Here is a 57,671-nt window from a genome sequence, read left to right as displayed (position 1 = left end):
CGGCATTCAGGGATTCGCATTCGAGCACCCTTTCCACGCCGGCGAAGACGGGCTTCTCTATATATCGCGAATGCGTAATCAGTTGGATTACAGAGGCGTCCTCCAGCATGAAATGGATGCGGTCGTCCGGGGTCTGGATATCAATCGGCAGAACACATCCGCCCGCATTCAATACGGCCAGCACCGCAACCGCCGCCTCCATGCTACGCTCCAGATACAGCGCGATGACCTGTCCGGGCTTTGTTCCGCTCTTGACCAGAGCCTTGGCCCACCGATTGACCACTTCATTCAGTTCAAGGTAGCTCATGGTCTGCTCAGGGGTAATGACTGCGATTGCTTCCGGTGTGCGAAGGACCTGTTCCTCGAACAGCTCCATAATATTTGATACACCAGGAAGACTTGCACCGGAGGCATACTCGGTCAGCAGCCTGTGGCGTTCATCGACAGACAGCCAACCGCTCTCCTTCACTGGACAGTTGGGAAGAGCGGTCAGCTCGCCGAGCATGTAGATGTACTGTCTGGCGAAGCTTTCCACCGCCTGTCCGGAGAAGAATCGGCTTGATCCGGCAATGATGCCTTGAATAACACCCTTTTCACGGCTGAATTCAACGAACAGACCGCTGGTGTGTTCCTCCGGGTTCGACTCACCGTGAAGCTCCTTCATCGCAAAACGGAGGTGTTTCAAAAAAGAATAATCCCGGTCATGAATCACCTTCATATCCTGTACAACCTTCTCAATGGGATAATTCCCATTGCTGTATGCCGCTTCATAGGTGGCTTTGACCTCGTAGAGCCATTCCCGGAAAGACCGATCCCCCGGCGGCTGATCAATAAGAGGGATCCAGGAAGAACCGCTTGAAGCCAAAGCCTGTTGAGCTGGAAGCTTGCGCTGTGGACAGGCTACCGTAATCGATTCGCTGCCCGTATGCTTGTACACCATGCATTTAAATGCGGAGAGCATTATCAGATACAGCGCATCTGCCGACGCTCTGCTCATCTTCTGCAGACGCTCATCCAGATCCTCAGGTACTTCGAAAGCGGCCTGATAGACAACAGGGCCTTCAGCTGGATGTGCGGAAGAGAGCGTAAGCAGCGTTTCTTCTTCTTTCAACTCCAGCATTTTTTTGACCCAATGCTTCTTTTGTCTTCTCATCTCCTGAACGGAGGGACTGCCCTCCGGAATAACGTCGTCCGTCTTCATTCGTTCTTCTCCCCCTTGGCACATGGCTCAAAAATGAAATTCAATGGCGGTTCCGGTTTTTTTCATCCCATCGGTAGCTTCTTCAAGCGCAATCTCACTCAGCGGAATTTCGGGATTATCGGCGATCCGGCAAAGAACGGCGATAAAGCAGGCAAGCACATCCTCCAGTTCCAGTTCATCAAAAACCGTCCGGTTGTAGACAAAACGAATCAGAATCTCCTCCTGCGGTTCTACAATGACGTTAAAATCATAGTTGGTATGTTCAAACCATTCGTATCCCGCCATTTCCAGCCCCCGGGGAAGATCGAGTTGCAGCGGGTAATTCTCAAAGACAAGCACATGATCGAGACCGACGCCCCCTCCCGCATTCTGGATAGCCGACAGAGGAAGATACGAATTGGGCTCCCTGTCCAGCATATCTCTTTGAAGGCCCAGCGCCAGTTCGAGAAAGGTCTGAGCACCGGCCTTTACCCGTACGGGGACCGTGTTGATGAATAGCCCCATCATTTCGTCGATATCCTTCACTTCTGGACTTCTCCCGGATACAACCGCGCCGAACACCACGTCATCGGTATCGTTCAGCTTGTGCAGCACCGTTCCCCAGGCGGCCTGAATCAGAATATTCAGCGTAACACTCCGTTCCGCGGACAGCTTAATCAGCCTATCCCGAAGATCATCGGCCAGAGTACGGGTCAGCTCGCCATGATCATAGGAGCTTTCACCTTCATCAATATCCCTCGGCAGCAGAGGGGCTCCCCTATAGCCTGACAAATATGACCTCCAGTATCCCTCAGCGGCTGTCCGGTCTCTGCTCTCGACCCATCTTATATACTCGCCGTAAGCGGGTGCATGAATCATTCGCGGCTGATCTCCCGAGTCCAGAGCAGAGTACAGACTAAGCAGCTCCCGCATAATCATGCCGACGCTCCAGCCGTCGAGGAGAATATGATGGAAGCTCCAAACTATGCAGTATTCTTCCTCATCGGTCCGGATCAGTGAGACCCGCAGGGGTATATCGCCCAGCAGATCAAAGCGTTTGTCCCTGTCCTGCGTTAAGTAAAGGTTCAGTTCTCGCGTTCCGCCCCTCTCTCCGGCTACCGTCCAATCCTCGTAACGGAAAGGAACATCCCAGGATTCCGCCACCGTCTGCAATGGACGCTCCAGACGCCAAACCGCAAAGCTCGTGCGAAGGATGTCATGCCGGTCCGACACAGTCTGGAAGCAGCGCTTGAGCAATTCTGGGTTCATCGGTCCCCTGAAGCGGATGACGCACTGCTCAAAGTAAGCTTCCGAATCCGGGTAGCGCAGGTGATGAAACAGCATGCTCTCCTGCATCGGGGACAGCGGATACACCTTCTGAATATCGGCCCGGGAATCTGCCATTAAGGCAGTAAGCTCCCCGGGAGGCACGAGGTCGCAGTATTCCGGCGCAGGCCCCATAAGTCCGGTCTGCCCACAGTATGAGATGACCCTATCAATCCCGGAAAGAAAACCTTGCAGGAAACGCTGTATTGTCCCCTCACCATACTCGAATCTGTTATACTCCACCTCAACGGTCAACCGATTATCGGTGAGAAGCGCGTTGACTGCGATGGAGAATGGCCGTTCCGAATCCGGACTTTCCGTTCCATTCAAGGGAAGCTCGGCCAATCTGAACAGATCGCGGTAGGCTTCGTCATTCATCTCCCCGAGATAATTAAAGCTAATGGCGGGACGAATGCATAGTGCCTCCCTGCCTTCGCCGGGCTCTTCCTGCAGCAAATATTTGAGCACATTATAGCCCGCACCCCTGTGAGGAATCCCGCGCAGCGCATGGTTCAGGAGCACGGCATACTGATCAGGAGCTCCTGCGGCGGCGGTGTCAAGATACACGGGATAATGAGAGGTGAACCAGCCCACAGTCCGTGAATAATCGGGATGACCGCCGAACGGCTCTCTTCCGTGCCCTTCCATATTAATCCAGGCTCCGTCCATAATGCCCAGGTTGCCCAAGGTGTGGCCCAGTGCCGCTAGAAGCAGGACGGCCGTGTCAGAACGGTAGTGTCCCTTTGCCACATCAAGCAGTGCGGATGTGGCCGTTCCCGTTAAATTTAGGCTGCGGGCAACCGCATCCCGCACCGTACCATTACCGACATCCGTGTCTTTGGGAATGAGCGAAGCGGGCAGAAGGGATTGCTTCTCCCAGTACTGCAATTCACGGGTCTGCAACCCGCTTGAAGCATAATCAATCAGCGCTTTGGTATACAATTTGTAAGAGTCCGTTTTCACCGGCAGCTTCGGCTCGATTCCCTGCCGGAGCGCCGAGTAGATGTCGTGAAAGTCATCCAGTAGAATTCCCCACGAAACCGCGTCGATCACGAGGTGATGGATCACAAGGGTCACTTCATCTGCGTCTTTACTTCTGAATAGCCCGGCCTGAACTAGTGGCCCGTTCTCCAGATTAATGGACCGGTGCATATCCAGAATCATCCGGTCGCGTGCCGTGCCTGCTGCCTCCACACCCATATCGGTTCCATCCACGAACCGGTAGGCGAAGGCCTGCTGTTCCGCTCCATTGCAGTACTGCTTGATCCCGCCGCCGGAAGCTCTGACGTATGACATTCTCAGCGCGTCATGGTAATGCACCAGCAGGGCTAGCGTTTCCTTGACCTTGAGCCCGTCAAACCGTACGGTTCCAGCCAGCGTCAAGCTCTGGTTCCAGTGATTCATCTCCGCGAAATGCTGGTCGAAAAACCACTGTTGAATCGGGGCCAGGGGAACCTCACCCTCCAGTGAAAGCTGTTCCAGCGCCGCTGTCCTTTCGCTAAGACGGACAGCAAGCCGTGATATTCTCCGGACGGTCTGTCCGCGCAGAATATCGCCGACCTCCAGCCGAATGTCCCTTTTTTTCAATTGTGCTGAAATCTGTATGGCTTTGATCGAATCTCCGCCCAGCCTGATAAACTCCTCGTCGATATGGGCATCCGGGACTCTGAGAATGTCACGCCAGACTTCCATCAGCTCCGCTTCGAGGGAATGCTCTTGGAAGGCGGGTTCGTTTCCACCACCTGGCTTGCGCGCTGATTCTGGCAGCTTCCTATAGTCCACCTTGCCATTTGCAGACAGTGGAAGCCGGTCCATCCGGATGTATTCTGCAGGAAGCATGTACGAAGGAATCTTCGCGGAAAGGTAAGCATCCAGCCCTTCAGCCTCCAACTCATCTTCCGCTGTATAGTAGGCGCAAAGGCGTTTCTCACCGCTTGCTCTCGTTTTGGCAGCTACCGCTGCCTCACGGATGTGAGGATGACCCAGCAGAAGGTTCTGGATTTCACCGGTTTCGATGCGATAGCCCCTGATCTTGACCTGCTCATCCAATCTGCCCATATACGCCATGCCGCCCTCGGGCAGCCAGCGGACCAGATCGCCGGTTCTGTACACTCTCCGCGGCTCTCCAAACATTCCGGCGACAAATTTCTCATTCGTCAACTCAGGACGGTTCAAATACCCGCGGGCTACACCGGCTCCGGCGATGCATAGCTCACCCGGAAGATGCTTGGCCTGAAGTCTGCCCGAAGAGTCGGCTATATAGAGCCTTATATTGTCGATCGGCAAGCCGATCGGCACTTGATTTCGCACATCCCTTGGCTCATACCGTTTGATCATGCAGCCTACTACGGTTTCCGTAGGTCCGTATTCGTTGTACACTTCGGTGTCGGGGCCGAAGAGACGCACAATTTCCGCGGCAGCGGTCGTCTCCAATGCTTCTCCGCCGACAATAAAACGTCTCAGGCCAGAACGTTCCGTCTTGTATAAGTGGAGCAGCTTCAGATGGGAAGGCGTCAATTTGATGATCCCCGCCTCGCCATCCTCAATGATCCGCCCAAGCGCCGTCTCCACATTTTCCGGGTAGATCACTATCCGGTTGCCGGACAGCAGCGGTGTAAACATCGAGGTGACTGTCAGATCAAATGATATGGAGGAATACAGAGAAAAAGTGAGTTCTTCGCCTCGCACATACATCTGATCGGCCCACCAGATATAATGGGTCAGACCCCTATGCTCGACCATCACCCCTTTGGGCTTGCCTGTTGAACCGGAAGTATAAATGATATAGGCTAGATTGTCCGCACTGGCTGCGGGCTCCGGATTGTCGACCGGCCCACTGCTTTCGGAAATGCCATCCGTTGCCCTGATAATATCCCCTTTGTATCCGGTCAATTCTTCGTATTCTCCATCCGTGATCACCCATTGCGCTCCGCTGTCGGACAAAATATAGGCGATCCGCTCTTTCGGGTAGGAAGGATCGATCGGTACGTAGCAACCGCCGGCTTTCCAAATTCCGAGTATCGCCGCGATCAACTCCGGGGATCGGCGCATCACAAGTCCAACCGCGGCATCCGGTCCGACTTCCTTATTCTTCAAAAGGGACGCCAGACGGTTCGCGTCAGCGTTCAGCTGGGCGTAGGTGAGATGCTCTCCTTCACACGAGATCGCGATGGCCAGCGGCGTTCGCAGCGCCTGCTCCTCGAACAGCCTGAACACCGGCTTGTTCTCTGGATATTGGGCTGCTGTGTCATTGAATCCGTGCTGGAGTTGCTCCCTCTCCACCGGAGACAACAGTCCGATCTCGGACAACGGAATATATGGATTCGCGGCAACCGTACCAAGTATCGTGAGCAAATGACCGCCCATAGCTTCAATCGAGGCGGGATGGAACAATGCCGTGCAGTACTCCAAATGTAGGCTCATTCCGTCTGGCGTCTCCACCGCTTCCAGAGTCAGATCGAACTTGGCGGTGCGGCTTTTGCATTCCGCCGCTGTAAAGACGGCGCTGCCGCCCGCCATGGTCAGCGGTTCAAGCGCTTCATGCTGAAATACATACATCACATCAAACAGCGGATTCCGGCTCATATCCCGGTCATCGTTCAGTCGGGGAAGCAACCGCTCCAGCGGGAACTCCTGATGCTCGAACGCTTGAATCGAGCCGGCCTGCACCGCTTGAACCAGCTCGGCGAACACATTGTCCGGGGATACGCGATTCCGGAGAGGAATCGTATGGACGAACATGCCGGGAACGCGCTCAATATCGGGATGGACCCGCCCGGATACCGACGTTCCGACCATGATGTCCTCCTGATTGGCGTATTTGGACAGCAGCACGCAATAAGCGGCCAGCAAATAGTTGTACATGGTAATCCCGTTAGTCGAGGCGAATTCCCTGATGCTCTTCAGTGATTCATGGGCAAGACTGAAGGAATAGCGTTCTCCTTCAAAACTGCGGACAGCGGGCCGAGGGTAATCCGTCGTCCAATCAAGCCGGGGGATGTCGCCTTGAAGCTGACGGCTCCAGTATTTTTCCCCTTCCCGCATGTAACCGGCTCCGATTCTACCAAGCTGCCACTGGGTGTAATCCTTGAAATGAATCTTCATATCCGGCAGGCTTTCCCCTGAATACACCCGGATCAGTTCATCAAAGATCATATTGGCCGATATCCCGTCCGCAATCATATGATGCATGTCCAGAAGCAGATATTGCCTGCCGCCTGTCTCCTCTCGCCACGCTTCTATCCGCAATAAAGGCGCAGACTCCAGATCAAATGGCTTGACAGTGTCCAAAATCGACGCCACGTCCCCTGAACGAACCAGTGTATGGACGACAATGTCGATGGATAGTTCTGCATGAATCTGTTGTACAGGTTCATTGTTCTCTAGGTGAAAGGAAGTCCGCAGGCTTTCGTGCCTTTGGATCAATTCATTGGCGGCCTGCTTCAAGCGATTGAGGTCCAGCTCCCCTTCAACTGTAATCAGGCCGGTGACATTGTACGCCGTTCCGGCGCCGCCAAGCTGCTCAACTGCGAATATGGAACGCTGCGCCGCGGACTGCGGATAGTATGTTGCCATTTCCGCCTTTGGAATCTGCGCGGCTCCGGTTTTCGGTTTGTTGTCCAATACTTCGGCCAATTCCGCGATCGTCGTATGCTGGAACAGCAGGCTTAATGGAATCACACTGCCGAGCTCAGCCTGCAGCTTGGCGGCAATAATGGTGGCGGCAAGCGAATTGCCACCCAGTTCAAAAAAATGATCGGTTATACCGATATACCTGCGCTTTAAAACATCCTGCCACAATCGGTGCAGCAGCTTCTCCATGTCTGTAACGGGAACGGCGGGAGATTTGACCGGCTCGGCGTTTACAGTGGGCAACGATTCATAATCCACACCTCCGGATTTCTTGGGCAAAGGTCCTGAGACTTTTACCCAGCCGGACGGAATTAGTGAATCCGGCAACACCGAAGCCGCGTATTCTCGTATTTTTCGATCATCCGGTTCATTCCCGCTAACTGCTTCATAGTAAGCAACCAGCCGAACAGCGCCATGGACGTCAGACTCAAGCGCAACCGCAACGGCAGAAATCCACGGAAGCCGCTCCAGTTGAGCCTCCAACTGATCGAGATGTACGCGGAAGCCGCTTACACAGACAAGCCGCTCCATACGGCCAAGCAGGCGAATGTGTCCTTCTGCCCCGCGCACCGCCGCTATTTCTGTGGCATGTCCTTCACTGGTTTCTCCGTCTGCCCTCAAGTATAATCGGCCCGGAACCCCCGGCAGACAGGGAACGCCGGTTCCGTCCGCTACGAAGCCGGTTCCGTCCAAGTCGAACGTTTCGTCGAGCAACCCTGGCAGCGGAAGCTCCAGTATTCCGCATTCTGTTTCCGTAGAATCAGGCAATCCATACAGCCGGAGCTCCTTCCCGTCATCGGCAAAAATGTCTTCAAGCAGACGGCAGTAGGTAATCAGCCAGGCATCTGCGTCTTCATCGGCGCATACACCGTTCTCATAGTCCAATTCGAGAACTAGTTCCCGCTCCAGATCCAGAACATTCAGGCTTACAGGGTATTTGACTGCATTCGCCGGAGCAGACTCCAGCGTCACTTCCAGATCTCCGAACTGAAATACCGAAGGCTTGTCAAAGTTAAAAATCGTGCTGATGGACGGAAGAAACACCGCCGCCCCCTTTATGCCTAGTTCTTTGACGATATCTGCGTATGAGCACTGCTGATGATCCAACATTTCAAGCAGCTCTTTCTTCATCAGGGACAGGTATGAGGCAAAGCTTGCTGATTTCGGGAGCTTGCTTGAAAAAGGAAGCAGATTAACACACTGGCCGACCAAATGCGCGGCGCCCATCTGGAGCTGGCCGGATGTCGGAATGCCGATCGTGATATCCTGAAGACCCGAAATTCTGGATAACAAGACATTATAGGTTGCGAGCATGAGCATGTACAACGAAGTTCCGTTTTGTCTGCAATATGCTTTCAGATCTGCGGTCAACCGCGAATCGATAACCTTACGGATTCTTCTTCCCAGTCGCGCGGATGTATTGCCCAGACCGTTCGATGCGGGAAAGATCAAATCCGTAACGGGAGCTGACAGCTTGGCGGACCAGTACTCCCGGGCACGGAGTGATTCCTCTGAAGAAATCCGGCGCTGCCATTCCGCGAAAGCAGAGAACGGTACAGCTTCCGCTACCCGGTAGCGGTCCTGCTCCGTGTAGTGTCCGGAAATTTCCTCCAAAATCCGGATAAATGACCATCCGTCTGCCACGATATGATGCGCCTGAACAACAAACAGATGATCTTGCTTGCCGACATGAAGCAGTCCGAACCGGATTAATGGGTCCGTTGACAAATCGAAGGCTTCCGCCGTTTCTGGCAGCAAGGGGGTCGGAAGCTCACCGGACCTATCATCCACATCGGCTTCATAGAGCGCGTATCGCGAAAGAACGTCTCCAAAAGGCTCCGTATATTGAACGCCTCCGTCTTCGGCGAACCGCGTTCTCAGCATGCCGTGTCTTCGAATCACTTGATGTATAGCAGTCTGCAGCCGGCCCGCATTCACGTTTCCCCGCAGTCTCAGAATGGCCGTTTCCGTGTAGGCCGCCGATATCCCCGGCTTCATCCGCGAGACGAACCAAAGCTGCCGTTGTTCTTCCGTAAGCGGCAAGATCTGGGTCTCCATGGAGTCTTTGGACTCCTCCGGATGTTCCTGTCCGCTTCCAGGTGAAGGCGACGGCGGAAGAAAACCTGCATTCCGCAGCTCTTCTATGCTGGCTTTGACAGCACCGATAATCCTCTCAACGTCCCCCATCGTATGTGCGGTTGACAGAAAGCAGTTCCGGCCTTCCCAGATATAAACGCCCTTTTCAATCAACAAATAATAAAGCAGCTCCAAATCGGTCTTTTGGACAAACCGGAATAAAGAGCCGAAACGGGCAATGTGAAGCGGCAGCTGTTCTTTTTTAAAATAAACGTTAAGGGTATCGACCAGTACAGCCGTCTTCCGGTTCACTTCCTCCTGCAGGGCGGGACCATCCTCCTGCAGCCGCCGCAATACTGCTAATGCAGCATTCATGGTTAGAGGATGCTGGCAAAAGGTTCCTGCCACGAAGGTCCTCCGCTCTTCATGCGGGGGAAATGTATCGTTGCCGAAGGCCCACATGCCGCCGTCAATGCAGTCCAAATATTGAGGTTTGCCCGCGACAATGCCGATCGGCAGCCCTCCGCCAATAATTTTGCCGTACACCGCCATATCGGCTTCTACGCCGAACCAAGCCTGTGCCCCTCCCGGATGGATTCGAAAGCCGGTAATGACTTCATCGAAGATAAGGGCGATTCCGTGCCGGGCAGTCAAGGCGCGGAGTTGCTTCAGGAACTCGGCAGGCTGCACGTCCGGTTTTCGGCTCTGCACCGGTTCGACCAGAACCGCGGCCAGTTCTCCCGCCCGCTTCTCGATGATGCGCAGCGATTCGGGATGGTCATAGTTCAGCACGATAACGTCATCGATCATGCCGGCCGGTATGCCCGGAGCAATCGGTGTTCCGGCACCGTCCGTACCGGAGCTCATCGTCAGCACACCGTCAAAGGTGCCGTGATAGGAGCCCGAGAAAATGGCGATTTTGGACCTTCCCGTACCGGCACGAGCCAGACGCAGGGCAACCATAACCGCTTCTGTTCCTGAATTGAAGAAGGCGGCCCGGTCCATACCGGTTAAATCGCGCAAAGCGGATGCCACTTGACCCGCTGTGTCATTAATCGGTCCGATGCACATTCCCTTCTCCAGGGCTCTGTCCACTGCTTCATTGATAAAGGAGGAATTATGCCCAAATAAATTCACGCCAAAGCCCATCGTCAGGTCAATGTACTCATTACCGTCGATATCCCGGATGGACGAGCCTTCGGCACGATCCACTACAATCTGGTATACGATATCCTTCCAGTAAGGTCTAAACCCAGCTACGTTCCGGTTGTTGGCGACAACCTCGCGATATGCCTGCGTATGGAGCTGCGACTTCTTCGTCTTCTCCGTATATCTAACGATAAATTCATCGATAAACCGCTGCTGGGGCAAAGTAAAACCCGACTTTACCGACGTCTCAATCTTCTGGTATGGGACATATGAGCGGTCCTGGGAACGGGCGGACAACGGCATAGCCGGCTCCTGTTGTCTTTCCGTCTGGTGATTGATGAGGACTGCTTCGCTTCCAGCCTTCTTCGCGGCGATATGAAGCACCGGGGCCGGAACAGGACTCGGCTTAGTGGATGAACGGTTCTCCATCATGAGGAGCTGCCGGGCCATAAGGTCCAGCTGCTTATGGATGATTCCCTCCATTCCCGCCAGCATCCCGGCATCCTGTTCGACTGGATATTCCCTGCTCTCATTCTCATCTACCGCAAGCGCACTAGCCGTCTCCTGCACTGCCTTTTCATCCCGCAGCTCGGTTACCGGCATCGGAAGTTCCGGGGATAGTCCGGCTATATATCGTCCCACATCCGCTACCGTAGATAGTTCCTCGAAGAAAAGCCGTAACGGAATATCGATACCGAACCGCTCCTTTATGGCATGCCTTGCATTTACCAGCATGATGGAATCCAGACCCATTTCCATAAAGCTTACATCGCTTCTAATGTTTTCATGTCCGTATCCGGAAATGTCGGCGATAATTCCGCGTACCGCCTCTGTAACAGAATGGTTGTGATCCGTTTGACTGATGACCGTCATTCCCTGAACAACCTCCTTGTTCTCCGTCCTGCCTTCGACAGCGTTACCTGAAGTGTTCGCTTCAGAAAAGGCTGTCCAGTGCCTGAGTTTGTCAAATGCATAGGTCGGCGCCGACACGACTCTTCTGCTCCTTCCAGCATGCAGATTATTCCAATCGACCATGTCGCCGCTGGCATAGCGGTATGCTGCTTGCCGCCAGAAGTCGTCCTTGAGTTGTTCGAGGTCACATTCCTTCTTTTCACCTGGATCCGGTTTATTCTCCATTTCCGGCCCGCCGAACCAGATGCCTACCTCCAGTTCGCCGCACGTACAGGAGAAAGACTCATACCTTAGTCCGGCCAGTTTCTCTCTCAGCTCTTGCGGGTCCCGCGCCACAACGGCCAGCCTGTATTCATAATGCCCTCTCCCAATATTCGTGGTGTAGCAGATGTCCCTGAAAGAGTCCGGATCGGCCGTGATCAAGAAGAGACGGTATTTCTCAATCAATGAACGCAGTGATGTCACTGATTTGGCTGACAGGGTCAAGATCGCCGGCTGATCTTCATCAATCGGCAACAGACGGTGCCGCGTATTCTCCCGGGCTTCCTCCAGAATAACGTGACAGTTTGTTCCGCTCATTCCAAACGAACTGACGCCGCATCTTCGGACTTCTTCACTCCTCTTCCATTCGGCCAGGTCAGCATTGACATATACAGGTGATTGCTGAAAGTTGATTCGGGAGTTGGGTCTTTCAAAATGTATGGACGGCGGGATCTGCTCCCGGTGCAGAGCCAGCGCCGACTTGATCAGACTAACGATCCCCGCCGCATGATACAAATGCCCGATGTTGGGCTTCAGCGAACCGATGGCGCAGAATTGTCTCCTGTCCGTGTACGCTTGAAAAGCGTTCTGAATGGCATGGACCTCGATGGGATCACCAATAGGGGTCCCCGTACCATGGGTTTCAATATAAGATATTGATACTGGATCGATGCCGGCCTTTTCCCATGCGCTGATCAGCAGTCGCTCCTGAGCCGCCATATTCGGTGCTGTAATGCCTATGGACTTCCCATCCTGATTGGAGACGCTGCTTTTGATCACTGCATAGACAAGATCATTGTCGGCGATGGCTCTGGACAAAGGCTTAAGTAACACCGCTCCCATTCCCTCTCCCCTGACCGTGCCGTCCGCATCTTCATCAAATGCCTTCACAGTCGATGAAGACGATTCGATTCCGATCTTGGGCTGGTGTCCGGACAGATTGACCATTAATTGAATGCCTCCGGCAATGGCCATGTCGCATTCCCGCAGCGCCAAAGACTGGCAAGCGAGATGAACGGCCAGAAGGGATGAGGAACAAGCCGTGTCAACGACCAGACTAGGGCCTGTCAAATCCAGCAGGTAAGATATTCGGCTGGCAATGATAGGCGGCAGGTTGCCGGCCGCAGCCGCCGAGAGAAGAATAGGGTTCGTGGTGGCAATCATTTGTTTATACTCGTGTTCATGCCCGGAGCCGACATAAACTCCGGTTCGGCTGCCCTTCAGCCTGTCTCCTCCGTATCCCGCATCTTCAATAGCGCTCCATGCCGTTTCGAGAAACAGCCTTTGATACGGGTCCATTAAATCGGCTTCTTTAGGAGGAACACGGAAGAACAGCGAGTCAAAGGTATCCACTTCCGCCAAATATCCTCCCCGCGGTGGAGGATCTAGGGACAGGCGGAGACCTCCGGCCTCCAGCCTAGATGGCGGCGCTTCTCCGATCCATTCCTCGCCCCGGCAAAGATTGCTCCAAAACTGATCCAGCGTATCGGCTCCAGGCACCTTCACCGCCATTCCGATAATCGCTATATCCCGGCCCGACAGTTCCTCAATTGCAGGCGGCGCGCTTCTTTCTTTCCCCATCCGAGACAGCAAATTCTTCTTCATCGCTAGTCCTCTCCCTTCCGTATTATTGCGGTGCCGTTTCGGCGGCCATAATATCCAGGCTCAGCAGGGATTCCAATGCGTCAGCAAAAGACAGAAACAGCTCGCGCATCCGGGGTCCATTCATTCTTGCGGCGTTGTAGCCAAAGGTAAACACAGCTGTACCGGGAGCTTCTTCCCACTCGAGCATCATATCGAAATGGTCCGGCAGACCGCCTCGCTGTGGCCTCCATTCCTTTCTGCCCAGGTAGCATAGTGCCTGACCTTCCTTCGGACGGGCGACCTCTTTGCCAATATCACCGATATGGTACAGGAGGGCCTCCCCCGGATTTTTCTTCACGTTGGCTAAATCGAGTAGTTCCTCGATGGTATCAATGGCGGCAAAATCGACGCAAAAGGGAATGACCCATCCGGGTCCGTCCATCATGGTATGAACAACCACTTTCGATTCTGTGCAGATTTCATACAGCGTGTTAGCCAGCAAAGCCAGATATACCGCCTCTTCTGCGACCCGGCGATTCAGACATAATGACCGCAACCGATTTCGATCCGTTCCTGATAAGTTCATTCGGTACTGGTTCTCCGCCCCGTTCTCCGCTGCTTGGAAATATTGAGGAGAAAGGTGCACTGTCTCCATATGAAACCGGGTCTGCTTAGGCTCGTGTGAGCCCGATATCAGCCGGGACAGCAAGGTTACCGAGGGAGAACCAAAAATATCGGTCATCGTAATGACGCCTGGATAAAGCTCCTCGATCCGCTCGAACAATTGCACAACCAGCATGGACGTGCCTCCGAGTTCAAAGAAGCTGTCCTCAAGATCAAAGCGATCTCTTCCCAGAAGGTCGCTCCATACCCGGAACAACGCTTGCTCGATTTCGCCATCCGGTTTCCTTCTCGTTAAAGCGGCTGCGACCTCCTGATCCCGCTGCAAACGGGCCAGTTCAGATTCAATCTCACGATAGGTGCCTTCCTTGTATTTCGCAGCATATTTGTATCTTTGCAGCTTGCCGCTGGTTGTCTGGTATAACTTGTGAACCGGAAGGATAACAGAGATCTGTAGACCCAACACGCGGTTCAGATGTCTGCGTATCTGTTCGGAAACCGTCAGAAATTCTTCGGGCTTGTCCCTAAACTGTACGAATAATGCTGCTTCCTCGGTACCTGTCCTTTCATTGTAGATTCCACATGCGACCATTCTTTTGACTTTTAAATCCGCACACTCTTCCGCGATTCGCTCAATATCATGGGGGAAATAATTGGACCCGTTGATAAAAATGATATCTTTAGTTCTTCCGGTTACGGTCAGTCGGCCCTCTACCAGAAATCCCAAGTCTCCTGTTCGGGCCCAGCCGTCGGATGTGAACAGCTTCTCTGTGGCCTCCGCGTTGTTATAGTATCCCGATGTCACATTGTCTCCGGCGATCTGGATATGGCCTACAGTGCCTTCCGGCAGCGGGTGGTCCAGATCATCGCATATCCTTACACGGCAATCCTGTATGGGTGTTCCCGTTCCAGCCAGCGCCAAGGTGTCACCCTGACCATCACCGGGTAGAAAAACTGCTGAATCTCCAACCTGCAAAAAATCCCTTCGCACATAATAGGTTCTAAAAGACTCGTCCTGTTCCTGAATGCATACGCCGACACAGGCTTCGGCCATTCCGTAGCCCATTTTAATTGCCTTTCTTTCAAGGCCATACGGGCTCAGATCTTCGAGAAACTGTTCGCATACCCCGACATCGATCGGTTCGGCGCCGTTGACTATGGCATGGATGCGTGTCAGATCCCAAGTAAAATCTCGTTTCGATGCAGTTTTGTGGTAAGCGTTTAGGAAATATTTGAGCCCGAAATTTGGGGAAGCCAGAATCGTCGCTCCAACCTGGTCGGCTTTCTGCATCCAGAGAATCGGACGCCTGATGAACAGCCAGGTTGGCATGAGGTATTGGCTTGTCCCGCAGAATAATGGAAGGAGGTGGAACATGATCATCCCCAGATCGTGAGTCAGCGGCATCCAGCTGAGAAAGGCATCCTCATCGCCGGCTCCAATACGTTCTTTCAGGGCCCGGATATTTGCCAGGAGATTGCTGTGGGTCAGCACCACTCCCTTGGGGTCGCCTGTGGTACCGGAAGAAAACTGGATAAAAGCGATATCTCCGGGCAACACCGCTCCGTTCTCACCGGATATTTTTTCCTCTGGCTGCTTCATTAGGTCTCCGATGGACAGTTGACGATCGACTGCATTCTCGAACCGGGACGCCCAATCTCCGAGTTTCTCAAAATGCTGTGGGTCCGAGACAATAAAAGGATTGTTCAGTACAGCTGCGATCCGGACGACCTTGGCAAGGTGATCCTCATTATTACCTACCGATAACGGAACAGGAATGATACCGCCGAGAAGGCAAGCCCAGAAGACAATAAGAAATTCCCGGTTGTTGTCCAGCTGCAGGATAACTTCATCTCCGGCCCCTATCCCCTTCATTCTTAGGTGATGCAGAGTACTCATGGCGGACTCGTAGAGCTCGGGATAACTGCAAAATACACTCTCGAATTCACCTGAGATGAAGGTAATTCCCCGTTCCCCTCTGGCGGCTTCGCTTCTTAGCGCTTCATTAAGTGTATTGCACATTCTGCACGTTTCCCCCTTCTTCAGCCAAACGGTTTAAGATGTCCACTCGTCGGATGGCAGGAGTCATCTTGACATCCAGAATCTTATCCAGGGCACCAACAGCCAGGCTCTTCCATCTCTCCGATTCGGCTTCTCCCTTTCGTGCTCCAGAGGCCATGCTTTCCAGTTCCCGAAACGGTTCTGCAATCTTGTGCATATAGTCAGAGGCGGTATCTATAACGTTATAATTTTTTGCACACAATGCGGCTTTAAGATAAGCATCGTAATCCGTTCTCCGGGCCACACGGCTTCCGGCGCTGAGAAGATTCCTCCAGTCATCTTCCTGATCGGTCGACTGAATGATGCAAGAAATCGGCTTCTCTCTTCTCAGCATATTGCCCAGCACATTTCCGGGCCCAACTTCGATCATGCGCTCCGTTTCCCGCTTGAGAAGAAAGCGTATACAAGAATACCAATTCACAACAGAGACCATCTGTTCGGCCAATAATGCCGGAATGAAATTCTCATCAGGATAAGGATGAGCCGTCACATTCGACAATACCCAATGGCGCAAAGGCTGAAAGTGAATACAGGACAATTCAGCCGCAAACTTTGCAGCGCCATCTTTCATTAGGGGGCTGTGAAAAGCGGCGCTCACGTTCAGTGGGACAACGCTTCCTCCGAGCAATGCAAGTTTGTCACTTATGCGGTTCAGGGAACATTGAAGTCCCGAGATAACGGTCTGTCCGCCACCATTCAGGTTGGATACCGCAACAGTTCCACGAACGTCCGGCCGACCGCATTCCGCTTCAATGACGGAACTGGCCAGTCTGTGAACCGCCAGCATTCCGCCTTCTCCCTCTTGTTGCGACTCCTGCATCAACCTTCCCCTAAGGCGAACCAGGCGCAACGCATCAGTAAAAGCAAGAGCCCCGGATGCAGTCAGCGCGGATATTTCGCCAAGACTGTGGCCGGCGCAATAATACGGCTCAATGTCCAGATTCTCCAAGAGAACCCGATAAGCCGCGATGCTCACAGTAAGAATGCAGGGCTGTGCATTCTCGGTCCGCGTCAATTCTTCGAGGCTTCCGTCAAAGCAAAGACGGGATACATTGTAGCCCAGCGCATCAGAGGCTTCTTCAAATGTCCTTCGGGCCGTTTCAAACCGGACAAACAAAAATTTCCCCATCCCTACATACTGCGAACCTTGTCCTGGAAACAGTAGTGCCGTTTTCATAATCACATTCCCTTCAGATAAACTATTAATAGCGGATGTAATCGTAGATGTAATCATGGATGTAATCATGGATGTAATCATAGATGTGAGTAAGACGGGGAAATCGGAAAAGCTGAAAACTAGCAGCAAGGGGAATATACTGGCGAATCAAATGGTATTTTAATACATTATATCAATATAATCAAAAACATATCAATCATTATTATATTTAGATTATTACGTAATTTCTCGTTGCAAAATGAACCACATGTCATTAATATAATAAATGACACGCGGTTCATTTTGCGAAAACGGAAAGGAAGCAACGGAATGTCGCCTAAATTATCGAGCAGCCGAAAAGAATGGAGAAGCCTGCAAATTCTCGATGCGGCTAAGCGGGTTTTTACCGAGAAGGGCTACGGTGCAGTCACACTAAAGGATATTATTGATGAAATCGGTATGAGTCGGGGCTGGATTTACTTGTACTATCAGACCAAGGATGAGATCTTCGAAGCTCTGTTGGACCATCAGGATATGGAGCATGATCGGTACTTAGAGCTGCTTCTGGAATCTTCGCCGTCCATTTGGGATGTAATTACTACGCTGTACTCGCAGCAGCTGCAAGACCTTCAGCAATCACCCAATGGCGGATTAATGCCGGCCTTCTATGAATATTTCCTGATCGGATGGCGCGATGAGACACGCCGTGGACTGCTCCTCAACCGTTATGAACGGGGAATCGCCCAATTTGCAGAACTGCTTCAGACCGGAATTGACCGCGGTGAGTTTTTCCCTGTCATGGACGTTACGGACATCTCCAGACTAGCCGCTTCCTATCAGGAAGGCATTATGACCCATACCATCACTGTGGGTCTGGAGAAGGCGAACACCCGTATGCAGCTTGAGTCGCTCGTCCACTACTTGCAAGTTCTGCTCAAACCTGTGCTTATCAGAGAGCACCATAGGGAGGAAATTGAATGAGGACGCTCTTTCGCAATCCAATGTTCAACAAGTTGTTCATTGCCGCTTTTGCCTCGCAGCTGGGTACCGTGGTGGGGAACATGGCATTCGCCTACTATCTGATCGACAGGTACAGCGAGCGGCCGGCTTTGGCCACTACAGCAGAGCTGATGTATTCTCTGCCCACCCTGGCGGTCTTCTGGATCGTCGGCGTCATCGCGGACCGGTTCGACCGCAAGAATATTGCCGCCTATAGCGACTGGATACGGGCGGGACTAACCTTGCTGCTGCTGCTGTTTGTTCATTTCAACGTGCTTTTCGCCTGTTTTTTGGTGCTATTTCTACGTAGCTCGATATCCAAATTCTTCGGTCCTGCGGAAATGGGACTTCTGCAGGGCAGTATCGACCAGGACCAATATGTCCAGGCTTCGGGGCTGAATCAAATGGTGATGGGGCTGTTTATGCTCTTCGGCATGAGCCTGGGGGCTACGGCCTATCATTTTATTGGAATTGAAGGCGCCATCATCGTCGACGGACTCAGCTTTTTATTGTCCGGCCTGCTGCTTGCCTGGGGGGATTTCCCAGAACATGCCCGTACCCCCAACGGAAAAAACCGTATTCGTGAGCTCCGGTTCTCACTGCTGCTGAAGGATTTTTGGCAGGGCCTCCGCTATATAACAGGAAATCGACTGCTTATGGTTCTGATCAGCGGTTTTCTGTTCTTTGGCATTGTGAACGGCGTATTCGCCGTGCTTCCCATCTTCGCCATGAAATACAAGCTCAGTCCCGATAATTATGTTGTCTACTCTTCGCTGATTACCGTCTTTCTGGGCGTCGGCTTTCTGCTCGGCAGCGTCCTCGGCCCCCGGCTGATTCGCCGTTTCACAAGAGCGCCGATCCTGATTGCGGGTCTGTTCATCTCCAGCCTGCTCATTACGGGACTTGGGTTAACCGAAAGGATTGAAGTCTATTTTTTCCTTGTAATGCTGGCTGGAATCGCCATCGCGCCTATCAATATCGTGCTCGGCAGCTGGTTGCCAGAGCTTGTTCCTCCGCAGAATATGGGCCGTGTTAACGCCTTGATTGAGCCGGTAATGATGCTGGGCCATTCACTGGCTTTGGGGGGCATCGCGCTAGCCTTTCCGGCCTTGATCTCCGTCACCTGGCTTCACTACATACTTGGCTTTTGCACCATAGTGGTCAGTTTATTTTATCTGGCTGCACTACCACCGCTGGTCCGCAAGCGCATGATGAAGGAGACGTCGGAAGGGACAATCGCGGAAGGGGAGCACGCATAATTATATTTTTCGTTCTACCAGACTGTACCCAGTATTGACCCTTAATTTCTATCAAACAATCTTGCCTCAAGTTTAATATGTCAATTAATAAAAGAATAATTGTTGCATACTGCTCATCAAGACTGTTAAGGTTTCTCAAAATCTGTTCCCAAACATAGTCAGAATACCTTAACGTGTAGCAGGCAAAAAAAATCGTACATAAGGGCATGCACCTTATGTACGAAAGGACAGTAATCCCGTACCGCTTCCAACGGATAGCTCACCTTACGCAATACTGCTCGGACAGGATAAGTCCGTTCTCCATCGCTTCAATCTTCCCCTGTATGCCAAAGTATTGCAGCTTCAGCATACCGAATACACTTGATCGATAAGCTGCCCGGAGGTGCCGGTAAATGCAGCGTAATCGTCACTGGAACGTCCGACGGATCAACGAATTGGATACTGCCACTAGCTTGACCAGAGCTACGGACCTGTCCGTCCGATGTCGTCAGCTGTATCGTAGTGCAGTTTGAGACTTTCCACGTCAAATAGTATCGGTAATTATCCGCGGAACGGCCGGTTCGTTAATAAGTGAACTGTTCCACATCTAGAAAGTCCGTCACTATAATCGTCAGACTCCGCTGGATCAGCACCTCCGCTCCCAAGCCGCTCAGAGTATACACGGTTGAAGCTCTCATAGGCAGTACGGAGATCGTATTTCCGGATAGCCGCTCGATGCCTTGATTGAGATATAGATTGCAGCCGATTTTTGATTCATATGATAGCGTTACTATCTGCACGTACTTTGTCTTGTTGTCTGGGCAATCCGAAGCAAATCGGGTAATCACGGGAGATTCCACATACACCGTGGCGGTGCGGGTAACCTGCCGATTGTTGCCAAATCGATTGTTGCCAAATGCATACAAACGGAATGCGGTATCTTCGAAAACCTCGATTTTTGGGTTGCCTACACTGTTAACGACGAGATCTCCAGGCGTCAGCACGCACTTCTCAACATCGCCGGCCACGGCCCATCAGACCGTTATCGTATCGCCTACCGCTACCTGGGTTCGGTCGCATTCAAGGCTTAAAATATGCAGCGGCGATCTTTTTTTGAAATAAGCCAAGAATTCGGTGCCGCCCGCCGTGGTTGTCTCTCTCCGCTTTCCCGTTAGACGTGGCATCTACAGCGTTCATCTCAACAGCGGAAACCGTACGGCTGTGTACACCATTTTCTCCAATTCACCAAATGAAATCAGATTGCCTACACTCAAATAAAACTTGTCTCTTGGATCTAGCTCGTAGTTGTACTTCGGATATCGATACTGGACTTGTACGTATAGATGAAAAGCTGACGGATCTGTACCTGGACCGCTTCGATGCTTTTCAGTCCCATCGATTCCAGTATTTGCTTCATGTCATCTGCAGTGACAGGCTTCCCGCCGCCAAACGATTTGATAATGTTGTTGATCTCTACAATCAGCTCCAACAGTGTCATGCCCTGCGGATCTGTATCTGTTGGCATCACGAGAATATGCGTTCGTGTCTCCGGAATCGTACCTGCGATAACTTGATATGGATACACTCCCTTAAGCCTGCAGTTCAACAAGGTCAGATCGAATTGGTATCGTATGGAATGACTGATATGGAAGCGACGATGCTGAATCGGCATAAAATGGATATTTATTGATCTTATAGAAAAAAAGTTCCAATTTACAAGAGGAAAAATGAGTATATGCTATACGGAAATGAGAATATAGGCCCTGCTTCATTTATGTATTTTCAAAATTAAAAGATTACGGGTTTTGGGTAGAAGTACTCTTTGTTTTTCACCTGAGAATCTCTTCAACCGTTGAACAAAATTAATAATAAAAAACGGCTGCCTCTAAAGGCAACCGCATCGTTGAATTATTTACGAACGGAGACAATGAACTTCTCCAGCGAACTAGTATCGGTGATACTCTGATTACATGCATGGCCGTCCATACATACGTATTGGCCAATGGAAGAATATTGATCGGGCAAAGCACCCGCAGGCTTCGTCTTGACTGTTATGAACGCAAGCTCCTGATGCCGGTTGCAGAACATGCAATACCCTTTTTTGTGTGTTGGCGTGATTCTTCCCTCGATACCGATGAACTGTCCTTCGAATGGATAGACCATGAATAATTTGTTCGTGGCGATGTCTACCCAGCTCAGATACGTGATATATCTAAAGTCGATGGATTGCAGATCAGGTACCTTCAACTTCTTATTCTTAGGGAAAAGCTTCTGAATCTGCTTCAGTGTAATCGGTAGAAATGGCTCCAGATAGGGTTCCATTGCAATAAGATAACTCTGGAATTCATGTGCTGTCTCCAAGCTCGATACTTGCTCCAGCAGGTGTTCCCGCTCTGTTGTCAGATTAGAAAATGATTCTATAATATTCACAGCTGTACGATATCTTACTGTTTTCAAGACACTCTGATCCGCGACAGATCGCAGTGTTTTCTGAAGAAATTCGGCTTGTTTCTTAATGACATTATATTGATGGTTTCTAATAAATGGTGTATTCATAGCTCTTCAGCCCCTTATTTTTGTTGAAAAAACATAAGGTGCAAAGCCGTTATTAGAAACGATAAAGTCAAGTATGGGCGATCAGATCGTTCTCTTCTCTCGCCCTCACGCAAAGTATCGCCCCTGAATTAGGCTTTGCATGAGGTCTTCCTAGCTAATGAGCAATTCGGTTTTGCCATCAGTACAACCCCCTGTCAGATGAACACTTTACTGTAAGAAAGACAAAGAACATTTACAGCGTGAAGCTAATAACTTCTTATCTTTCGAAAAAAGTATAGCAGGGAATTCAGAAAGTCGCAATTCATCAGCCTTCATCTACTGCATTCCGGATATCATAATCACTTACGTCTATTTCCATTTCCCTTTCAAGAGCCATCCTCGCCAATTGCCTTCCCAAATAAGGGCCCATGGTTAACCCTGAAGCTCCGAGGCCATTTGCTGTAAGCAAACCTTCCCAGCCGGGTATACTCCCGATAACAGGAAGAAAACCGGGCGTATAGGGGCGAAAACCGACTCTCGTCTCCAGAAATGTGCTGTTTGCTAAACCAGGTGCAAGGTCTATCCCTTTATTCAGAATTTCCTGGATTCCGCCAGCAGTTATCCTGCTATCGTACCCTTCTATATCATTTTCGTGTGTCGATCCTATAACAATCCTACGTGTTCCCATTGAGAGCAAATACTGATCATTTGGCGGAATAACCACTGGCCAGGCATCTGTGTCTTGACGGTCCGGAACCTCTAAGTGAACGATTTGAGCTTTTTGAAAATGGACTTTAAAATCAATGCCTAAAGGCTGCAGCAATAGATTGGCCCATGCACCCGCACATACAAGGATGTGATCAGCCGAAAAGTGTTGATCTCCTACATTTACTCCGGTTACACGGTTTGCAAGATGTTCAAGCCTGGCCTCCCCGCTGACTAAGACAGCCCCATTGTGCTGTGCCGACCGGATGAGAGCATCGCGAAGTGCACGACCATCTACCCGGGCGGCACCGCTGATATGAATGGAGGAATAATCTTCTGCCAGCAATGGAAAAAGCTCACGGGTCTGTGTTGTGTTAAGCCGTGTAATATCTCCTATCTCCGGTGCATCCGTCTTTCGTAGTTTTGCCCGTTCCTCCATCTGTCCCAGTTTCATCATGTCATGATGTATACTAAGAGCTCCTACCTGAGCATAGCCGGTATCAGTCTCTCCTTCGTTCCGAAGCTGTGCAATTAACTCCGGGTAATAACGGGCTCCTGCTTTGGCGAGACGATACCAAGCCTGATTACGCCGCTGGGACAGCCATGGACAGATGATGCCGGCAGCAGCATCTGTGGCTTGCCCTTTATCTTTGCGGTCAATGATTAGGACATCTGCCCCCATTTTGGCTAAGTGATAGGCTGTAGATGCCCCAAGAATTCCTGAACCGATTACGATGACTTTCTTCATAAGTCCCTTTTCTTCCCTTCCTTAAGCAAGCTCAGAGCTCTATGATCTTCGTAGCGACATTGCCGCAGAACTCCCGGTCATGCTCCACAAAAATGATGGTCGGAGTGTATTCCAACAGCAGCTCTTCAATTTGCATGCGTGAAATAACGTCAACAAAGTTCAGCGGCTCATCCCAAATATGCAGGTGAACGTGCTCACTTAGACTTTTGGCGATCAGCACCTTCTTCTTCTGGCCGCCGCTGAAAGTGGAAATATCCTTCTCAAATTGCACTCTGGAGAAATCAAGTTTTCTCAGGATGGATTTGAACAGGCTCTCGTCTATTCCATTGTCGCGGGCGAATTCTGTAAGATTGCCTTGTAAATGCGAGGTGTCCTGGGACACGTAGGAGATTTTGAGCTGATTGTCCTTATTGAGGCTGCCTGTGTACTGTATGTCCTCGCCGCAAATCAGTTTCAGGATACTGGATTTGCCGGAGCCATTCTTACCCGAAAGTGCAATGCGGTCCCCTTGCTCAATTGTAAAATTCACATCTGAACAGACTAGTTTCTCACCATAATAAATGGAAATTTGTTCAAGCTCTGCAAAGGTACTTTTATGATAAGGAAGCTGTGTAATCTCCAGGGTTTCCGAGCTTTCAATGTTTTTCAGCAGCTTGGACTTCTGGTCAATTGCCGATTGCTGCCTTTGCTCGATAGATTTAGAACGTTTCATCATTTTGGCAGCCTTATGGCCAATGTACCCCTTATCTACCTTGGAGCCGGAGTTTCGCGTCCCATTTTTAGTCTTTTCCACTTCGTGTGACCAGTTCCCTGTTCTTTTGGATGAATCCGCAAGCCGGTTAATATCTCTTCTCAGCTTCTCATTTTGTGCCAGCTCAAAGTTATCCAATCGCCTTTTATTCTCCCACCAGCTCGAAAAATTCCCTTTCTGAATTTCAATGTTGGTTTTGTTGATAGACAGGATATGATCTACACAGTTATCCAGAAAGGCTCTGTCGTGAGATACCAGAATATAGCCGCTTTTGGTATTGAGATAATTACTGACTAATGTTCTTGCTTGCATGTCCAGATGATTAGTAGGTTCATCAATGAGCAGAAAGCTGTTTTCCTTAATAAACAATGCAGCCAGCAGCACCTTCGTCTGCTCTCCGTTCGACAGTGAAGCAAAGGGCCGATAGAGAACGTCATCATCTACCTTCAGCAAAGAAAGCTCACGCATCAACTGCCAGTGAATATAATCCGGAAAGATTTCGCTGATGACATCCAGGGTCATATTTTCCTTGTTCGGCACAGGATATGGAAAGTACTCAAATGTAACATGAGCAGAAATGGCTCCACTGTATTCATGTTTTCCGAGCAGCAGCTGAAGAAAGGTGGTCTTCCCTCTTCCGTTCCTTCCCGTAAATCCCAGCTTCCAGTCGGTGTCGATCTGAAAATTCACGTTCTCGAATATATTATCGTAGCTGCCCTCATAGGCAAACGTCAGGTTGGTAACATTTATTAATGACATCTAGTGATCCTCCTGTATAAAAAAATAAAAGCCGCAAGAAAGTTAATTTCTTGCAGCTCAAATAGATACAGAAAATCAAGCCCCCGAGGGGCTGATTAAGGATCTACCGTTTGAGTGAAAGGAAATGTAACTTTCTTGCTTAATAAGAAATAAAACATGCGATATTGATCGCATTCCAATAGCTGAACATTAAGTCCAGTCTTATAGTGGTTTTATTCTCCTATCGATCAGCAAGAAAATCCTACATTATCCTCTTCAACTCCATTCTTAAATTTACAGGCATTTTATCATAATCATATCTGATTTACAACTCACCAATAACGGGTATGAATAGACAGATGAGCGGGAAATGCATGTATAATAGGAGGCTGCGATATGTTGAAACTATTCGAGTATAACTGGCAGGTTCGTAAAGATTGGTTGGACTGGTGCGATACGGTGAACAAGGAAGAATTAATGAAAAAACGCACGGGCGGCTTAGGCTACATCCTTCCTACGCTTTATCACATTGTGGCTGTCGAATATGGCTGGATATGCGGTGGAATACAAGAAAGAGCGATGGAGATCCCTCCGTTCGAGGAGGTGGCCAGCTTACAGCAAATAAAGGATTTTTCCGCCCGTTGCCATGTGGAAATCGCTCCATTTGTCTATGAGTGGAATGATGGTCTGGAAGAACGCATTATGATTGATATCACGGATGAAGGTGAACGGGAAGCCCATAAATACGGCGAAGTGATGCGGCACGTGATAGCCCATGAGATTCACCATATCGGCCAATTGTCTATATGGTCACGAGAAATCGGAAAGATTCCGGTTAACGCTAACTTGATTGGCAGAGGATTATTCGATATTTAAAATTCCATCAACATAGAAAAAGAACAGCAAAAAGACCCGCTCCAGGCGGGCCTTCAGATAAAGCGGTAAGTGGAATGCTCTTGAACAAAGCATACTGCTCATTAAGGGTTACAATCCTTGATTAAGCTCAATTAAGGTGCCGGCAGGATCACGAAGGTAGGCAACGCGGTGGCCCCATTCCGGCGTGTCGTGAGGTTCTTTTACAAATTCAACATGTTTGCTGCGCAATTGATCGTATACGGAATCAACATTTTCCACCTTGAAAATAAGAGCTGCCCGGTCATGTATGCTGAAATCCTTGTGTTCCCGCAAGACCTGGTGTGGTTCATTGCCCATCAGGGGCTCCAGAGCCAGATTGATATCTCCTGTGTGAAATTCCGCATAAGGAGTCTCCTCACTACCGTGGAGGACTTTCAGACCGATTATGTCCCGGTAAAAGATAAAACATTCACGCACATCCGGTACCAGCAGACGAAAATGTGAAAGGTTCAAGCGAATCCCTCCTGTCTAAGATTTGGATTTGTATGCGTCTTATCGTAACATGCAGCTCATTACATGATTTCTTCTGAATTGCGGTTGTTCTTTTACTTTACCGCTTCTGCCGCCTCCGGGTCAAAGTCCGCCACAATCAGCATATCCATATGCCTTGCATGCCGGAGCAAATAATGGACGAAGCTTTCCTTGAATAAGCTGCGCCACAGCGGCCTGCGTGAGTGTCCGATAATCAGCTGAGTGGTATGTACTTCATTCATTCTGTTGAGCAGCTGCTGATGTACGACAGCACTGCTGCCTGCCAGCGCCACCTCCATCTTCCCGCCCAGCCTTTCCGTCAAATGCCGCAGGGACTCCAGCCGCTTTTGCTCTTCGGGGGTATGGTTCCCTCCGCAGTGAACATAGTGCACATACCATTCTGCCTTGAGCCGGTGGGCAATACGGAAGCCGCGGCGGATTAGGCGCTCTGCACGCGGGCCGAGATCGACACAGACAAAGATGACCTCACGGCGGCTCCATGGGCCCCGTAGAGATGGCTCACGGTCCCACGCCTCCAGCCGTTCATCGACATCGTCCGCAATTTCACGAAGAGCCAGTTCGCGCAGAGCAATCAGATTCCCAATCTTAAAAAAAGACTCCAGGGCCTGGTTCACTTTCTCCGTTGCATAAATTTTCCCTTCCCGCATCCGCTCCTGCAGCATTTGTGGCGTAACGTCAATGAGCTCAACCTCACCGGCCATTTTCAAAACCGCATCAGGGACCGTTTCCCGGACACGAACGCCCGTCAGCTGTGCCACTGCGTCATTCAGGCTCTCCAGATGCTGAACATTCACGGTTGTGATTACGGAAATGCCGTTATCGAGCAGCCGCATGACATCCTCATAGCGCTTTTTGGTCACGCTTCCGGGGACATTGGTATGTGCCAATTCATCCACCAGCACAACCTCCGGGTGACGGGCAATAATGCTGTCTGTGTCCATCTCCTCCAGCTGTGAGGACTGATACTGAATGCGGGCCCGTGGAATCAGGGTCAATCCCCCGATTTGCCGTTGGGTCTCCTTCCTTCCGTGTGTCTCCAGCAGACCTATGACCACATCAATACCTTTGGTCAGCAGCAGATTCCCCTCTTGCAGCATTTTATAGGTTTTCCCAACACCGGGTGCCGCACCAATATAGACCTTGAACGTTCCACGGTGAATCCGTTCAATCTTTTGTTCCATCTCCTGACTGGTTAACCTGTGAAAAGGTTCCTCCTTCCCTTTGGAGCCGGGCTTGATCGGCAATATCCGTTCCCCTTCCTGCTCTGCCCGGTCAGCCATCAGGAATACATCGATGTTCCGCGACTTCCGGAGGACCCGGTTGGCGATGGAGCCCTGCCACTTTTCCTGCCAGCGGCTTTTTTTGGAATGCCCCATGACGATCCGGGTGACGTTATTCCGGATAGCATAACGTACCAATATTGCTGGGAGCAGACGCAGACTTGGAAGAGACAGCTCTTCGAAGCGGGCATCGACCCGCTGGGCCAGCTTGGTGATCGCGCGTTTGAAGCTCTGCTGATCCTTCGTTAGCTGACGTTTTGTGAGCACAAAGGTTACCACTATAAGCTCACCGTTCAGCCGCTTGGCGATTTGCTGTCCTCTTCTGACATACAGGGAACCGTTCCAATGATATTGCGTGGATACGAGAATACGCTCAGTGGCGCCGGAAGGGCCGATCAGCCCTTGCTCCTCCCGGTGTCTTTCCAGCGAATCATTGACCCCCTCGGCGACCAGACGGAGTGAGAGCTCGCGGAGGACGCCGAGATTGCCGCGCCGGGTTAGCGCCGGAGGCGTCTCGCCGCCAAGAACCCCTTCTTCAATACGTTTTAATATGGTTTCGGGGGACACATCGATCAGGCGGACCTCATCCGCCAGCTCCAGCGTGTTGAGCGGAACCGTTTCCTCCGCACAGATGCCCGTTTTCTGCTGAATAATTTCGGCCATCCCAGCCAGCTCATACACGTTAATGGTAGTAATTACACTTATGCCATGATCCATTAAATAACGGATATCTTCGAGCCGTGTCTCGAAACGGGCTCCTTCCCGGTTACGGTGGGCCAAGCTGTCCACCAGAAGTACCTCAGGATTGCGCTGAAGCAGAACATCGACAGGAAGATCTTTCTGTTCTTTACCATCCTTGATCCAGTGGAGGCTGGGTACGCGCTCCAAATTCACCAGCTGCTGAACAGTCTCCGCCCGTTGCATCGTCGAGACAGCACTGATCACCACATCGATCCCTTGCTGCTGCAAAAGCTTGCCTTCCTCCAGCATGTGATAGGTCTTGCCTGAACCACTGACAGAACCGATGATGATCTTGAGACGGCCCCGGCGCAGGCGGTAAATGGAATACAGAATTTCTTCCGGAGTTTTACGTTTGTACGGGGACATCCGGTGGCCTCCTTATAGGAATATAAATTACCCTGTCCGTGTAGAACGCGAACAGGGTAACCGCCTGATTACTGAGCAGACAATTCAGATAAAGCCATATTCAGCTTCAGCACATTCACACGTTCTTCGCCGAACAATCCAAGATCGCGGCCCTCCGTATGCGCTTGGATTAATTGTTCAAGCTTATCCGAAGAAATACCGGTCAACCTGCTGATTCTGGGAACCTGCACGATAGCCGAGGCGGGGGAAATATCCGGGTCCAGGCCTGAGCCGGAGTTCGTAACCAGATCGATAGGCAGTTGATTCACCGGAACCTGCGGATTGTCCAGCTTCCACTGGGCGATAAAGTCACTGGTGCGCTTCAGCATATCCGTATTGGATGGGCCGTAATTATTCGAGCCCGAAGCCTCCGCTTTGTAATCAATGCTGGACACACGCCCGTGGAACAGCGCAGGATTGGTGAAGCTCTGACCAATCAGCTCGGAGCCGATAACCTGGCCTGCACTGTTCTTCAGCAGGCTGCCGTTCGCCTGTGATGGCATCAGCACCTGGGCTATAGCTGTGGAAGCCAGCGGATACACAACTCCGCAAAGAATAATAAATATAGCGCTGAGTCTTACTATGCTTAGTATATAAGAACTGGCGTTCTTCATTCATGATCCATCCTCTCTATCTAATCAACTCTATTATGCTTATATCCAAATACTAACGAGCATATCAATGAGCTTAATGCCCAGAAAAGGAACCAGTACGCCCCCGAACCCATAGATGAAGATATTGCGGCGCAGCAGCTTGACAGAACTCATTGGCTTATAGGATACCCCTCTCATGGCAAGGGGGATCAGGAGCGGAATAATAATCGCATTAAAGATCAGTGCCGAGATAATAGCGGAGCTTGGCGATCCCAGCCCCATTACGTTCAGCACCTCCATTTCCGGAATCGCGAGCGTGAACATAGCAGGAATAATTGCAAAATATTTGGCGATGTCATTCGCAATACTGAAGGTAGTGAGGGCACCGCGGGTCATCAGCAGCTGCTTGCCGATGGCAACGACCTCTATAATCTTGGACGGGTCTGAGTCCAGATCGACCATATTCGCCGCTTCCTTGGCGGCAGAGGTTCCACTGTTCATGGCAAGCCCCACATCCGCCTGGGCCAGAGCAGGAGCATCGTTCGTTCCATCACCTGTCATGGCGACCAGTTTGCCTTCCTGCTGTTCTCGGCGAATGACTTCAATCTTATTCTCCGGCGTGCTTTCGGCGATAAAACCGTCTACTCCGGCTTCAGCAGCAATTGTTGCAGCGGTTAGAGGATTGTCGCCGGTACACATAATCGTTTTGATGCCCATTTTGCGCAGCTCATCAAATCGCTCCTTCATTCCGGGCTTCACGGTGTCTTTCAGATAAATAAGTCCGAATATCCGGTCGTCAACGGCTACCGCAAGCGGAGTTCCGCCTTTACCAGCTATATCATTCGATCTTTTGTCCAGATTATCGGGAATCTGCCCGCCTTGGGAAGAGACCCAGCGCTTCATGGAATCAACAGCCCCTTTACGGACCTTGCGTCCATCCTTCAGATCCAGTCCGCTCATTCGCGTTTCGGCACGGAACTCAATGATTTCTGCCTCTTCTGCCAATCCGGCCTGATAAGGATGACCCTGTATTTTGATCAATTCAATCACGGAACGGCCTTCCGGCGTCTCGTCCTTCAGTGAACTGACTGCTGCCCACCCCGCCAGTTCGGCTTCATTCTCATTCCCTACGGGGACAAATTCACTCGCCATACGGTTCCCGAAGGTGATGGTGCCTGTTTTATCTAGAATCATCGTATTGATGTCTCCGGCGGCCTCAACCGCTTTACCTGACATCGCCAGCACGTTGAACTGGGTAACCCGGTCCATGCCTGCGATTCCGATTGCAGACAGTAGACCACCGATGGTAGTAGGGATCAGACAGACCAGCAGCGCGATCAGGACAGGGATCTCCAAATCGACATTCAGATAAGCAGCAATCGGACGCAATGTGACTACGACGATCAGAAAGATAATGGTTAAGCTGATTAAAAGGGTATTAAGTGCAATTTCATTGGGTGTTTTCTGGCGTTTGGCCCCTTCGACAAGTGAGATCATACGGTCCAGAAACGATTCACCGGGATCACTGGTAATACGAACCTTGATCTGATCACTTACTACTCTTGTGCCGCCTGTGACAGAGTTGAAGTCTCCTCCAGCCTCCTTGATGACTGGAGCGGATTCCCCGGTAATCGCAGATTCGTCCACAGAAGCAAGGCCTTCAATGACTTCGCCGTCACCGGGAATGAGTTCTCCTTGGCTGATGACCACGATATCTCCTTTGCGCAGATCCGAAGAAGAGACGATCTTGACAGCTCCGCCCACCAGCTTGTTTGCGGAAATATCCTGTTTCGTTTTCTTCAAGGTATCTGCCTGTGCCTTGCCTCGGCCTTCAGCCAGGGCTTCTGCAAAATTAGCGAACAATACTGTAACCAGCAGAATCAAAAACACTGTAATATTGAAGCCTATGGAGTCTTCGGTATGGAAATAACCGGGGGCCAACACCATCATCAGTACGATAATAGTGCCGATTTCTACAACGAACATCACCGGATTCTTCATCAAAGTCACCGGATTCAGCTTCATGAAGCTGTCCTTGACCGCACTTTGCAGGATAGGGCCGGTCAGCAGTTTCTTTTTAGGTATGGTACTCATCTTGTTCTCCCTCTCTTAACGTAAGGTCAAATATTCTGCAACCGGACCGAGAACCACAACCGGCAGAAAGGTCAGTGCACCGATAATCAGCACCGTACCGATCAGAATTCCTGTAAATAGGCCATTGTCGGTGCGGAACGTGCCAATCGTCTCCGGAACGGGCTTCTTACGGATCATGGAGCCGGCCACCGCCAGCATGGCGATAATAGATACGTATCTTCCCAGCAGCATGACTATCCCTGTAAGTACATTCCAGAAGGTAGTATTATCGGCCAGCCCTTCGAAACCCGAACCGTTGTTGGCCGCAGAAGAGGTGAACTCATAGAGCACCTGCGTCATTCCATGGAAGCCCGGATTCGAGATGCTCCCCTTACCCAGTTCGGTCAAGAAGGCAGCAGCGGTAGGTGCCAGAATAATCAACGGATGAATGAGTATTGCGATGGCGATCAGCTTCATTTCCCTCGCTTCTATTTTCCTTCCAAGGAACTCCGGCGTCCGCCCTACCATCAGACCGCAGAGGAACACTCCCAGGATCGCATACATCAGCATGTTGACTAGACCTACACCTTTGCCCCCGAACACATTATTCAGCATCATCAGGGATAGCGGAGTTATGCTGCCAAGCGGGGTGAGGGTGTCATGCATATTATTAACGCTACCAGTAGTTGCCGCTGTTGTTACAGCAGTGAACAAAGAAGACTGTGCGATACCCAATCGGACCTCCTTGCCCTCCATACTGCCCTGGGAGGCGTCGATACCCATGGCATTGATTGCCGGATTCCCTGCCGTTTCTGCGTAATAGTTGAGACCCAGCAGCAATACGAACAAGGTCATCATCGCGCTGAAGATCATCCAGCCCTGACGTTTGTTTTTGGCAAATAATCCGTACATATAAGGCAGGGATGCGGGCAGCGTCCACATCGAGAGGATTTCAATGACATTCGTCAAAGGTGAAGGGTTCTCAAACGGATGGGCCGAGTTGGCTCCAAAGAATCCGCCGCCGTTCGTACCCAGGTGCTTGATCGATTCAAGTGAGGCAACCGGACCGATGGCGATCTGCTGCGAACCACCCTCCATCGTTGTTACATGAAGAGATGGCTGTAATGTCTGCGGAACCTGCAGGGCCACCAATACCAATGTCACCAGCAGAGCCAGCGGGAGAAAGATACGGATGATGGCTTTCACGAAATCTTCGAAGAAATTCCCCACAGTGTCTCTTCCTGTAATGCCTCTCACAAAAGCGACTGCCACGGAGAATCCGCTCGCCGCTGAAGTAAACATCATCATTGTAATCACAGCCATTTGAGAGAAATAGGATAGACCCGTTTCTCCGCTGTAATGCTGCAGATTGGTATTCGTCATGAAACTGATGACTGTATTGAACGTTAGTGACTGTTCCATGCCCCCGGTTCCATTGGGATTCATCGGCAGTGCGCCTTGCAGACGAAGGAACAAGTAACTGAAGGCTACCAGTACAACGTTTGTCCCCAGGAAGCTGATGGCATATCCCTTCCAAGTCATTCCCTCACGGTTCTTCAGTCCGCTCAGTTTGAATATTCCACGTTCGAAGCCGCCAAATATGCGGTCCGTTCGGTTCGGTTCATTTGAAAATACATGATATAAATAAGTTCCTACTGGCTTAACCAGCAGCAGCAGTATGACAATGACTGCGGCAATTTGCACAATACCCACGAAGGCCCCTCCTTAAGTTGACACTCTCTCTTTTAGCATCATTCAATGAATCTTTAGAATTTCTCTGGATGAATCAGGGCATATACCAAATACAGAAACAGAAGCAAGGTTGCAGCAATAACCACCGTCATTGTTCCGTCCCCCCTGTATCATCAGTCATATGTCCGCACCACTGTGCAAAGGCGTAAAGGAGTACGAAAAGCACCGCCAGAGCTGCCACCATATACACATCCATCATGTTCTTTGCCACTCCTCTCACTATCATCTTTTGATCTCTTTCTCTTTTTCTTAAATTCAGCGTAACATTTCTGCCATTAGTTAAGGATTAGAGATTCCGGCAGCGAATTAAGATTGCATTAAGATTGGGGCTGCTCCTCATCCTCCTCATTCTCTTCACTAAGCAGGCTTTGCCAATAGTAATGGTCATAGAATTTTTTCACAACAAATAGAATTCCGGCTATGATGGAGATAAGACCAGCATTTTTTAAGAACTCATTCATACATAACTCCTTCTCTCTTCGGCTGTTCACTACCCTTCCAGCGTAACACTGCAGCCATTTATTCAGGATTAGGATTTGCCGGAGCAGATAAAGATCACGTTAAGGTTAGGAGAAGAATGAGGCTCATTTTCTATACAAAAAAAAGCGGAAGGACAAGGCTTATACTTACAGCCTTATCCTTCCGCTTTTTACACATGCTCGTTCAAATGGCTTTGTTGTCATCGCCAACCTGCAGCATCCGGTATCCGACGCCAATATGCGTTTGAATGAATTTGGGCTGCGAGGGAGTTCTCTCGATCTTTTTCCTTAAGGTAGCCATAAAAACACGCAGGGCGGGAATATCATACGTGTGGCTGCCCCAAATTTCATGAAGAATGTAATTATGAGTCAGCACTTTGCCCACATTTTTGGCGAGCAGGCCCAGCAGCTTGTATTCTATAGGGGTCAGATGAATTTCTTCTTCATCCAGCCATACACAGCCTGCCGCATAGTCGATTTTGAGGCCCTCATTCGTAAAAACAGAGGCATCCTTCAACAGCTTCTCGCTGTCATACCGGATGCGCCGCAGACTCACCCTAAGCCGGGCCAGCAGTTCCTCCACACTGAACGGTTTGGTCAAATAATCATCTGCTCCTGCGTCCAGTGCATCAATCTTGTCCCGGTCCTCGCTGCGGGCACTGACCACAATAATGGGAAGATTGGACCAGGAACGTACTTTACGGATAATATCCACACCATCCATGTCCGGTAATCCTAAATCCAGAATCATAAGATCGGGCTGCCCCGATACCGCTTCAAGGATAGAGGCTTCTCCGGTTTCAGCCGTGTGGTATTTGTACCCTTGTGTCTCCAGTGTGGTGGTTATAAGCTTGCGGATCGGTTTGTCGTCTTCAACAACGAGAATCAAAGGTTTATTCATGAACGTTTACCTCCTCTGCTTGCAGGGTAAAGCGGAATAGGGTCCCTTGCGGGAAGTTGTCATGCACGGCAAATGTGCCGCCATGGGCATTAATAATAGATTTGCACAAAGACAGCCCGAGGCCCAGTCCCCGGCGTCCATCCCCGCGGATATTATCCGCCGTATAGAACATATCGAATATCCTGGTCTTGGCTTCATCAGAGATACCAGGACCGTCATCAGCGACCTCAACCACTACCATTTGTTTATCCCTTTTGGCCGAAAGGGTAATATGAGAGCCGGTTCCTGTATACTTTATCGCGTTGTCTAGCAGGTTGATCAGCACTTGGATAATCAATCTGGAATCCATTCTGGCCATGATCAGCTCGTCACTCAGCACAGTACTTATGATATGTTCAGTGCTTTTTCGATTCAGGTGCAGCAGCGCTTCAGCAATGACTTCCTCGATAAGCTCTGCCTGAACATTCAAATTCAAGCTTCCATTTTCGATCCGGCTAATCGATAACAGGTTCTCTACCAGATTGATCAGCCATATGGAATCGTCATAAATATCTGTATACAGCCCTGTCTTCTGTTCCTCGCTCAGTACACCAGAATTCCCTATAAGAATACCGGCATTTCCGGAAATGCTGGTGAGCGGTGTACGTAAGTCATGAGAAATGGCCCGAAGCAGGTTCGCCCGGAGTTGCTCCTGCTGAATCTGGATGGAGATTTCCTTTTGTTTTTCATTCAATTGCTCTTTCTCCAGCGCCAGCGCACACTCTCCCAGCATGGCAATCACCAGACTCTTGTCAAATACCTCCAGCGGGTCTTCGTTCTCCATCACGATAGCGGCTACGGCAAAAACACTGTCTCCTCCGCGAACCGCATGATACAGACAGCCAGCAGCAGAAAAAGTATCTGTAGTGGCTCCGGCACGCTTATTGTTTTTGTAGACCCAGTCGGCTACTGAACGCTCACTGCTGCTTGTATAGATCTGCATGTCGGCAGCCGAATCTTCTTTGGGAAATATAAGTGGTTCCGACAAGGAACCGGGCAATACAGAATAAAAAATAACTGTCCTGTCCAAGAGCTTAACCATTTGCTGCGCCGTTTCATTGATGATGGCAGCCGGATCTTTGGCTTGCTGCAGCTTGCGGCTAGTCTCCAGCAGCACCTCGGTACGAAAGGCCTTTTTCGCAGATTGTCTTGCCTGTTCCTTAACCCGCATTGTCAGCGTACTGGTTATGAAAGAAGCTGCCAGCATCACCAGGAAGGTGACCGGATATCCGGAATCATACGCCCGCAGGGAAAAGTAAGGTGCGGTAAAAAAATAATTGAATACCAGCACACTGAAAATAGAGGTTGCAGCACTATAAAGTCTTCCTTCGGTAATCATCGCACTTAGCAGAACGCCCAATATATATACAGTGATGATATTTGCTTCCCTGAAACCCAGGGCACTAAACCACAAGCCGATGACAGTACAGACAAGGAGTATTCCAAAAGTTTTGATGGTGCTGGTCAGTGAGAGCCGCGGCGAAACCCGATATTGCGGAAATCTGTTGTAAAGGGCAGGCTGAGTGTCCGGTATGATATAAATATCCATATTCGGAGAGGCCGCAGCCAATTTGTCCATGATATTAGTGGTACCGAACCAACTCCTTTTTGAGTGTGAACGGCCCAGAATAATTTTGGAGACCCGGCTTGTTTTGGCATACTCTGCGATCTGTCCTGAAATATCTTCCCCGTAAGTTGTCGCAATCTGAGCACCAAGCTGTTCCGCCAGCCGCAGGTTCGCTCTCAGCTCGGTTTTATTCTTCTGGGTAAGCCCCTTCGTTTCCGGTGTTTCAACGAACAGCGCTGTGAAATCCCCATGGAATGCCTCAGCCATTCTCGCCGCAGTACGGATTACCTTCTTGTTAGATGCTGCCGATGACAGACACACGAGAATATGCTCATTGGAGTAATGCTCTTGATTAGCTTCCTGGCTACTAATTTGAAGCGCAATCCGGTTCAGCTGGCTCGCCGTGTAGCGCAGGGCAATCTCGCGGAGCGCGATCAGCTTTTCCGGGCTAAATCCGCCCGTATTTTGGCTTTGAGGTTGTTCGTGGTAGATTTTCCCTCTATTCAGACGGTCGATCAGATCATCAGGTTCAATATCGATCAGTTCCACTTGATCGGCACTGTCTAATACATGATCCGGAATGCGTTCGTGTACGGAAAGACCTGTGATGGATACCACCAGATCCTGCAGGCTTTCTATATGCTGGACATTGACGGTGGTATAGACATCAATTCCTGCACGCAGCAGTTCCTCCATATCCTGATATCTTTTTTTGTGCCGGCTTCCCGCAGGATTGGTATGTGCAAGCTCGTCCAGCAGGATCAGCTCCGGATGTCTCCGGATCGCCCGGTCCAAATCAAATTCATACATGGCCGTTCCTTCCCGGGATATTTTCTGGGGAGGAATCTGTTCCATGCCAACCAGCAGTGCCTCCGTTTCAGGCCTGTCCCGGTTCTCAATGATCCCGGCCACTACATCCATTCCGTCTTTTTGTTCTTCCCGGGCAGCACTCAGCATGGCACAGGTTTTGCCGGCTCCTGCCGCATAGCTGAAATATATTTTTAGCTTTCCCCGTACTGCCATTCCATGCCTTCTTTCTGTCTATCCGCAGCTAATGCAGCTGTAATCGTTTTACCGTAAGTATAGCATGAGGCAAATCAGCATAGTATTACGGTTTTGGATCAAGCATTAAGATTGTATTAAGATTCTCCTGTGAATATATGAATTCAATTCTCTCTGGATAAACCTGTAAAAATTACACATACTATACGTTATCTAAATAAAGGAGGCATCAGCATGAAGATGACGGGCGACCGGCTGTGGATTGCAGCTCTGGGTGGTGTATATGAAATTGGCAAAAACATGTATCTTCTGCAATACGCCGAAGACATTATTGTCATTGATTGCGGGTCGAAATTCCCGGATGAGACGTTTCTTGGTATTGATCTAATTATTCCCGATATTGCCTATTTACTTAGTAATATAGATAAAGTCAGGGCTTTGGTGGTTACCCATGGGCATGAAGATCATATCGGCGGTATCCCATATTTCCTCAAACAACTGAATATTCCAGTGTATGCTTCCCGCCTGACACTCGGCTTAATCGAGATCAAACTTAGGGAGCATGGGCTTCTGCGCCAGACTGAGCTGCATTGTATTGATACGGAGTCCACATTGAACTTCGGTTCCATCACCACTACCTTTTACCGAACCAACCACAGTATTCCGGATTGCCTTGGCATTGTCTTCGATACACCCGAAGGAACAGTGGTTCATACTGGTGATTTCAAGTTCGATATGACTCCTGTCAACAAGCAGTATCCAGATATACATAAAATGGCGGCAATCGGAGAAAAGGGGGTTAAATTTCTTTTATCGGAGAGTACAAATGCGGAACGGCCTGGCTTTACCCCTTCGGAAAGGCTGGTAGGCGCTCATTTGGAGGAAGCCTTTCAACAAGCGGAGAATCGGATCTTTATCTCTACCTTTGCTTCGAACGTGCACCGTCTGCAGCAGATTGTTGACGCAGCTGAGCATACCGGACGCAAGATCGCCCTGCTGGGCAGAAGCATGGTTAATGTCGTTGGAGTAGCCCAAGAACTGGGGTATTTACATATCCCCGAGGGCATGCTTGTAGAGACAGCTGAAGCCGGCAAAGTGGAACGGGATAAGATCGCTATATTATGCACAGGAAGCCAGGGGGAGCCTATGGCAGCATTATCCCGTCTCGCGAATTCCAGCCACAGACAGCTTGAGATCAGCCGGGGAGATACCGTACTCCTCGCGGCGAATCCGATTCCAGGCAATGAACGCAACGTTTCCAGGATCGTTGATAATCTGTATATGCTGGGTGCACGAGTAATATACGGAGCCCGCAGTGAGCTTCATGTCTCGGGGCATGGCAGCCAGGAGGAATTGAAGCTGATGCTTACCTTGATGAAACCAGAATATTTTATCCCGATTCACGGGGAGTACCGGATGCTTCACCACCATAGTTTGCTGGCTGAGGCCGTAGGGGTGAAGAGTGAGAATATCTTTATTTTGAAAAATGGGGAAATTGTTGAGTCAAACGGCGGAGATGTCCGCCAAACCGGACGGGTCACAGCTGGACAAATTTTCGTGGATGGTCTGGGAATCGGGGATATTGGCAGTGTTGTACTGCGCGACCGCAGGCAGCTGTCTGCGGATGGGATTCTGATTACAGTCATTACATTAAGCCAAAGTGACGGGCGGATTCTGAACGAGCCGGATACGATCTCCAGAGGTTTTGTGTACGTGCGCAACTCGGATACGCTGATGGAAGAGATCAACCAGCTGATTACAGCTACTCTTCAGAAGATGAGCCCGGCAGACCTCGGACAATGGAATATTATCAAAGAAACCATAAAAGGAACATTAAGTAAATTCCTGTATGAACGCACGAAACGCAGACCTATGATTCTGCCCATTATCATTGAGGTCTAGAAATGGGAAAAATCCGCAGATTATGGACTTTAAGCCCTGTCTGCGGATTTTTTTACGGGATTTGTACGGGATTTGATTGATGTTACTGAATCATAGAATTAATGAATTTTGCCATTTCGACGCTGGTCTGGTTCAGCCGTTCAATAACATCACTGAACTCGATGACCCTTTCGGCCTGCTCTGAAGATGAAGCGGCAATGGCTTCGATTTCCGTTTCCATTTGACGGATTGAGCGTTGAACCGTATTTAGTGAATCCTCTATCGATTTGGTTGCATCCCTCGTATGCACGGACAATTTGCGCACTTCTGTGGCGACGACACCGAAGCCAGCCCCCTCCTGCCCAACACGCGCGGCTTCGATGGCAGCATTCAACCCCAGAAGATTGGTCTGTTCGGAAATTTCACGGATAAAGCCCGCTACCTTGCTGACCTGATTAGACTCTTCTACCGTCTTTCGTGAATTCTCAAGAATCTGTGCTGTGGTAGCCGATAACTCTTCGGACTGGGCGGCAACATTTTGAACCATATCGACCAGTTGACCGCTGATTTGGTTAATGCTGCCAGTCAGTTCTTCCATTTTATCCTCGTTCTCCAAGGTATAAGCGATCGCAAAGGCACCAATAATCTCCCCTTCACCATCATAAATCGGGACAGCTGAAGAAATCACAGTAGCCCCATACAGCTCGGGCGACAGCCGGTTGGTTGTGGCTCGACCTGCGAGCGCATTTCCGAGGGAAGGGTCATCCGGAGGAATCGGGCTTCCTTTGGTCAGACCGAAATCCAGCACTTTGCTGGGAGCATAATAATGGAATATTTCCTTGTCGGTGATCCCGACCATAATATCCTGGGAATGAATCTGTTTGAAGAATGGTGCAGCTAAAACTAAGGCATTTAAGTTGTCCATGACGTCTCTCTCCTAATTCAAGCATTTTTCCATTATTATCGTCACATTCCAGCCATAAATTAAGAGGGGAATTGTATGAAAGTTATAGTGATGTCGCTGTTTCTACATATTTGCAGCTTGGCTCTAACGAATACGTTTACATTTCGATCGTATGCTATACAGTCTGACCTCATTGAAAAGATAAAGAGGAGGAAAATGAATGACGTTTGGGTTCAGGAAATTTGGTTTACTGTTCGTTGCATTGGTATTGCTGGCAGGTGCCTATGCGTATCCGGGCCAAAAGGTAAAGGCTCAAGGTGCAGAGGGCTATTATCACACTTCAGGCAGCCGGATCGTGGATTCATCAGGCAACACCGCAGTATTCAACGGACTCAATTGGTTTGGCTTCGAAACCGCAAATTATTCTCCGCACGGCTTGTGGTCACGTTCCATGGATGATGTACTCGACCAAATTAAGGCAGAAGGCTATAACTTGATCCGCCTGCCCTACTGCAACCAGATGTTGGATGCAGGTTCTGCCGCCAACAGTATCGATTATGCCAAAAATCCAGACCTCGTGGGTCTAAAGCCGATTCAGATCATGGATAAACTGGTTGAAAAAGCCGGGAAACGCGGTATTCGGATCTTTCTGGACCGTCATCGTCCAGATTCGGGAGGGCAATCGACACTCTGGTACACTACGGCCTATCCCGAAACCCGTTGGATCAGTGATTGGGTGATGCTGGCTGAACGCTACGCGAATAACCCCACGGTCATTGGGGCAGATCTGCATAATGAGCCGCACGGCACGGCAAGCTGGGGCACCGGGAATCTTGCCACAGACTGGCAGCTCGCCAGTGAGCGTGCGGGAAATGCGATTCTTGCCGCGAATCCGAACTGGCTAATCATCGTGGAAGGCGTCGAAACCAACGTACAGGGTAACTCCACCGGCTACTGGTGGGGCGGCAACCTGACTGGTGTGCGGAATCATCCGGTTGTGCTAACCCAGCCGAACCGTGTAGTCTATTCTCCACATGATTACGGGCCCGGTGTAGCGTCACAGCCTTGGTTCAGTGCTGCCAACTTTCCGAACAACCTGCCCAAACTATGGGATGATACCTGGGGGTATATCAGCAAAGAACAAATCGCCCCAATCCTTGCAGGTGAATTCGGCGGCCGCAGTGTAGATACCCTCACCGTAGAAGGGAAATGGCAAAATGCACTTGTCAGCTACATTGGCCAGAATAATCTCTACTGGACCTACTGGAGTCTTAATCCTAACAGTGGAGATACCGGGGGGCTATTACTGGATGACTGGGTTTCGTGGAATGAGCCTAAGCAAGCGATGCTTGACCCTATCATGAAGCCGGTTACGTTTCCTTCTGATCCGGGGGAAGGCCCGGGTGACGTGCAAGCCGTGTCTCTTTATCGGGCAGGTGAAACGGGGACTGCTGTTAACTCAATCAGGGCGAGCCTGCAGCTCAAGAACGAATCAGGTACCTCTATTCCTTTAAATGAACTCACGATCCGCTATTGGTACACAAGTGATGGAAACACCGCACAGACTTTGGAATTTGATTATGCTGCCTTTGGAAAAGAAAAGCTGCTGCCAACGATTGTTCCCATGGCGCAGCCATTGAGCGGTGCCGACACCTATGCGGAGATCGGTTTTACGGCAAGCGCAGGCTCTCTTGCAGCTAATGGCACAACCGGTGACATCCAGTTCCGCATTCATAAAAATAATTGGACGAATTACAATCAAGCGGATGATTACTCCTTCAAACCAGCCATTACCACCTATGCAGCGAATAATCATATCACAATCTATCATAAAGGGAAGCTGATCTATGGGATTGAGCCTTAACCTGATGTGAGGTATGCATTAAAAATAAATCCCGGATGAAAATGCGGCAAGGTGTCCGTATACATAATGAACGGACACCTTGAACGTTAGCTACGTTTAACCATACGTGTCCCCAATACATCAAACAGGCGGCCTAATAATTTTTTGTATGGCCCCAGTGATACAGGATAATAATAGCCAGACTCAAACCAGCCTTTCTCCTCGTAGTGCCGATAATCACGGTACTGGGGATTCAGCATGCTTTTTATACTTGTTCGGGCCATTCGAAATAACAGCAGACGGAACAAAGAAGGAACAGGAATGGCAGTACGCATGAGTTCCTTGTGAAACCTGGCTGCAGCGTTCTTCAATTTGCGGGAGTTTCTTGCCTCTACAATTGCTGTGGTTGGCTCTAATGCGTTCAATACACAACCCTTGGCGACTTGAAAGCCGTAGTATCCTCCCATATCGTCAAGGTATTTCACGATCTTCCCCCCTCCGAGTATTCCTTGTGAGACGATTGCTGTGAATGTCTTGCCAAAAAACTGCGGCCGATGGAATACAAACGAGAGCCGGTCCAGCAAATTCTTCATAGGAGCCGATACCTGAAAGGCATATAACGGAGTCGCAAAAATAACGCCATCGGACGCTTGCATCTTCTCCAACAGCAAATCACGATCATCTTTTAAAGGGCAATGTTCCTCACCTTTGTTAAAACAAAGCTTGCAGCCAAGACAATAGTCCAACCGGTAATTCTTTAAAAACACATACTCAAATTCAATTTCTGCATCATTTGTCAGATACTTTTCAAATTCAAGTACCGCCTTATACGTTGCTTGCTTTCGTGGAGTGCCGAGAAATGCCGTAACTTTTTTCATCGAAGTCCTCCTTTTAGAGTGTATCTTATTATTTCCAGTCATATGAATGAATAATATTATATTCATTCATATTGTAGCACAGATCCATATTTCTGTCTGGTTATAGATTTGTTTCATACCTTATGATTATTATACTTGGCTCACTTTACGGTCTCGCAGATAAAAGGAGATATTGAGTCCAATTGCTGCGATCCCTGTCAATGTCCAGAAGGAGGCATGCAGCCCATGGAGCATACTCTCAGGGAAGTGAATGGAACTATGGCTCATCGAGGCAGTCATTATAGAAATTAACATTACCCCACCCAACGTGGAGAATATATAATATGGAGCAAAACGCCGCCCGGTGTTATGGGCGGCGCTGGTGTAAAGGTGATCCCGTGCATGGAGTACATAAGAAAGCCATAGAAACAGCCCAGTAGATTGCTTTTCTCCAAATTAGTGTGCCAGGAGCCTGCTCAACCAAGTACTGAGAAGTCTGCTAAGTGCGTTCATTCATTAAATGACCCATAATCAGTTATGGTTAACTTTATACTAAAGGTTACCGGTACTTTGCTAAAGGTATCATCCCAATGATCCTTCAGCTTTTTCCATACCTGAGGATGTTCAATACTTAGGCGTTCTCCGAAGCCGGCAACCTCCACCTTGTAAGTGGACTGCATCTGTTGCATCAAATGGTTAAGCATGACTCTCAATCTATTTTCAAAAAGCTTCTCCCTCTCTTTAAGGGAGCCTATTTTTGTAGAGCGCTGCTCGGGGTCCCAATTTTCAATTAAGCGTCCATCCGATTCTATATTCACGTGAAATGAGACCTTGTTGTCTTCCGTGATTTTAGCAGTTATTTTACTTTTTGCGGACTTGATTTCATAGGTTATGGTTTCATGGTTATTATTGTACGTCTTGATCGTTCCTCCTCTGATATCTCCTTTGATCCAGTTGATACTCCTCAAGTCGTCCTGCTCGAATGACCCAATCCATTTGCCGGTTTCCCCCTTGATGATCCCAGCCCCAGACAACTCGATATCTCCTTTGGCTTCTATAATGTTCTGTAGCACAAAGCTTTGTTTAGAGTGCATCCGTGCATCCAGAGTGGATAAGTTGACGGGTTTCATTACTTTGCTGCTTCTAAAGCGGTTGCGGACCATTTCACTGAGATGAAAGGAAGGAATATCATCCTTATCTTTCAATGTAAAAGTATCTGAGGCTCGCCCGGTACTTAAGAAGACAACACAGCTGGGACGGATATCGTTGTCACGAAGCATAAAATCCATCAATTGCTCTATCTTCTGCTGCTCCACAAGCTGTGTAGAAATAACGATTACCTTCAGGTGGTGACCAATGATCGGGCGGTCCAGATGAATCGAGAATTGGCGAAAAATCTCCAGCACAGAGTCGCCCGTTTCCGAGACATTGATATAATGTGTCTTATTTTCGCTATTTGATGATTTGGATGCACCGCCAGCCGATTTTTTGGGCACTATTTGAAGAGTCGCCGTCAGCTTATTCTTCTTAAAATAATCCCCGCCCTCATCCACCAATGTCTGCTCTGTCGAAGATAGTTCCCCAGTATCAAGAGCCACACCGGTATAGAGGCTTAGGTCTTCAATTTCCTTACTGCTCCAACAGCCGGATTGCGTAATCAGGAGCGTTATTGCTAGCAATATAAGGAGAGGATGACGTTTACACATTCTGCTTCAATCCTTTCTTTCGAATGATCAAAACTACCGAAAGCAGCACAGGAAGCAAAATAAACAATATTATTCCCATCCTTCCAATGGCATCACCAACAGCAAATACATCATTCATACGTTTGGGAACCATAGTCGAGAGGAAAATCAACGGCATTAGCCCGAAGATCACAGGGGCAATTTTTAACTTGAACACCTGAGAGATCCCGAGGGAAGCATTGAAGAAAAAACTGCAGAAGTTACAAAACATTTGCATCATCCAAATCACCAATAGCGGAAACTCGAATCGTTCAAAAAAGAATCCGGAGATCTCAAAGCTGCGGACTAAATCAATCGTAGGCCAAGTGCTCGTAGTCACAGAATCTATTGACAGGCCTCCTACAACAACAATCACAGTCAGCAGGTATAAGACCATAGGAATGCCAATTCCCGCTAACATGGATTTAACCGCATGCTGGGGATGCTGCATGAAGGCTGTAATCGTCATCACTACCTCACATCCCGTATAGACGAGAACAGTGGATTTCAGTCCCTTAATGACAGGCATAAGACCTTCACTCAGTACAGGACGCAGATGGTTAATGTCAAATATTCTTATGCTAAGGATATAGCATAAAATCAAGATAAAAAGGCTTATGGGGAAAATGATTTGATAGACTCTGGCGATGGAATTAATGCCTCCAAACACCAGATAGGCCCCCACCCAGATAAATGGAATGACGATGGCCCAAACGGGAGTTCCTTCAAGTAGAAAAAACATCGTAATTTCAGCCAATACCCGAATTTCAAATCCGGCAATGATAATAAAGTAAATAATGAGCAGCGAGCTTAAAAAACCTCCTGGTAATGTCCCTACAATTCCTTTTGAGTATTGATAAACGGTTTTCCCTGGAAACTGCTGGCTTAATTTCACCATAACGAAAATAACCAACATTACAATTAGCCCGCCCAGCAGTACGGACATCCAGGAGTCCGGAGTTTTGGCTGATTGCGTCACACTTCTGGGCAGAGTCAGAATACCCGCCCCCAGTACCGTATTCGTCAAGAATAACGATGCCTGACCCGATGTGATTTTATCATTAGAGCGTACAAACATTTCTCGCCCACCTTCCTTTCACTTCCTAGGATCTGCGCTTTTTCTTTTGTGTTTTCATCATTTCAGGTCTTCGTTTCATCAGTGACAGAGGTGCGCGGACGTAGAGATCCTTCCAGTCACTAAAGCGTATGGGAGCGAAAGGAGTAACATAAGGTACTCCAAAGCTCTTTAATTTACTGAGATGAATGATGATCAGCAGAAAAAACAATATCGTTCCAAACATCCCGAGTACGGATGCAAACAGCATGCCAACAAAACGCAAAATGCGGAGTGTTATGCCCGTACTGTACATCGGTACTGAAAAGGAAGAGATCGCTGTCACCGCCACGACGATAACCAGGAATGGACTAACAATCCCGGCCGCCACAGCGGCATCGCCAATAATCAAGCCCCCTACGATGCCCATTGCTGGTCCAATGGGTTTGGGCAGCCGAATCCCTGCTTCACGTAATATCTCAATGGACACTTCAAGGATCATAACTTCTATAACAGATGGAAATGGAACGCCTTGACGGGTCTGAATGATGGTTATCGCCAGCTGAGTAGGGATTAATCCGGGATGGAACGAGATAAAAGAAATGTACAATGCTGGAGTCAGCAACGCCAAAAAGGCTGTGAAAAACCTCAGGATCCGATACATGGTTCCCGGAAGCCACCGCTCATAATAATCCTCTGGGGATTGCAGCAGCATACTAAAGGTCACAGGAACGATGAGTGCAAACGGGGTGCCGTCCAGCAGTATTGCTATTCTTCCTTCCAGCAGAGAGTTAATCACCCGGTCGGGGCGTTCCGTATTCTGAGTCTGTTGAAAAGGGCTCAGATAATTATCTTCAATCAGCTGCTCCACAAACCCGGATTCAGCGATAAAATCCATATCAATTTTTGAAATCCGGTTCTTAACCTCCTGAAGCAGCTCCGGATTTACAATATCGTTAATATAGGCAATGACCAGCTTTCTTTTAATGCGGGTTCCAACCTCATAGAGCTTCATCTCCAGATTTTTATTAAGACCTTGGCGGCGCAGCATGGAGGTATTCTCGCTTAGGACCTCCGAAAATGAAATTCGCGGCCCGCGAAGCAATCCTTCTGAGACTGGTTCTGTAATCGCCCGGATGGAGCCGCTTGGCAATCCCACTAACAGCGCTGTGGACATCCCTTCTACGATTAATGCTGTATAGCCAAACAGAATCTTCTCCTGGAGCTTTTCCAATTCATTGATTTCACTAAGCTCCGTAAGCGGAAGGATTTTTTCTTTGATACTGGATAAGGTTATAGCCTCACTATCAACTTTGAGGTCCTGCATCAAAATCTGCAGCACTTGTTTGTTGATCAACCCTTCATCCTGCATGCCATCTATGAAGATAAGCACAGCCCGTACATTAAACCCATACACCATAAACTCACGAAAATGCACATCACTGTTTTCGCCTATGGCTTGTTTTATGGACACAAGATCAGCATCATAATTCCCGCTAAGCTGTGGACCGGTTTGAGTAGCCATTTTCTCAGGAGAAGCAGGAGCTGAAGCTTTTCCCGCTTTCGAGGCCCTTCCGCTCCCTACAACGGAATACAGAGAATGGTATAGATAATAAATTCCTAAAGGACACACTAGCGTAATTGCAGCCTGCATAAATATTATCCAATCAGGAATAAAAGAAACGATAGTTGACCACATCCTGATCATCCTTAACTGTAGTTTTTTAGAAATAACACTCCGTGATGAAATCTGCAGTTTCCAGTTGAGAGGCTATAACCTAAAGTGTGCCAAAATAAAGATTTCTTTAGTCACAGTTAATAAAACTCACCTAAGGTAAAACTATCCATCATTGTTAAAGGATGTTCCTATACTAAAAACTCCTGCCAGGGACTACTTCTCTGGCAGGAGTCTGTTATTCGAAATGAAGGATCTGCATCTGTTTTCTGAAGTCCGTAGGTGTAAGCCCGGCATTCTTCTTGAACTGCTTCGAGAAGTAGAACAGGTCACTGAAGCCGAGATGCACGGCAATTTCACTGATCGTGCTGGTTGTAGCTGTGAGCAGTTCCTTGGCTTTTTCAATCTTTTTTCGCGTGATGTATTGTATGGGAGGCACACCCAACTGCTTTTTGAATAAGCGGATAAAGGAATTGGGGTGCATATGCGCAATCTCGGCAAGCTCATGTACCGTTATATTTTGTTCAATATTGGTTTCAATGTGGTTCAGGATGTTGGTTAGCTTTTCAACGGTGGTTAAATTCTTCAATGTGATTTCATTTAGGTCCAGCTTGCTGAGGTAATAGGCAAATAGCTCCATTAGCTTGCTCTTGGCAAGCAGCTGGGCGTAAATCTCACTCGACTTAGCGTAGAATACAATGCTGGTGAACATTTCTTTGACTATTTCGCGGTCTACGGAGCTGCATATATGACTCAGCTCCAGTATTTTAAACAGATTCATATCTCCTGCCTTCACACTGAAGTGGCACCAATATTTGTGGAAGGGCTGACTACTGATACAAGAATAGGATTGCTTCACTCCCTCCGGCATCAAATAAAGCTCACCAGGCTGGGGATAGTACTCCTGCTCCCCGATCTTCAGCCATCCCTCGCCTTCGCAAATGAAATAAAACTTGCTATAGTCAGGGGTGTAGTCCAAATCCTTCCAATCCGTACTGCACAGATTATAATCCGCCATAATTAAATCAATCTTCAGGTTAGATATGTAGCTGGTGAGCAGCATGTGGTTATCCATAATAAACCGCCTTAGAGGGTTATTTTTGTACATCAACAAGTTAATCGTCTACATACCTATTCTCTCCAACCCCCGCTACAATGAAAGCGGTACTAGAAATTCGAGAGGATGGAAACAATAATGGACAAAGCCAGCTACTTAAAGGTGATCAATGATACGATCGGGTGTGGCAGATTCAAGGATAATTGGGAATCGTTAAGTGAGTTCCGGGTTCCTTTGTGGTATGAGCAGGCAAAATTCGGAATATTCATTCATTGGGGTCTCTATTCTATTCCTGCGTTTGGCAGCGAGTGGTACTCCCGCAATATGTACATTCAGGGCTCTCCGGAATATGAGCATCATCTGGCTGTATATGGCAAGCATGCAGATTTCGGTTATAAGGATTTTATTCCATTATTTACAGCGGAGCACTTCGATGCGGCCGAATGGGCAATGCTTTTCAAGCAGTCAGGAGCCAAATACATTATGCCAGTTGCAGAGCATCATGATGGTTTCCAGATGTATAAAAGCGTTTTCTCTCATTATAACACGTACGAATTGGGGCCAAAACGTGATCTTCTGGGTGAAATGAAGACTGCCTTTGCCGATCAGAATCTGGAGCTGTGCGTGTCTTCACACCGTGCAGAGCACTGGTTCTTCATGTCTCATGGCAAAAAATTCGCATCCGATATTCATGAACCGCTTAATCCTGGAGATTTCTACTGGCCGGCAATGCCTGAACCGGAGCATCAGGACTTATATGGTTCCCCACCGACAGAGGAATATCTGGAGGACTGGCTGATCCGCTGCTGTGAGCTGGTCGATCAGTATCAGCCTAAGGTGTTTTATTTTGACTGGTGGATTCAAACCGCTGCCTTTAAGCCTTATCTCAAGAAATTCGCCGCTTATTATTACAACAAAGGTGAAGAATGGGGATTTCCGGTGGCGATCAATTATAAGCATGATGCCTTTATGTTCGGTACTGGCGTTCCTGATGTGGAGCGGGGCCAATTCGCCGGGCTGAAGCCCTATTTCTGGCAGACGGACACCGCCGTGGCTAAGAATTCATGGTGCTACACCGAAAATAATGATTACAAATCCGCTGTAGAGATTATCAGAGATCTGGTCGATATTGTCAGTAAAAACGGAAATCTGCTGCTGAACATTGGCCCTAAGGCGGATGGCTCCATTCCCGGGGAGGACAAAAATATTCTTCTGGAGATTGGGGAGTGGCTCAAAGTCAACGGCGAAGCCATCTATGATACGACTTACTGGCGCACTTTCGGTGAAGGACCGACAGAGATCCAGGAAGGCCAATTTACAGATGGACAGACCAAACTGTTTACAAGCAGGGATATCCGGTTTACGGTTAAAGGCTCTGTTCTATATGCCACCGTTCTTGTGTATCCTGAACAAGGTATAGTCCACATTGAGTCGCTTAAAGAGAAATCCCATCATTTCCAGGGAATCATCAAGAATATCAGCATATTGGGGTGCGATGAGAAACCCGCCTGGCGGAGAACGGAAGAAGCCCTTATCCTAACAACAACTGCTGTTGCAAGCAACGCACCGGTTGTTTTTAAGATTGAGCTTGATTAGTAAAAATTTTATGGTTTCTAATTAACACTTGCTATATAAAAGTAATGTGCTATAATAAAAATATGTTAAGTTACACAGCAGATTGAGAATCAAATACAACGACTTAGGAGGAAAATTAAATGACAACCTTAAACATCGGAATTATTCTGGGCAGCACCCGTCAAGGACGCGTGAGCCCGCAGGTAGGCGAATGGGTAAAGGGTATTGCGGATGCACGCGGAGATGCAAAGTATGAAATCGTAGATATTGCCGACTATAAATTGCCTCTCCTTGGAGAATCGGATGACTATGCTCCTGCACAGGCTTGGGCGGCAAAACTGGCTACTCTCGATGGTTTCGTATTCATTGCACAGGAATATAACCATAGCCTTACGGGAGCACTCAAGAATGCACTGGATTCCGCCCGTGAAGAATGGAACAATAAGGCAGCGGGCATCGTCAGCTACGGCTCTGCTGGAGGCGTTCGTGCAGCCGAGCACCTGCGCGGAATTCTTGGCGAATTGATGGTCGCCGATGTGCGTGTACATCCACTATTATCCCTGTTCACCGACTTCGAGAACGGTTCTGTCTTCAAGCCGGCTGCCCTCCACACACCTAACGTAAATGCTATGCTGGATCAAGTACTCGCATGGAGCGGTGCCTTAAAGACCTTGCGTTCATAAATAAAGCTAGCTAAGACCCATAAAGCCACTTCAGATGTTGAAGTGGCTTTTACTATGACCCGGGACAGCGCCATGAATGGCAAGTGGATGTTGTGATTAATGTAGCCCGCTTTGCTCTTGTACTGTATGAATTGCCCCTTTCGAAGAGGCCGCATCATCAGCGGAACCATGACCCGGTCCGAGCAGATTCAAGACAACCACTCCAATGACGATAAAGGCAATGCCCACAACACTTGCTGTATTAATCTTTTCCTTCCAAATAACTACCGAAATAATCACTGTTATTACTGTGCCAAGCCCCGACCAGATCGCGTAGGCAGTATTAAGCGGAATTGTCTTCAGCGATATCGACAGGAAGTAGAACGAACACACGAAAGCAACAACCGTCACAATGGACGGATACAGCCGGGTAAAACCTTGAGAAGCCTTCAGCATCGAGGTTCCGAGCAGCTCACTGGAAATGGATAAGGCCAATAACAAATAAGCCATCATTTCACCTCCTTCACAGAGAGTAGTAATTCGTTTCGGACCTGCTCCTTCAATTCCTCGTTAGGGGGAGCAAGACCAAACATTTCGGCAAACCACAAGCCGTCAGCCGCAAGTCTGGCGATGGTCGATTTTACAGGATCAATCCCGTCATTCTCAATGTTGTGCTGCCACTGTACATATGCAGAGCGGATACTATTCAAAGATTCAGGATTGAAAAAGAGCGCGGAAGCCAGCACCGGACCCATTTCATTACCGACACCAATATCATCTAAGGTAGATTCGAGATAAGCCCTGCTCCATCTCCCTCTCCCTTCCGTATCCCGCTCAATCCTTCTGCTGATATCAGCTTCAAAGGTCTTCGTCATCTCCTCCACTACACCGAGCACCAGCGCTTCTTTACTGGGAAAATGGTACAACAGGCCACCTTTGCTGACGCCCGCCTTCTTGGCAACCAAATCCAGAGTCAATTGCTCTCCCCCCAGTTCCTTCATCACTGCTGCGGCAGCAAGTAAAATTAGTTTTCGTTTGGGGATTTTCTCTTTCTCTTGAGCTTGCGGATCCATACTCATCACCGTCCTGAAATAACTATACCGTCTGGACGGTTTAGTTGTCAAATAAGCTAACCGTACAATAATCTCCCATCAAAACAGTCGTTGATATCCGTATCCGTCCCGGAAAGCTTATGGTTCTCAAGCTGAATCCAGCCGGTTGTGCCGTCAGCCATCTTGATCTTCCCATACTTCTTAGTATCACCGCCCAGAAAATAAACCGTCTCTCCCGGCTCTACCCATTTGAGGATGTCCTGCTTCCCGGAGGTTTTGTATATAGGAAACCGTACTTTGGCTACCCAGGGAGTTGGCGGCTCCATTGGATAAAAATCTGCAGGAGCTTCTTTCCACAAGTGATTGCGGTCCAACTTAAAATCTTCAAGATAAAACCAGCACTGAAAATCATAAGCCTGTCTCGGAGACACTGCGGTTCCCTGGCCATCCATGGCTTGCGCGTTACCAGTAAACCCGCCCAGCTTCCCCATGCTTATCAGCCTTATTCCGTTGTAATAATAGTAATATGTAGTACGCTGCGCACTCTCATTGGTATCCTCCAAGGCGAGTTCAAAATACGGGTCTTGGATATTGGCATCTACGATCTTGAAATGAGGGATGGAATTATTAGACAGAGAAATCTTCGCTGTAGTATCATTCACCATCAGAATCCATTCGTCATCTACCTCGAAGTGTTTGCTTAACGTCATATGGATATGGTCAAGAGCTCCGTCACCGTTCATGTCCACATGGACATTTTGAAGTTCGAATGAATCTTTCTCCTGCCGATATCCCAGAAAGTGATAATCCACATCCCATTGTCTTTCCAGCTTGTTTGCCGAAATCAACTTTTCGTATTTCTGAATCCGCTTGATATTTTGGCTCTCGATTTCCGTTAAACTACCCTTATATTTGCTATCCGCCTTGTACCAGCGTTTGCCCGCAAAGAAGGTATTCAGGTCAGCCCGTTCAAACACCAATCCATGCCGGGCAAAAATCTCATTCCGGGCCAGCTCAAGTATTCTGCTGTCGATGTTGCTGAGGTTGTCTTCCGTCAATAACGTTGTGCTGCTTTCCCGAAACACATAATCTCTGCCCTTGTAAGCTTCTTTATCTTTGCTTTGAACGTTATTCGTATTTTGCTGCACATCCGGCGACTTAACGGGCTGTGCGGCTTTTTGTGTATCGCATCCGACAATTTGTAGCGGTATTGATGCTATCAGTAATAACAGTTGAAGTTTACGACGATTCAATATAGCATCCTCCATTCATGTAGCGGCAGAACTTGGATATTCTCCAGTTAGTTATACCAACAAGGTAGCATTTCACCTGCAGACTGTCAGTGACTTTACAACCGGATTTAAAGATTTTCCGATAGATACGTGATAAGATAAAGGGATGATATTTATAGGTAAGGAGTGACAGAGATGAACCAGCTTGTATTTTTTCTGGGACCGGCGGGTGCCGGCAAAACAACCTTGGCCAAAGCAGTCGCATCGCGCCGTAAAGCTGTAGTTCTGGACATGGATATTCTGCTCCGGCCTGCTGCGGATGCAATCATGAGCATGCACGGTCTGGACCCCGACGACCGGGATTCAGCGGAGTATAAAAGGTTATGCCGGGATCTGGGCTACCGGATCACCATGAATGCTGCGCTCGATAATATGGGACTGGAAGCTGATGTATTTGTGGTAGGCCCATTTACCAAGGAGGCTGAAGAGCCTGGGTGGATAAATAGTGAGCTGGCCCGGATCGGCCGTACCCTTGAGGAAATCGAAGTAAGGGTAGTCCTGGTAAGCCTGGGTGACCCTGAATTGTACCGGGCACGGATTGAAGACAGGCACTCACCGCTTGATGATTGGAAGTTCCGGAATTGGGAGATGTTCAGCACATCATTGGGAAGCCGAACGGTTGCCTGGCCGCTTCCGGCGGAAAATATCTTGCAGATTGATAATTCGAATCCGGATGTTCAAGGTGCAGTCAACGCAGTCGAAACGTTTATATTCGGTTTGGCTTAATACAACGCCATTATTAATTACTTTGTCTTATACCTAATGCTTATCCCTCAAGCCCATGAAGCTGCTTGAACTCCTCTGGCCTCATGCCGGTGACCCGTTTGAAGACCGCACAGAAGTAGCTGGTATTCTCAAATCCCGCCTGCTCTGCAATCTCATAAATTTTCTTCTCCCTGCCGCTGAACATCAACTGCTTACTGCGGTTAATCCGCTGCTTGTTAATATAAGTTACAGGCCGTTCATGCAGCGTCCGCTGGAACAAACGGCATAAATACTGAGGAGAAATCGAAACTACCTCAGCTAATTCTTTGAGCGGCAGAGTCCGGTGCAGATTCTGTTCGATATGCTGTAGCACCGGCTTGATGCGTTCCAGCTCATCCTGTCCGCCTGCCGGTGCCGACAACTGTGCTTTGAGATCAAGCATCAATGCATACATTAGCTTGGAACGCTCCATATTAACATCGAGACTGTTGCCATGGGACAACTCCAGCATTTTTTGCAGAGGATTCAGCAGTGAGAGTTCATTCAGCCGTCCCGGACCCGATTCCCGGATTCCGGCATACGTTAGAAGCCTTCCCGCCTCTCTTCCATTAAACGATACCCAGGACAGTCTCCATTCAGCGCTGATTGGCGCATAGGCATGGGCAACATGCGGGAACAGAAAGAAAACATCCCCCGGCTCCACAATGTAGCGTCTATCCTTTAGAAACAGTTCCCCTTTGCCTTCAAGAACCTGATGCAGCTGATAGTCCGGGAACCCCGAGGGCCGTTCCATTTCCGGTTGATGCTCCCAGAATCCGATAGTTGTCGCATACAGCGGCAGTGCCTCGATTTCTTCTGTTTCACAAAAGATCAATGTGCTCTCCATGTCAGTTCTCCTGTTTCATATTGTGGTATAGAAGTGAATATTCTTTTATATCTCTTGGAGTATTAGAATTTTATAATATGAATATAATAATATAAGGAGATGTTAATGTGCGCAACAAATATACCTATGAACCCCCTGCAAATGGATACCCGGAATGGAATAACAACCCGGAGATTTTTCAGCTGAACCGCCTGGATGCACATGCCTCCATGATCTCATATCCAAGTATCCCCGAAGCGCTCAAGGGTGAACGGGCAGCTTCGCCTAATTATCACCTGCTGAACGGAAACTGGAAGTTTGCTTTTGCAGAGACGCCTGAGAAGCGCATCAAAGACTTTTATTCAACAGATTATGACAGCAGCAGCTGGGCCGAGATCCCCGTCCCTTCCCATTGGCAGTTTCAGGGTTATGACTACCCTCAATATACGAATGTCCGTTATCCGTGGGTGGTATCCGAGCCGGATTTGAAGCCTCCTTTTGCCCCAACAAAGTACAATCCTGTAGGCTCCTACATCCGTACCTTTACAGTGCCGGAGGATTGGGCGGGCCAGCCGGTGTATATCAGCTTCCAGGGCGTTGAGTCTGCCTTTTACGTGTGGGTCAATGGTGAGCTCGCAGGTTATGGGGAAGATACCTTTACACCTTCTGAATACGACATTACAGCCTATCTGCATGAAGGGGAGAATACGCTGGCGGTTGAAGTCTACCGCTGGTGTGATGCCAGCTGGCTGGAGGATCAGGATTTCTGGCGGCTCAGCGGTATTTTCCGTGATGTCTATCTGTATACGGCCCCTCCTGTTCACATTGCTGACTTTTTCGTGCACACCGACTTGGATGAGCAATACGCCAATGCGGAACTCAGCGTGGATGTGAAGGTAGAGAATTATTTTAATACAGATTCAGGTACCTTTACGGTTGAAATGCAGCTGTACGACGGCTCTTGCAAGAACGTGTGGGCCGCTCCTGTATCTGCAGGTGTTTCCTTTGGAGATGGTGAATTGCAGCAGCTGAAGCTTGGGGCAGCAGTAGTCGGACCTGATAAATGGAGCGCCGAAAAGCCGAATCTGTATACTCTTGTCCTCTCTTTGAAGAATGAACAGGGTGAATTGCAGGAAGCGGTCAGCACCAAAGTAGGCTTCCGCACCTTCGAAATTAAGGACGGCCTGATGAAGATTAACGGAAAACGGATCGTCTTCAAGGGTACGAACCGCCATGAGTTCTCCTGTGAGACCGGACGCGCACTCGGCAAAGAAGATATGATCCGTGATATTGAGCTGATGAAGGCTCATAATATCAATGCTGTTCGAACCTCGCATTATCCGAATCAGTCGATCTGGTATGAGCTGTGTGATGAATATGGACTCTACGTGATCGATGAGACAAACCTGGAGACGCACGGTTCCTGGCAATATGGTCAAAAAGAGCTGAATGACGGCAACGTTCCTGCCAGCAGACCCGAATGGCGCGCCAATGTGCTTGACCGCTGTAATTCCATGATGCAAAGAGACAAGAATCATCCATCCGTGATCATCTGGTCACTCGGGAATGAGTCCTTCGGAGGCGATAACTTTATCGCGATGCATGATTATCTGCGTGAAGCGGATCCAAGCCGGATCGTTCATTATGAAGGCATCTTCCATTACCGGCCGTCGGACGCGGCAAGCGATATTGAATCCACAATGTACATCAAACCGCGGGAAGTTGTGGATTATGCGAAGAATGATCCGAAAAAGCCTTACATCCTCTGCGAATACAGCCATGCGATGGGTAACTCCTGCGGAGGTCTGCATTTATACACAGAGCTATTCGATCAATATGATATCATTCAGGGCGGATTCATCTGGGATTGGGTTGATCAGGCTATCCGCACGACTACTGCCGACGGTATTTCCTATCTGGCATATGGCGGGGATTTTGGAGAAACGCCTCATGACGGTAATTTCAGCGGTAATGGGCTGCTCTTCGCTGACCGTACCGTTACTCCTAAACTGCTTGAGGTTAAAAAGTGCTATCAGAATTTGAAAATAACCGCTGCGGATCTGGCTCAAGGCCGTTTTGAAATCCGCAACAACTACCTGTTCACGAACATCGCTGAGTATGAGCTGAAATGGACAGTAGCCTTGGGTGGTGCAGTTGTTCAGGAAGGTGTAATGCAGATCTCTGCTGAACCAGGGGAAACGGCCGAATGCACCATTCCTTACGACCAGAGCACATTTGTGAACGATCAAGAAGCAGTATTGACTCTGTCCTTCACGCAGCCTGCCGCTACAGCATGGTCTGAAGCAGGACATGAGATTGCCTGGGAACAATTTATATTGTCACCGCATCTCGAAGTAAGCCCCTCCGTGTATGCTTCGACTGCTGGAAGTACACTGCGCATCACGGAACAGACGGATCAGCTTGCCGTTCAGGGAGACAGCTTTGCTCTGGCCTTCAATTCTACAACAGGTGACCTGTTCTCCTATACTTCTTCCGGCAAGGAACGCTTGCTTGCGCCGGTAAGACCGAATTTCTGGAGAGCGGTAACGGACAACGATCTCGGTAATGGACTCGATAAACGCTGTGCGGTATGGAAGGATGTCTCCTATAACAGAACACTTACCGGCTTTTCTTATTCCGCAGATAACAGTCTGTGCACAGTGACAGTGAACTACCTGCTGGGTACTGAGCCCGCTTCCACCTTGTTGCTGCAATATAAGATTACACCGGACGGAACGGTGGACATTTCACAAGAGCTGAATCCAGGAAGCGATACATTGCCGGAAATCCCCGAATTCGGATTGCTCTTTGAACTGAACGGGGAGCTGGATACGATCTCCTGGTACGGCAAAGGCCCGCATGAGAACTACTGGGACCGCCAGACAGGTGCCAAGCTGGGACGTTACACAGGGAAGGTAAAAGATCAGTTCGTTAATTACCTGAAACCCCAGGAATGCGGCAACAAAACTGGAGTTCGCTTTGCTTCTCTTACGGAGAGTGCAACCGGCAATGGATTTCATGTGGAGAGCACCTTGCCGATGGAAATCAATGCACTCCCTTGGACGCCTGAAGAGCTGGAAGCCAGCGATCATACCTACAAATTGGCTCCTTCCACCAAAAGCGTACTGCGAGTCAATTACAAACAAATGGGTGTCGGCGGTGATGACAGCTGGGGTGCTCCTACACACGATGAGTTCACCCTGCCGGCCAACCGTCCTTACAGCTTCCGCTTCACACTGTCTGTACTTTAATCACTAAGAGATTCATGAAAATGAAAAAGGCGCGTTTCCCTTCATAATGAGGAGGAACGCGCCTTTTATCGGTTCTGTGGATTAACCTTTTGTGCAGATTCAGAGGCGCAATTTCACCACAAATAATAAATTCAATAAAACAGGTAATCCAAATACTGATAGTATTGTGATTGCAGTACGTACTTTTTTATAATCTCTTACTATAAACAATAAAAACTTATACCCTAAAATACCGATCAATCCACCCACACTATTTAAAATGATGTCATCAATATCTGATGCTCCAATGCCAAAAAGCCCCTGAATGGTTTCAATCAATAAACTCACTATGAATATAAATATCAGATTGGTTATTACTTTTTTAT

At 49.1% G+C, this 57,671-nt stretch carries 39 protein-coding genes (1 of these 39 running past the window's edge); 9 read left to right on the top strand and 30 right to left on the bottom strand.

The features are described 5' to 3' along the window. The 4 genes in view from A3849_RS13170 to fabD are tightly spaced (at most 27 nt apart) and all read right to left on the bottom strand, a layout consistent with a single transcriptional unit that may run on beyond the window. A protein-coding gene (locus tag A3849_RS13170) for a non-ribosomal peptide synthetase (protein ID WP_074111838.1) crosses the window boundary here: on the bottom strand, nucleotides 1–1,201 show its 5' end (the start). 5,771 nt of this gene lie to the left of the window's left edge; only the first 1,201 of its 6,972 coding nucleotides appear in the window; the start codon lies at nucleotides 1,199–1,201; the stop codon falls past the left edge of the window. 27 nt (nucleotides 1,202–1,228) lie between these two features. Continuing rightward, nucleotides 1,229–13,141, bottom strand: coding sequence for a non-ribosomal peptide synthetase (locus A3849_RS13165; RefSeq protein WP_074111837.1), 11,913 nt, complete (start codon nucleotides 13,139–13,141; stop codon nucleotides 1,229–1,231). 22 nt (nucleotides 13,142–13,163) lie between these two features. Continuing rightward, nucleotides 13,164–15,761 carry a non-ribosomal peptide synthetase gene (locus A3849_RS13160; RefSeq protein WP_074111836.1) on the bottom strand — a complete coding sequence of 866 codons (2,598 nt, stop codon included), beginning with the start codon at nucleotides 15,759–15,761 and terminating at the stop codon, nucleotides 13,164–13,166. Further along, on the bottom strand, nucleotides 15,745–16,977 hold the full coding sequence (gene fabD / locus A3849_RS13155) for an ACP S-malonyltransferase (protein ID WP_178382679.1): 1,233 nt from the start codon (nucleotides 16,975–16,977) through the stop codon (nucleotides 15,745–15,747). Before fabD ends, A3849_RS13160 begins: the two co-directional genes overlap by 17 nt. A gap of 309 nt (nucleotides 16,978–17,286) precedes the next feature. Here fabD and A3849_RS13150 point away from each other — a divergent pair, with 309 nt between their 5' ends. Both A3849_RS13150 and A3849_RS13145 read left to right on the top strand, forming a co-directional pair. After that, on the top strand, nucleotides 17,287–17,937 hold the full coding sequence (locus tag A3849_RS13150; protein ID WP_074111835.1) for a TetR/AcrR family transcriptional regulator: 651 nt from the start codon (nucleotides 17,287–17,289) through the stop codon (nucleotides 17,935–17,937). Continuing rightward, entirely contained in the window at nucleotides 17,934–19,214 is a 1,281-nt protein-coding gene (locus A3849_RS13145) for an MFS transporter (protein ID WP_074111834.1), read from the top strand. The genes A3849_RS13150 and A3849_RS13145 overlap by 4 nt, the downstream gene beginning before the upstream one ends. A gap of 563 nt (nucleotides 19,215–19,777) precedes the next feature. On the opposite strand, the gene A3849_RS13140 is transcribed toward A3849_RS13145, so the two are convergent. The 5 genes from A3849_RS13140 to A3849_RS13120 all read right to left on the bottom strand — a co-directional run bounded on the left by A3849_RS13140 (nucleotide 19,778) and on the right by A3849_RS13120 (nucleotide 24,691). After that, nucleotides 19,778–20,197, bottom strand: coding sequence for a hypothetical protein (locus A3849_RS13140; protein WP_218619235.1), 420 nt, complete (start codon nucleotides 20,195–20,197; stop codon nucleotides 19,778–19,780). Between the two features lie 290 nt (nucleotides 20,198–20,487). Beyond that, nucleotides 20,488–20,778, bottom strand: a complete 291-nt coding sequence (locus A3849_RS13135) for a hypothetical protein (protein WP_074111832.1) — start codon at nucleotides 20,776–20,778, stop codon at nucleotides 20,488–20,490. 323 nt (nucleotides 20,779–21,101) lie between these two features. Then, nucleotides 21,102–21,749 (bottom strand): FusB/FusC family EF-G-binding protein, encoded by a 648-nt coding sequence (locus A3849_RS13130; protein WP_074111831.1) that lies wholly within the window; start codon nucleotides 21,747–21,749, stop codon nucleotides 21,102–21,104. Nucleotides 21,750–22,053: 304 nt separating this feature from the next. After that, on the bottom strand, nucleotides 22,054–23,181 hold the full coding sequence (locus A3849_RS13125) for an NAD(P)/FAD-dependent oxidoreductase (protein WP_074111830.1): 1,128 nt from the start codon (nucleotides 23,179–23,181) through the stop codon (nucleotides 22,054–22,056). 31 nt (nucleotides 23,182–23,212) lie between these two features. Beyond that, nucleotides 23,213–24,691 carry an Lsa family ABC-F type ribosomal protection protein gene (locus A3849_RS13120; RefSeq protein ID WP_074111829.1) on the bottom strand — a complete coding sequence of 493 codons (1,479 nt, stop codon included), beginning with the start codon at nucleotides 24,689–24,691 and terminating at the stop codon, nucleotides 23,213–23,215. 375 nt (nucleotides 24,692–25,066) lie between these two features. Between A3849_RS13120 and A3849_RS13115 the strand changes: the two genes are divergently transcribed. Then, the gene (locus A3849_RS13115; protein ID WP_074111828.1) at nucleotides 25,067–25,546 is read left to right on the top strand and encodes a DinB family protein; all 480 of its coding nucleotides are present in this window, start codon (nucleotides 25,067–25,069) and stop codon (nucleotides 25,544–25,546) included. A 108-nt stretch (nucleotides 25,547–25,654) separates the two neighbouring features. Here A3849_RS13115 and A3849_RS13110 read toward each other — a convergent pair whose 3' ends face one another. The 10 genes from A3849_RS13110 to A3849_RS13075 all read right to left on the bottom strand — a co-directional run bounded on the left by A3849_RS13110 (nucleotide 25,655) and on the right by A3849_RS13075 (nucleotide 36,930). Then, entirely contained in the window at nucleotides 25,655–26,038 is a 384-nt protein-coding gene (locus A3849_RS13110) for a VOC family protein (RefSeq protein WP_178382677.1), read from the bottom strand. Nucleotides 26,039–26,130: 92 nt separating this feature from the next. Continuing rightward, on the bottom strand, nucleotides 26,131–28,464 hold the full coding sequence (locus tag A3849_RS13105; RefSeq protein ID WP_074111826.1) for a histidine kinase: 2,334 nt from the start codon (nucleotides 28,462–28,464) through the stop codon (nucleotides 26,131–26,133). A 68-nt stretch (nucleotides 28,465–28,532) separates the two neighbouring features. After that, entirely contained in the window at nucleotides 28,533–29,117 is a 585-nt protein-coding gene (gene kdpC / locus A3849_RS13100; RefSeq protein WP_074111825.1) for a potassium-transporting ATPase subunit KdpC, read from the bottom strand. Between the two features lie 39 nt (nucleotides 29,118–29,156). Continuing rightward, nucleotides 29,157–31,190 carry a potassium-transporting ATPase subunit KdpB gene (kdpB, locus tag A3849_RS13095; protein ID WP_074111824.1) on the bottom strand — a complete coding sequence of 678 codons (2,034 nt, stop codon included), beginning with the start codon at nucleotides 31,188–31,190 and terminating at the stop codon, nucleotides 29,157–29,159. Nucleotides 31,191–31,205: 15 nt separating this feature from the next. Next, nucleotides 31,206–32,882 carry a potassium-transporting ATPase subunit KdpA gene (gene kdpA, locus A3849_RS13090; protein WP_074111823.1) on the bottom strand — a complete coding sequence of 559 codons (1,677 nt, stop codon included), beginning with the start codon at nucleotides 32,880–32,882 and terminating at the stop codon, nucleotides 31,206–31,208. Nucleotides 32,883–32,935: 53 nt separating this feature from the next. Further along, nucleotides 32,936–33,013: a K(+)-transporting ATPase subunit F gene (kdpF, locus tag A3849_RS33975; protein ID WP_074083653.1), complete on the bottom strand. Its 78-nt coding sequence runs from the start codon at nucleotides 33,011–33,013 to the stop codon at nucleotides 32,936–32,938. After that, complete coding sequence (locus A3849_RS32860; protein WP_178381886.1) at nucleotides 33,010–33,147, bottom strand: hypothetical protein; 138 nt, start codon at nucleotides 33,145–33,147, stop codon at nucleotides 33,010–33,012. Before A3849_RS32860 ends, kdpF begins: the two co-directional genes overlap by 4 nt. A 91-nt stretch (nucleotides 33,148–33,238) precedes the next feature. Further along, nucleotides 33,239–33,382, bottom strand: a complete 144-nt coding sequence (locus A3849_RS32855) for a hypothetical protein (protein WP_178382676.1) — start codon at nucleotides 33,380–33,382, stop codon at nucleotides 33,239–33,241. Between the two features lie 202 nt (nucleotides 33,383–33,584). Next, nucleotides 33,585–34,301: a response regulator gene (locus A3849_RS13080; protein ID WP_074083390.1), complete on the bottom strand. Its 717-nt coding sequence runs from the start codon at nucleotides 34,299–34,301 to the stop codon at nucleotides 33,585–33,587. Then, entirely contained in the window at nucleotides 34,294–36,930 is a 2,637-nt protein-coding gene (locus A3849_RS13075) for a sensor histidine kinase (RefSeq protein ID WP_074111822.1), read from the bottom strand. Before A3849_RS13075 ends, A3849_RS13080 begins: the two co-directional genes overlap by 8 nt. 213 nt (nucleotides 36,931–37,143) lie before the next feature. On the opposite strand from A3849_RS13075, the gene A3849_RS13070 reads away from it, so the two are divergent. Continuing rightward, nucleotides 37,144–38,811, top strand: coding sequence for a ribonuclease J (locus tag A3849_RS13070; protein ID WP_074111821.1), 1,668 nt, complete (start codon nucleotides 37,144–37,146; stop codon nucleotides 38,809–38,811). 82 nt (nucleotides 38,812–38,893) lie between these two features. On the opposite strand, the gene A3849_RS13065 is transcribed toward A3849_RS13070, so the two are convergent. Then, nucleotides 38,894–39,715: a methyl-accepting chemotaxis protein gene (locus A3849_RS13065; protein WP_074111820.1), complete on the bottom strand. Its 822-nt coding sequence runs from the start codon at nucleotides 39,713–39,715 to the stop codon at nucleotides 38,894–38,896. 199 nt (nucleotides 39,716–39,914) lie between these two features. Between A3849_RS13065 and A3849_RS13060 the strand changes: the two genes are divergently transcribed. After that, complete coding sequence (locus tag A3849_RS13060; protein ID WP_074111819.1) at nucleotides 39,915–41,558, top strand: cellulase family glycosylhydrolase; 1,644 nt, start codon at nucleotides 39,915–39,917, stop codon at nucleotides 41,556–41,558. Between the two features lie 86 nt (nucleotides 41,559–41,644). On the opposite strand, the gene A3849_RS13055 is transcribed toward A3849_RS13060, so the two are convergent. From A3849_RS13055 to A3849_RS13035, 5 genes are all read right to left on the bottom strand, one after another. Beyond that, on the bottom strand, nucleotides 41,645–42,415 hold the full coding sequence (locus tag A3849_RS13055) for an NAD(P)H-dependent oxidoreductase (RefSeq protein WP_074111818.1): 771 nt from the start codon (nucleotides 42,413–42,415) through the stop codon (nucleotides 41,645–41,647). 488 nt (nucleotides 42,416–42,903) lie between these two features. Further along, nucleotides 42,904–44,100: a Ger(x)C family spore germination protein gene (locus A3849_RS13050; protein ID WP_074111817.1), complete on the bottom strand. Its 1,197-nt coding sequence runs from the start codon at nucleotides 44,098–44,100 to the stop codon at nucleotides 42,904–42,906. Then, nucleotides 44,093–45,196 carry a GerAB/ArcD/ProY family transporter gene (locus tag A3849_RS13045; RefSeq protein WP_074111816.1) on the bottom strand — a complete coding sequence of 368 codons (1,104 nt, stop codon included), beginning with the start codon at nucleotides 45,194–45,196 and terminating at the stop codon, nucleotides 44,093–44,095. The genes A3849_RS13050 and A3849_RS13045 overlap by 8 nt, the downstream gene beginning before the upstream one ends. 25 nt (nucleotides 45,197–45,221) lie before the next feature. Continuing rightward, the gene (locus A3849_RS13040) at nucleotides 45,222–46,871 is read right to left on the bottom strand and encodes a spore germination protein (RefSeq protein ID WP_074111815.1); all 1,650 of its coding nucleotides are present in this window, start codon (nucleotides 46,869–46,871) and stop codon (nucleotides 45,222–45,224) included. Between the two features lie 214 nt (nucleotides 46,872–47,085). Then, entirely contained in the window at nucleotides 47,086–47,922 is an 837-nt protein-coding gene (locus tag A3849_RS13035; protein WP_074111814.1) for an AraC family transcriptional regulator, read from the bottom strand. Between the two features lie 120 nt (nucleotides 47,923–48,042). On the opposite strand from A3849_RS13035, the gene A3849_RS13030 reads away from it, so the two are divergent. Further along, on the top strand, nucleotides 48,043–49,500 hold the full coding sequence (locus A3849_RS13030; RefSeq protein WP_074111813.1) for an alpha-L-fucosidase: 1,458 nt from the start codon (nucleotides 48,043–48,045) through the stop codon (nucleotides 49,498–49,500). Between the two features lie 119 nt (nucleotides 49,501–49,619). Further along, nucleotides 49,620–50,162: an NADPH-dependent FMN reductase gene (locus A3849_RS13025; protein WP_074111812.1), complete on the top strand. Its 543-nt coding sequence runs from the start codon at nucleotides 49,620–49,622 to the stop codon at nucleotides 50,160–50,162. Between the two features lie 96 nt (nucleotides 50,163–50,258). Here A3849_RS13025 and A3849_RS13020 read toward each other — a convergent pair whose 3' ends face one another. The 3 genes from A3849_RS13020 to A3849_RS13010 are packed head-to-tail and all read right to left on the bottom strand — an operon-like array spanning nucleotide 50,259 to nucleotide 52,446. After that, on the bottom strand, nucleotides 50,259–50,651 hold the full coding sequence (locus A3849_RS13020; RefSeq protein ID WP_074111811.1) for a DMT family transporter: 393 nt from the start codon (nucleotides 50,649–50,651) through the stop codon (nucleotides 50,259–50,261). Beyond that, on the bottom strand, nucleotides 50,651–51,214 hold the full coding sequence (locus A3849_RS13015; RefSeq protein ID WP_074111810.1) for a TetR/AcrR family transcriptional regulator: 564 nt from the start codon (nucleotides 51,212–51,214) through the stop codon (nucleotides 50,651–50,653). Before A3849_RS13015 ends, A3849_RS13020 begins: the two co-directional genes overlap by 1 nt. Before the next feature lie 56 nt (nucleotides 51,215–51,270). Then, on the bottom strand, nucleotides 51,271–52,446 hold the full coding sequence (locus A3849_RS13010; protein WP_074111809.1) for a YARHG domain-containing protein: 1,176 nt from the start codon (nucleotides 52,444–52,446) through the stop codon (nucleotides 51,271–51,273). Between the two features lie 174 nt (nucleotides 52,447–52,620). On the opposite strand from A3849_RS13010, the gene A3849_RS13005 reads away from it, so the two are divergent. Further along, nucleotides 52,621–53,211: a P-loop nucleotide/nucleoside kinase family protein gene (locus tag A3849_RS13005; RefSeq protein WP_074111808.1), complete on the top strand. Its 591-nt coding sequence runs from the start codon at nucleotides 52,621–52,623 to the stop codon at nucleotides 53,209–53,211. Nucleotides 53,212–53,251: 40 nt separating this feature from the next. On the opposite strand, the gene A3849_RS13000 is transcribed toward A3849_RS13005, so the two are convergent. Continuing rightward, nucleotides 53,252–54,076 carry an AraC family transcriptional regulator gene (locus A3849_RS13000; RefSeq protein ID WP_074111807.1) on the bottom strand — a complete coding sequence of 275 codons (825 nt, stop codon included), beginning with the start codon at nucleotides 54,074–54,076 and terminating at the stop codon, nucleotides 53,252–53,254. A 107-nt stretch (nucleotides 54,077–54,183) separates the two neighbouring features. Between A3849_RS13000 and lacZ the strand changes: the two genes are divergently transcribed. Continuing rightward, on the top strand, nucleotides 54,184–57,306 hold the full coding sequence (gene lacZ, locus A3849_RS12995) for a beta-galactosidase, LacZ type (protein ID WP_074111806.1): 3,123 nt from the start codon (nucleotides 54,184–54,186) through the stop codon (nucleotides 57,304–57,306). Nucleotides 57,307–57,405: 99 nt separating this feature from the next. Here lacZ and A3849_RS12990 read toward each other — a convergent pair. After that, nucleotides 57,406–57,671: VanZ family protein (locus A3849_RS12990; protein ID WP_143191804.1), on the bottom strand; the 266-nt coding region annotated here is incomplete at its 5' end.

This window comes from Paenibacillus sp. P46E (genome assembly GCF_001909095.1).
Classification (GTDB): Bacteria; Bacillota; Bacilli; order Paenibacillales; family Paenibacillaceae; genus Paenibacillus_AQ; species Paenibacillus_AQ helianthi.
Note: the sequence above shows the minus strand (reverse complement) of the source record. Positions and strands in the feature narration are given on the sequence as shown.

Coding starts and splice junctions, on each gene's coding strand:
- A3849_RS13115 (WP_074111828.1), top strand. CDS start 25,067: ATGTTGAAACTATTCGAGTATAACTGGCAGGTTCGTAAAGATTGGTTG.
- A3849_RS13030 (WP_074111813.1), top strand. CDS start 48,043: ATGGACAAAGCCAGCTACTTAAAGGTGATCAATGATACGATCGGGTGT.
- A3849_RS13165 (WP_074111837.1), bottom strand. CDS start 13,141: ATGAAGAAGAATTTGCTGTCTCGGATGGGGAAAGAAAGAAGCGCGCCG.
- A3849_RS13050 (WP_074111817.1), bottom strand. CDS start 44,100: ATGTGTAAACGTCATCCTCTCCTTATATTGCTAGCAATAACGCTCCTG.
- kdpF (WP_074083653.1), bottom strand. CDS start 33,013: ATGACGGTGGTTATTGCTGCAACCTTGCTTCTGTTTCTGTATTTGGTA.
- A3849_RS13080 (WP_074083390.1), bottom strand. CDS start 34,301: ATGAATAAACCTTTGATTCTCGTTGTTGAAGACGACAAACCGATCCGC.
- A3849_RS13060 (WP_074111819.1), top strand. CDS start 39,915: ATGACGTTTGGGTTCAGGAAATTTGGTTTACTGTTCGTTGCATTGGTA.
- A3849_RS32860 (WP_178381886.1), bottom strand. CDS start 33,147: ATGATAGTGAGAGGAGTGGCAAAGAACATGATGGATGTGTATATGGTG.
- A3849_RS13065 (WP_074111820.1), bottom strand. CDS start 39,715: ATGGACAACTTAAATGCCTTAGTTTTAGCTGCACCATTCTTCAAACAG.
- A3849_RS32855 (WP_178382676.1), bottom strand. CDS start 33,382: ATGAATGAGTTCTTAAAAAATGCTGGTCTTATCTCCATCATAGCCGGA.
- A3849_RS13045 (WP_074111816.1), bottom strand. CDS start 45,196: ATGTTTGTACGCTCTAATGATAAAATCACATCGGGTCAGGCATCGTTA.
- A3849_RS13145 (WP_074111834.1), top strand. CDS start 17,934: ATGAGGACGCTCTTTCGCAATCCAATGTTCAACAAGTTGTTCATTGCC.
- A3849_RS13130 (WP_074111831.1), bottom strand. CDS start 21,749: ATGAATACACCATTTATTAGAAACCATCAATATAATGTCATTAAGAAA.
- A3849_RS13000 (WP_074111807.1), bottom strand. CDS start 54,076: ATGGAGAGCACATTGATCTTTTGTGAAACAGAAGAAATCGAGGCACTG.
- A3849_RS13120 (WP_074111829.1), bottom strand. CDS start 24,691: ATGTCATTAATAAATGTTACCAACCTGACGTTTGCCTATGAGGGCAGC.
- A3849_RS13025 (WP_074111812.1), top strand. CDS start 49,620: ATGACAACCTTAAACATCGGAATTATTCTGGGCAGCACCCGTCAAGGA.
- A3849_RS13125 (WP_074111830.1), bottom strand. CDS start 23,181: ATGAAGAAAGTCATCGTAATCGGTTCAGGAATTCTTGGGGCATCTACA.
- kdpB (WP_074111824.1), bottom strand. CDS start 31,190: ATGAGTACCATACCTAAAAAGAAACTGCTGACCGGCCCTATCCTGCAA.
- A3849_RS13055 (WP_074111818.1), bottom strand. CDS start 42,415: ATGAAAAAAGTTACGGCATTTCTCGGCACTCCACGAAAGCAAGCAACG.
- A3849_RS13105 (WP_074111826.1), bottom strand. CDS start 28,464: ATGTCCCCGTACAAACGTAAAACTCCGGAAGAAATTCTGTATTCCATT.
- A3849_RS13020 (WP_074111811.1), bottom strand. CDS start 50,651: ATGGCTTATTTGTTATTGGCCTTATCCATTTCCAGTGAGCTGCTCGGA.
- A3849_RS13015 (WP_074111810.1), bottom strand. CDS start 51,214: ATGGATCCGCAAGCTCAAGAGAAAGAGAAAATCCCCAAACGAAAACTA.
- A3849_RS13035 (WP_074111814.1), bottom strand. CDS start 47,922: ATGGATAACCACATGCTGCTCACCAGCTACATATCTAACCTGAAGATT.
- A3849_RS13005 (WP_074111808.1), top strand. CDS start 52,621: ATGAACCAGCTTGTATTTTTTCTGGGACCGGCGGGTGCCGGCAAAACA.
- A3849_RS13150 (WP_074111835.1), top strand. CDS start 17,287: ATGTCGCCTAAATTATCGAGCAGCCGAAAAGAATGGAGAAGCCTGCAA.
- kdpC (WP_074111825.1), bottom strand. CDS start 29,117: ATGAAGAACGCCAGTTCTTATATACTAAGCATAGTAAGACTCAGCGCT.
- A3849_RS13040 (WP_074111815.1), bottom strand. CDS start 46,871: ATGTGGTCAACTATCGTTTCTTTTATTCCTGATTGGATAATATTTATG.
- A3849_RS13070 (WP_074111821.1), top strand. CDS start 37,144: ATGAAGATGACGGGCGACCGGCTGTGGATTGCAGCTCTGGGTGGTGTA.
- A3849_RS13075 (WP_074111822.1), bottom strand. CDS start 36,930: ATGGCAGTACGGGGAAAGCTAAAAATATATTTCAGCTATGCGGCAGGA.
- A3849_RS13160 (WP_074111836.1), bottom strand. CDS start 15,761: ATGTGCAATACACTTAATGAAGCGCTAAGAAGCGAAGCCGCCAGAGGG.
- fabD (WP_178382679.1), bottom strand. CDS start 16,977: ATGAAAACGGCACTACTGTTTCCAGGACAAGGTTCGCAGTATGTAGGG.